This window comes from Sphingobacterium sp. UBA2610, assembly GCF_002339225.1.
Lineage (GTDB): Bacteria > Bacteroidota > Bacteroidia > Sphingobacteriales > Sphingobacteriaceae > Sphingobacterium > Sphingobacterium multivorum.
Genome location: NZ_DDKA01000001.1, coordinates 121152 through 178822, shown reverse-complemented (window position 1 = coordinate 178822; position 57671 = coordinate 121152). Strand labels below are relative to the sequence as shown.

Here is a 57671-nt window from a genome sequence, read left to right as displayed (position 1 = left end):
TAGAGTGTCCCGTCGACTGCAAGTCAAGTACTCCTCATGGGTACTTCGGCAGCTGTGTTTTTAAGGTTTACCCATAGTTAGGCGGGAAAGATGTTATTATCCGTTTTAAGCGATTTTGTAAAGATTATATGTATTTGGTTGGTTATGGATAGATATTCTCTTATATCGCATAAAAAGCTTGTTATATCGCGTGTTTGCTTGCGTTCATGAGACGGGGTGCGCAAGTGGGGCTTACGCTGGTCAATTGAACCCTGCTCAGGCGCCCATTTGTTTCGAGGCCTTTTTTGTCTGCGGTTATCATTGACATATGTCTTGTCGCACATGTTATTTTTAGCCTGCATAAATCAAGCGCGAAGATACAACGATATTTACCTGTTTGACTTTTGTGTAAACCGGGGCTGTATGGTTCTTCACATTGTGGCTGTACTTGAGTAAGAAAAAGGTGTGGATAAAATTTTATCCACACCTTTTTTTATTTAAAATAGCCCGTTAATGGTGTTATTTAATGTTATTTTTTTTGTTTATATAAATTACATAATTTATTGTTAATTAGAGTTTAGAATGCTATTATTTTTAATAGTATGATTCTTCCAGTAAAAATACGAAAAGATGGTGTTGTAGTCAGAGAATAATCCTCATTTTTTAAATTTAACCCAAAGGAAAGCTATGCAAAGAGGGCAATTATTGCCCAGTGATCGGTTAAATAGATGCCTGATTGCTGCGCTCAATAGGACTGTTTAATTAGGAAATGAGCATTATTTACAACAGGTTATATCGAGGCGGTCGAGCCTCTGCCAGATCTGTTTTCCTATAAGCGTAGTTTCACCCTAAAAGGTCGAATTTAGGGCGATTTTAGGTCTTCTGTGGAAACGAATGTTAAGATGTCTAAAATTCTTTTTTTACATTTTTATTTTTTTTTATAAACCTATCTTTCAGGTGTTTATTGTGTGTTATATGGATTTAATATTTATATATTGAAAAATGGAATTTATGCGCACTTCTTTACTTTTTGTAAAGGGGCACAGCTGGAAAATAGCAGGAAGAAGCGGAAGATTTGGCCTATTAATCTGAGGAATTTGTCCTGGTTTTATCGGGTTCGATATGGCTTTTCGTTAATAGGATTTTTCCCTTGATAAGATCATCATTGAATTGGCCGACTGTTGTTTTTTGAAGCATTTCTGAAAGGTTATTGCGTATGCTTTTGAACTCATGATGCAAGGGACAGGGATATTGTTCGGAGCAGAATTCAAGCCCCATGCCGCAGCCGACAAATAGACTTTCACCGTCGATTGCTTTAACGACCTCGGATAGTGGTGTGGACATATCTCCGCTGTCGAGGTAAAACCCCCCGCCAGGTCCCTTCATGGATCGAATGATACCTGCTCGGCTTAGATTCTGTAGTATCTTGCCTAGAAAAGCCTCTGGAGAATGGATACTCTCTGCTATTTCTTTTATGCTCACGCGTTTATTTTCTTGGGAGCTTTGTGCAATAAAAAAAACTGCCCTTAGTCCATATTCACATGTTTTAGAAAAAATACCCATAATCTCTTTTTTGCTTTTTGCAAATGTACAAAATCAAAAATAGCCATCCGCAACGATTAAAAATTAGGGATGACTATTTCATGAAATAGGGCAGTGCAATTAATTTAGTTGCAAAGATGCCGGACCAAATTCTTCAAAATGAATGTTCTCAGCGTTGATGCCCTGATGGGTTAAATATTGGAAGTGCTTTTTGATAAATCCTGCAGGGCCACACAGGTAATAGTTTGCCTCCTGTGGAAGATAAGAAGCATCTATTTTAGCGAGATCAACCCAACCCTCAAGAGCGTCAGTGTCCATACCCTGCGCTTCGTCATAGAAAGAAAAGCTAGTCATGTTTTGATGTTGGCTCTCCAATGTTTTTACTCTTTCTTTAAACGCATGTAGATCAGGGTTGCGGCAACCATGGATCCAAGTGATCGGTTTGTCTTCTTTCTTGTCCGCTAGATGCTCTAACATGGCCATCAATGGGGTCTGACCAACGCCGCCACTGATAAATACATGTGGTTTGTCACTTTCGACCAATTGAAAGGAGCCTGTTGGTGCTGTGAGTTCCAGTTGTTTTCCAACCTCAACGTATTGATGTATATAATTACTCACCATACCCTCAGGTTTTCCTTCCGCGGCTTCTCTTTTTACCGAAATCCGGAGGTATTCGCCGTTACTCGCATCGGAAAGACTATATTGTCTGGGTTGATAAAGGTGTAATTCGGGAAGAAATACACGTACACTTACATACTGGCCTGCCTCGTGTTTTGGAAGTCTTCCTTGATCTGTTGGCTTGAGATAAATAGACTGAATCTCATCGGTCTCGGCTACCACTTTTATAATGGTGAATGGCTTCCAGCCCGTCCATCCGCCGTCGCTCTGGATCATCTGATTATACATATCCTTTTCGACTCCGACCATCAGATCTGCTAGCTGAAAATAGGCAACTTCCCAGGCTTCAATCAGTTCTTCTGTGGCAGCAGCCCCCAATACTTCCTGAATGGACGCCAATAAATGCTTCCCAACAATCTGATAATGCTCCGGACGAATATTGAGGCTACTGTGTTTTTGTCCGATATGTTTCACTGCCGAAAGAAGGACTGCTGGATTCTCAATATGCTCCGCATAGGCTAATACTGCTGTAGCCAAAGCCGTTTGTTGTCGCGCATTTTGTTGGTTTCCCATATTGAAGACATGTTTAAGCTCCGGATTGTGGTCAAACATACGTTTATAAAAATAACTGGTCAGCGCTACACCATGTTCGTTTAAAACCGGTACAGTACCTTTGATTAACTCTTTTTGTGCTTCAGTAATCATAATAAAATATTTAAATACCTTTTTATCTTTTATTTGATCAGAATAAAAAATGAAAAAATCCACTCGCTGCGAGGAATCTTATAACCTTGATAGGGTTCATTTGCAAATGACTATCGTTTACAAAAATAGAGAATTATAATAAAAGACAAAAATATCTTTTATTATTTTTTACTGCTTGTACGGACAATCATCCGGTCGATTTTAACGGCAGTCTTGTTCACAGTGGACTACTCCCAGGTTTTAAGGTTTTTAGGATAAAATGTCCATTCAGGGGTTTTTATAATATCTTGGTCAATATCGTACCAAGGACTAAGCTTGCTGTTGTTCCAATTGTTTAAAATTTGTATTTCTTGGGCTGGCATGTAGCTTTGTGCGAGTAGTACAATTGTTTTTCCAGTGCTGTCCTTGGCCAGATCAACTACAATGATTGCATGGCCAATAGGAGATCCTTTTTGGATAAAAGTATCTCCAATCTTAACTTCTTGAGTCGTTTTTACACGGGGCAGCTCATCATGTAGTGAAGCCGTATTTGCATAGGCAAAAATATATTCCAAATATTTCCAATAGGTTGGGTAGGCGTAATCTCCTTTTGCGTAGTTTGTAAATGTACGGGGTTTACCGTCTGAAAGGAAGTTGAATTTGATATCCTTGTACCGCTTTTGTTGGTATAAGTAATCTGCCCTGAGTCGCATGACAGCATCCGCGCATTGGTGTAAATCGCGCTTTCCGATGTCCAGCTTTACAACACTGTTGTAGATGTTATTTCTAGGTTTAATTTTTCCATTGTAATAATGTACCTCCCTGTCGATGGGGTACAATGGAAGATTTTCAAGGAAATTTCCAAATTCTTCAGTCCGGTAGTTTGCTCTTTTAAAGCCTTCCGGCAATAAAATGCGTGATTTGACCGTCATCCCAGCGGGGTTAATAAACTGGCTTCCGTCCGTTCTCGCTAGATCCGCAGCGACCGAGTCGAGCACTTGGGCTTTTGGTGAAGCCACATTCGGTTGTCCACAGCCAATGAAAACCTGACACGAGAGGAGTGGAATGAGTACATGTATGGATCTCATATAAAATTTTCTGAACTAGTGTATTGCGTTTATCGAATATACTTAAATCTAGATATAATTCGAAACATAAATCATTTGAGAAAATTAAGAAATTTTTAAGCTACTCATCCGCTTTTTGGATCATTTTCTGATGTAGCTTAGCCGAAGTTAAAAAGAATACGATTATGTCAGGAAAACAGATTTTTCAGACGTCAAGCAAAAAGCGCTGGTACGCTTTTTCATGGATGAGCAGCGCATTGGTAATAGGTTTGATCATTGGTGTGATATGTGTGGTTTATACATTGGGAAAGATTCAGATTCCTCCTTTTCCAACAATTAATACCAACACAGCATTGACCGAAAAGTCCACCGCCAGATTAAAAAAATCCAAACAATTCAAGGAGTTTACCATTGTAAAATCCGAATTGGAGAAGATTAAACGTGACCGTGAGCTGAAGCATTTGAAACATATTGGTACCAAAGACAGGATCAATATGGGCTTTTATGTCAGTTCTTGGTCTAATGAAGTTCGTGAACAGTCTTTATCTGATTTACGCCGAAATATAGGTCATTTGGATATGGTCGCCATGGAGTCCTTTTTTACGGTACCTAATCAAGATACCGTGGTCGATAAAGCAGATACTGCTGCGCTTAAGGTGATCCATCAATATAAGCGTAAAGCAATTGCGCAGATTTCCAATTTCAGTGGTAACGATTTTGATGGGCAGACTGTAAAGGCTATTTTGCTTAATCCGGATAAACAACAACGTTTTATAGACGACATCCTTCTTAAAGTGAAGCGTAATGGTTTTGCAGGCATAAATATCGACTTTGAGAATTTACAGTTGGATGACCACCAGCCATTAAACGATTTTATGGCGCATATCTATACCGTATTTCATACGGAGGGCCTGCTTGTCACGCAAGATATCTCGCCTGAAAATGATGATTACGATCCCATTTCCTTACAAAAATATAACGATTATATTATTTTGATGGCTTATGATCAGCATTCCATTGAAAGTAATGCTGGGGCCATTTCACATCAGGCATGGGTTGAAAAGAACCTGGATGAACTTTGCAATAAGATCGATGCAGACAAAGTGATTTTGGCTTTGGCATGTTATGGATATGACTGGCCGAAAGATCGGGTGGGCAAAACGTTGACGTATGATAACGCCGTTATCTTGGCGCATAATTACAATGCTAAGATTACTTTTGATCCCCAATCTTCCAATCTCAACTTCAGCTATACAGATGGTGCGGGGATGCGCCATGATGTCTATTTCACCGATGCCGCAACTTATTTCAATCTCATCCGCAAAGCCGATGACTGGGGCCTTGCAGGCATTGCTCTTTGGCGTTTGGGAAGTGAAGACGCTCGTTTATGGTCGTTTATTTCCAGATCATTGAATCAAGAAAATTTGAAAAAAGAGCCTTTTGACTTTCGGAAAATAAGTCAGATCAATGTGGGAGGGATTCAATATATTGGCGATGGGGAAATTTTGGATTTGGTCAATAGCCCGGCTCCTGGGGAAGTTAAATTTACTTACGATCCATCGACGCTAATGATTCAGGACCAAGTGTATGTAAAAACACCGAGTAATTACGTTATTAAGCGCTTTGGAGAAAGAGACAAGACGGTGGTGCTCACATTCGATGATGGGCCTGATCCGACATATACGCCACAAGTATTGGACATCTTAAAAAAAGAACGTGTTCCGGGAGCTTTCTTTCTTGTGGGTGTGATGGCTGAGAAAAATATGGATCTGGTCCGTCGCGAATACCAGGAGGGACATGAAATCGGTAACCATACTTTTTTTCACCCCGATATGTCCACAATAGGGCCAAATCGTGTTAAGTTCGAGTTGAACGCCACCCGAAAGATCATTGAATGTATAACCGGTCATAGTACAATTCTTTTCAGAGCTCCTTTTAATGCGGATGCCGAACCACAGACGGTGGCCGAAATTCTGCCCGTGGCCCAGAGCCGTAAAGAGAACTATATCAATATTGGCGAATACATCGATCCCAACGATTGGTTACCTGGCCGTACAGCAGATGAAGTCTATAATGAAGTCATCAAACGACGCGATAACGGGAATATTATCCTATTACATGATGCTGGAGGCAATCGAGAAGCGACCATAGCCGCCTTGCCACGTATTATTCATTATTTTAAATCGCATGGATATAAATTTGCAACGATTGGTGATTTAATGGGCAAAAAACGAGATGAATTGATGCCACCTGTTGAAAATGCTTCCGATTCGGGATTTAGTGGATCTTCCAACCGCTTGTTCTTAGGAACATTGTTTTATGGTAACATCTTTTTGAATCTGGTTTTTTCCATTGCCATTGTATTGGCAATTTTTAGAACAGCAATGATTGCTTATTTGGCAATCCGGCAAAAACAAAAAAGTAAAAAAGAGCAATCTCAATTGGTTGTGGATCCTCGGGAGAAGGTAAGTGTGATCATTCCGGCCTATAATGAGGAAATAACCGTGTTGGCAACTATAAAAAGCCTGTTGAATTTGGATTACCCCAATTATGAGTTGATTTTCGTTGATGATGGATCGAAAGATAAAACTTTTGAGATGGTCAGTAAGGTGTATGGCGATCATCCTAAAGTCAGGTTATTTACAAAACCAAACGGAGGGAAAGCATCTGCGCTTAACTATGGTATCGAGCAATCCGATGCTCAGTTTGTGCTCTGTATCGATGCCGATACTCAACTGAAGACAGATGCGCTAAAGCAGTTGATGAAATATTTTAACAAATCTCAAGTCGCTGCTGTCGCAGGAAGTGTTAAAGTAGGAAATGTCCATAATATATTGACACATTGGCAATCGATCGAGTATATTACTTCACAGAATATGGATAGGAGAGCTTTCGATTTGCTCAACATGATATCGGTCGTACCAGGGGCAATTGGCGCCTTTCGTAGATCTGTTATTTTGGAAGTGGGTGGATTTACAACGGATACATTAGCGGAAGATTGTGATTTAACCATGCGTATATTAAGAGCGGGTTATACCGTGCGAAATTCATCTGAAGCAATCGCTTATACGGAAGCACCAGATACGGTAAAAATGCTCTTCAAGCAGCGTTTCCGTTGGAGCTTTGGTGTGTTGCAGAGTTTTTGGAAAAATAAACAAACCCTGTTAAATCCCAAATATGGCTATTTTGGTATGGTCGGAATGCCTAATATTCTGATTTTTCAGATTATACTTCCTTTATTTGCGCCCTTGGCCGATATTTTTATGTTATTCTCTCTGGTGAGCGGTCTTTTCTCCCTAAGCGAGGTAAATGGTATCAGCTGGACAGGAATTGCAGGATTATTTTCACTGCATAATGGTTTTGGTCAAGTGATGTTTTATTACTTCCTTTTTGTATTCGTGGATATGTTCTTTGCAGGCATTGCCTTTAAAATGGAAGGCGAGAAGCTTAGCAATTTAATTTATTTGTTTCCGCAGCGTTTTTTCTGGCGTCAACTGATGTATTTCGTTTTATTCAAGTCTGTCAGAAAAGCGATTAAAGGTGAATTAAATACTTGGGGTACCTTGAAACGGACAGGCGGGGTGAAAGAGGTAACAACAAGTGCATAGAAATTGTGACTTACACGAGTTAGGCGGTAGCATCCTTCTTGGTATCCTACTTTAGGATTGCTATCGCCTACCAAAAAGTATACAGAGATTTTTAATTGAGCTTGAGAATAGGTACTTTCAATAAAAATAGAAACGACATGAAGATACTTTCCGCTCAGCAGATAAACGGGATTGATAGTGAAACCTTAAAGGATCAGAAAATTAGTAGTCTTGACCTGATGGAACGAGCTGCAACAGTTGTTTTTGAGGAAATTAAAAAGCTTCATTCACGATTGGAGCAAAGTACCTTTTATATTTTTTGTGGTAAGGGAAACAACGGCGGCGATGGTTTGGTGCTGGCGGGTCTGTTGGATCAACAACAGGCCCAAGTCAAGGTTTATTTAGTGGATGTTAAGGATTACTCCGTAGATAATCTTACCAATCAAAAGCGTTTACCCAATCATATGATTCAAAAAATTGCAGCGGAAGACCAGATTGATATTCCTTCCGATGCAATCGTACTGGATTGCTTGTTTGGATATGGATTAAAGCGGGCACTGACAGCTGACTGGAATGGTATAATTTCCAGTATAAATGGATGTGGTGCAACAATCTATTCGATCGATATGCCTTCTGGGCTGCTGGCTGATGAAAAGACAGCTAAAGATGTTCCCATTGTAAAGGCAGATATGGTATATACCTTTCAGTTTCCAAAGATAGCCTTGCTAATACCCGAAAACCAATGGTATGTAAAAGACTTCAAGGTATTGGATATCGGTCTTAGCCAACGTGCAATTGAATTGGCAGAAACCAATCTGTTTTATGTCGACGAGTCCTTCCTTAGGTCCTTTTATCGACAACGAAGGAGATTTGATCATAAGGGAACATTTGGTCATACCCTGATTATTGGCGGAAGTAAAGGTAAAATGGGGGCTGTTCAGCTTGCGCTAAAAGCGGCTCTTCGAGCGGGTTGCGGTTTAGCCTCAGCTTATGTACCTAACTGCGGTAATACTATTTTACAGACTGCCGTGCCCGAAGCGATGGTGATGACTGATCTCCAACAAGATTTCATTAGTCAATTCCCCTTATTGACAGGTTATCAGTCAGTGGGTATCGGAATCGGGATGGGAACAGCATCCCATACAATTGATGCGTTAAAGGTATTTATAACTCAGGTTAATGATACCCCTTTGGTATTAGATGCTGATGCTTTAAATATTCTTGCCCGCGAACCAGATCTTTGGGCCTCTGTTCCAGCGCACAGTATATTAACACCCCATCCCAAAGAACTTAGCCGGATATTGGGTGCTTGGCAAGATGATTTCGAAAAGATTGAGAAAGTGAAAGCTTTTGCGCGTAAACATCAGTTGTACCTGTTAATAAAAGGGGCAAATAGTGCAATGGTTATGCCTGATGGGCTCGTTTACTTCAATAGTACAGGCAACGTGGGCATGGCAACAGGAGGCAGTGGCGATATACTGACAGGGATTATTACCTCCTTGCTTGGACAGGGCTATTCTTCTAAAGAAGCTTTAATTATGGGGGTATATATCCATGGGCGCGCGGCAGATATTGCAGTTAAGACGATTGGTGCCTATTCCTTATTACCTTCGGATACCATTAATCATCTTTCCGACGCATTTATCTCATTAGAAAAAGGATTATGATAGATTGGTACATTGAACAAGTTTTTGCCGCCCGGACCTGGAAACTTCGAAAAGAGGTTTTCGCTCTGGAAGGTAAGTTGGCCGAGGTGATGTTGGAGGGCGATTTTGAAGCGACGCATTTTGCCGCCTACGACGGAAACGAAGTAGTAGGCGTGCTGAGCCTGATTAGTTCAGGTGATACTTATACAATCCATTTCCTCGCTGTTGCTCCACATGTAAGACTGAAAGGTGTAGGCACAGCATTATTGAAACATGCGCGACTATTTATCGATACGTTCGGTGGTAAAATGCTCCAAGCCGAAGCGCCCTCTGCACAGCAGCATTTTTGGGAAAGTAATGGTTTTGTTCCTATAAAACAAAAGGAGGAGCTCATGATCACGTATTCATTACCGCCAACCAATGATCTCATGCCCGACAATGAGCCATGAGGTAGGTTATGGCTGCACACCGGTGCTGCTCCTTGTGATCCTTACGGATTTTCAGCATAGGTGATCCGATCCGCTTCGGTAATGTTACGTATAACCCGGCACGGATTACCTGCAGCTACGACGTCTGCTGGAATATCTTTTGTGACGACTGATCCAGAACCAATGACCGAATTTTTTCCGATTCGCACGCCGGGATTGACGACAACCTGTCCACCGATCCATACATTATCTTCGATTACGATAGGCAACGCAAACTCCCAACCTTGATTTCTTGCTTCAAAATGGAGGGGATGGCCGGCTGTGAAGAGGCTTACATTAGGACCAAATAATACATTATCACCTATGGTAACTGGTGCACCGTCTAATATTGTACAATTATAATTGCTGTAAAAGTTCTCACCAATAGCAATATTGTAACCATAATCGCAACGAAAAGGAGGTTCGAGAAAGAATCGAGTTCCCGTCGATTTAAAAAGTTTTTGAATAATCTGTTTTCTGAATTTCAGGTGTTTAGGCTCCGAATCGTTAAACCGTTTAAGTTCTTCTTTTGCGTATTGTCTTTCCTTAAATAATTGCCCCTCCGAATCGATATAGGGAAGGCCGGCAATCATTTTTTCCTTTGCTGATTTCATTCAATGCCCATTTTTCCGCAACAAACTTAGATAAATTGATTTTTAAATGCAATAGCAATCTACGCCTTGTGAATCTGGGTTATTGAGTTTTTTTTGCATAATCAATGGCCCTTGTTTTCAACTAAGCATAACCAATGGATACCCTGTTTCCATCAAATGGGCTGCGTTGCAGCGCCAAGTTTTGTAACAGGAGCTTATCTACACAAGGTGGTTTAGCACCTTCTTCCGATTTAATTCATTGCAGTTGTGACAAACAATTTTCCTTCGAAAAGCATTTAGATAATGGACACACGTATGCTACTGCCTTCGTCGTAGCTGTATTCAAAATTATTATTTCAATGAAGATCGCTTATATAAGTACTTACTTGCCCAAAGAATGTGGCATCGCCACTTTTACATCGGATTTGTTGCATGCTGTTGCGTTGCATAATCAGGAATTAACACAGCACGTTTTTGCTGTCGCTGACCGGGACTATGATTATCCCAGTGAAGTTGTCTTTAAAATAGACCAGTATGATCAATTGTCCTATATTGAAGCAGCCAACTATATTAATGAACATGGCTATGACTGTGTGATATTGGAGCATGAATATGGCATCTTCGGTGGTAATAGTGGAATATATATCTTATCGTTGGTTAACGCATTGCATATTCCATTGTTAGTTAATTTTCATACCATTCTTGAGAAGCCGAATGTTGATGAAAAGGCTATTCTCATTGAAATTGTAAAAAGGGCTTCGATTGTAATCGTCATGAGTAATTATGCGGTTACTTTACTCAAATCCATTTATAGGGTCAATACCACGAAAGTTAGACTGATACACCATGGTGTGCCCGAGTTTACCTTGGAACATGAGCTTGCAAAGCTTAAAAAAGGTCTTTCTGGCAAGAAAGTGTTATTGACATTTGGTTTCCTGGGACGCAACAAGGGCATCGAAATGGTGATTGAATCCTTGCCTGAAGTCGTTAAAGATGAACCAGATCTGTTGTACCTGGTCGTTGGCAAAACACACCCTAATGTGTTGGCGCATTCGGGAGAGGAGTATCGGGAGTATCTAGGCAGTCTCGTGGAAGCTTATCAGTTGCAGGAGCACGTCCAATTTGTTAATTCCTTTGTGAGCCAGGCCGATCTGGTAGAGTATCTTTGTGCCTGTGACGTTTATGTCACCCCTTATGTTAATGAGGCGCAGATTACGAGTGGAACGTTATCTTACGCCATTGGTGCCGGAGCTGCAGTGGTCTCTACGCCTTACTGGCACGCAAAGGAACTGCTGGCTGATGGAAGGGGGGTATTGGTCGAATTTAAAAATTCAGCCAAGATGGCTGAAGCGCTTAAAAACTTGTTTTCAAATTTGGATTATCGTACCACCTTGCGGGACAATGCCAGTGCATTTGGAAAGGAGCTCACCTGGAAAAATATTGGCCTCCGGTATACACGGATTTTAAATAAAATCATACCTACCTACGACGGCCTTAAAGAAAACGCAGGATTTAGTAAAGATGAGATGCCTAAATTCAGCTGGAAGCATATCGATAGGTTGACCAATCAGGTGGGTATCTTACAGCACGCAACTTATTCTTTGCCCAATTATAAAGAAGGCTACTGTCTTGACGATAATGCGAGGGCACTTTTACTTGCTTTATTAGCCCAGGATAATTTTGCTGATAAGAAGTTAGACCGCCGTATTTCCACCTACCTGAGTTATATTTATTATCATCAGCGCGAAGACGGTCTTTTTCATAATTTTATGGATTTCCAGCATAATTTCTTGGATGAAGTCGGTTCGGAGGATTCCTTTGGACGAACGATATGGGCCCTGGGGGTGCTTCTTCGTAAAACTAAATTAACCAGTTATTATCAATTGGGACACGAGTTATTTTTTAGAGCTGTGCCGAATTTCGGTCAGTTGCGCTCCAACCGGGCGATAGCGTATACTGTGCTGGGAATTGCCGAATATTTGCATCATCAATCCAATGACGAGGTCATGATAGAGCTGATGCGGACGCTTATCGGCAAACTTGTGCGGGAATACGAAGCGAGTTCAGATGAACACTGGCAATGGTTTGAATCCGTATTGGCGTATGATAATGCAATATTACCTTATGCGTTTTTGACAGCATATCCTTTTTTAAATGATGAGACAATAAAACAATTGGGGCTAACGACATTAAAGTTTCTCGAAAGCATTACGATCCAAAATGGTGCGCTTTCGTTGGTTGGAAACCAGGAATGGGCCAAGCAGGGCAAGCATGTCAGCAAGTTTGGTCAGCAGCCGCTCGATGTTACAGCCATGGTATTTATGTATCGCGAAGCTTTTCGACTGACGAATAAAAAGGTTTATTTTACCCGAATGATAGCCTCATTCCGCTGGTTCTTGGGCGAGAATGATCTTAGACTCGGACTCTACGATGAGGAAACCAAAGGTTGCTGTGATGGACTGGAGGCTTATGGCATCAATAGAAACCAAGGGGCTGAAAGCACCCTCTGTTTCTATTTGGCCTATATTGTGGTTTCTCGTGCCTTTAATGATAGCGATCAGGATTCAAGATAGCCAGCAATAAGTCTTCAAGCTTGATGGTGGCATAAGTCGACTCATAATCAGACATTGCATACGGTAAAATGAGGTGTTCATTGTGGACCAGGGCACCGCAGGAATAAATGACGTTTGGTACATAGCCTTCCCGTTCTTCATCGTTTGGGGTCATCAATGGGCTATGTAGTCGTCCAATTTCAACATGGGGGTTGTCCAGGTCCAGAAGGGAGGCCCCCAAAACATACTCGCGCATCGGGCCCACGGCATGGGTCAGGATTAGCCAGCCATATTGAGTTTCAATCGGTGAGCCACAATTGCCGATCTGGACAAATTCGTAGGGATATTCAGGTTCTTGAATGCGGATTGCCGTTTCCTGCCATATGTTGATATTGTTGGAGTAAGCAATATAATTGTTTTCACCGTCAATTCGACAGAGCATGGCGTAGCGCCCATTTATTTTTCTTGGAAATAGTGCCGCACCTTTATTGGCAATTTCACCATAGATGGGTTTCACCTTAAAATGATAAAAATCTTTTGTGGTGAGCAGTTTAGGAAGGATACTAAATCCGTCGTAGGCTGTGTAGGTAGCATAATAGATGCTCTCATTCTTCTCAGTTTTGAACTGGACAAAACGGGCGTCTTCTATCCCTCTTTTTTCTGTGTCGGCGAGCGGAAATATCACGCGTTCCGAAATGGAAGTGTCCAATGAAAAAGTCATTTCATAATGCGAGGAAGCGAGCCAGAGCGCCTGTTGTAAAAATGTCACATTTTCAAGATTTTCTTCACTCTCCCGCCGCACTTCATCGATGTACCGCTTAAGTTCCTCATACGTAAATGTCTCCGTTAGCTTTTCCTCGAGTTTGGACTTAACTTCCGTTGGTTCCGCATGTAGCTCATTCATCTTCTTTAAGAAGGACTCCTTGTGATACCGGTGGTTTTTAACTTGCATGGGTTTATCCAATAGATTACCGATATAGTCGATATGGATATTATTGTCGACATCCAAGGTGCCCGAGCGAAAAACGATCGAAGAGACATGACCTTCTCCGGTGGCCCTGAAGCTTAAAATAACCCGTTTTTCACCTTTGAATAATTCGGTCTGATCCGGATGTTCGATAATGGAGGGATTAAATAACGCTGCCGATTCAATGGAATATTCCATGGTAAAGTAAGAGCCGATCAGCAACTTGTCGATATGACTTAGCTTCTCCTTTGAAAATGGAATCTTCTCCAAAAGGTGGCTTACCCGGTCAAAATTTCGTTCAAAGATATGGGCAATGCTACGATGTCTTTTCGTATAGCTTCGTAAAACCTGTCCAAAGACTTCTTTCCGTTCCGACTCATTAAGGGATAAAATGCGCCTGATAATTTTTATTGTACGGTCATCGCCAAGGAAAAAAAAACGTGCGAGAACTCTTTTCTTATCCGGTTTAAAGTAAATATCCTTTCGTTCAACTTGTACTGGTTTATGCATAATTTTATGTTCATGTTTACACATTTATTAGAACGATCAGCGATTGTCTTTTGTTTTATTCCCCGGCAATAATCAACGGATATCTGATAAAAATCGAGTAACTTTGACCAAGGAAAAATTTAAGATATGATTGAAAATAGTTTAGAACCAAAAGCAATTTGGAAAAATTTCGTTGCATTGAATGCGGTCCCCAGAGCTTCAAAAAAAGAAGAGCGCGTGATTGCCTTTATGGTAGACTTTGGTAAATCCTTGGGTTTAGAAACAAGCGTTGATGAGATTGGTAACGTGCTCATTAAAAAATCCGCTACTCCGGGAATGGAGAATCGCAAAACGATTGTTTTGCAGTCGCATTTAGATATGGTGCACCAAAAAAATAACGATACTGTTTTTGACTTCGATAATGAAGGTATTAAGATGTACGTTGATGGCGATTGGGTAAAAGCAGAAGGTACCACTTTAGGGGCAGATAATGGTCTTGGTGTTGCGACAATCATGTCGATTCTGGAATCATCCAGTATTGTACACCCTGCTATTGAAGCTTTGTTTACCATTGATGAAGAAACAGGTATGACAGGAGCTTTAGGTTTAAAAGGCGGTGTACTTTCGGGCGAAATCTTGCTCAATTTGGATACAGAGAATGATACTGAAATTGATATTGGCTGTGCCGGCGGGATTGATGTGACGGCAACGCAGTCCTATAGCGCAGAACCTTGTCCTTTTGATACGTTATCTTTTGAAATTACCGTAAAAGGACTACATGGCGGGCACTCTGGAATGGATATTCATAAAGGTTTTGCCAATGCCAATAAGGTAATGAATCGCCTGCTCTATAGAGGCTATGAACATTTTGGATTGCGTATTGCGTCGTTATTGGGTGGAAGCCTCCGCAACGCCATCCCGAGAGAAAGCGTTGCCAAAGTGGTGGTGGTTAAGGATAAAGCAACTGACTTTGTTCAGCAGCTAACACAATTGGCTCAGGATATTAAATTGGAATATGCAACGACAGAACCAGCTATGGAAATTGTGGTGAAGCAAACTGATGCTGCTTATGCTACAGTCGTTCCCGTAAACGTGCAGGAAAACTTGATCAACAGCGTTTATGCGGCCTTAAATGGTGTATATCGTGTGAGTGCCGATTTTGAAGACTTGGTAGAAACCTCCAATAATATTGCCAAAGTAGAAGTAGGCGGGGAAAAGGTTTCCATCAAATGTCTAACCAGATCTTCTGTTGAAACTTCTAAATTTGATTTAGCCCAATCGTTACAGGCAGCATTTGAACTGGGCGGTTTTAAGGTAGATTTTTCGGGCAATTATCCCGGATGGGCTCCTAATCCGAATTCTGAAATTTTAGAAGTCCTCAAATCCATTTATACGAGACAACATGGCGAAGTTCCGGAAGTCGTGGCGTGCCATGCCGGATTGGAATGCGGTATCTTGGGGACAAACTATCCGGCAATGGATATGATTTCTTTTGGACCAACAATCTTAGGTGCACATTCGCCTGCAGAGCGTGTCTCCATTTCTTCGGTGCAGAAATTTTGGAGTTTTGTGCTTGATATTCTCAAAGAGATCCCCAAAAAATAAGTCGCAACAGCAGACGGTTGCATTATTTCTGAACGACAGGCCATGAAATCAAAGTCATCGGCGAGTAAACAAAAACGGGTATGGCTTGAGCTATACCCGTTTTTGTTTGTATCATTTTTTCATTTTTCTTGCAAAAAATGAAAAATATCCTTACTTTCAGGATGAAAAAATGATTTAATAGACCAAATTTTATACAAGCTCTCAAATTGAGGGAAAACCTAATCGTGATATGATATAATGACCATAATCCTCATTGTAATCAGCATTTGTTTGCTTATCCTTTGCATAACTTATTTTAAGATCAATGCCTTTCTCGCATTTTTGGTTGTTTCCTTGCTAAGTGGACTTTGTTTGGGAATTCCACCGGCACAGTTGGTAGGCACCGTTGAAAAAGGTGTTGCCGGCGTTATGGGGAGCCTAACGTTGATCATTGTTTTGGGCGCAATGTTGGGGAAAATTGTAGCTGAAAGTGGGGCCGCTGAGATTATTGCTGAACAAATGGTCCGCTTAATGGGAGAGCGATACCTTCAGTGGGGGCTTATGTTGACGGGTTTTATCGTTGGTATACCACTATTTTATGGAATCGGATTTGTCTTATTAGTCCCCTTGATATTTTCGATTTCCTACCGGTATAAGTTGCCGGCAGTATATATTGGATTACCGATGCTGGCAGCTTTGTCTGTGACACATGGCTTTATTCCGCCGCATCCTTCTCCCGTTGCTCTCGTTGCCCTGTTTCATGCCGATATGGGATTGACACTTATTTATGGTCTTTTGATTGCTATACCTGCTATTATTTTAGGTGGCCCTATTTTTGGAAGATGCCTGAAAAACATACGGGCGAGTCAAGAATCAATTTTTCGGGAGCAAGATCGCTCGGAATCAGCGCAGTATCTGCGCCCGACAGTTGGGGTAAGTTTGGCTGTAGCCCTGCTACCGGTATTACTCATTGTCCTATTTACACTGCTTCCTTATTGCTACCATACAAGTAATATAGCGCTGCAGCAGGGCGTGAAGTTTGTCGGCAACCCCACCGTTGTTATGGTTATCGCGCTCAGTGCAGCAACCTATTTCTTAGGATTGAAATTGGGCCGATCGATGGCCAATGTGATGACAATTTATGAGTCTGCTGTGAAAGATATTGCCATGATACTGTTGATTATTGCTGGTTCGGGAATCTTTAAACAAGTGATGGAAGACAGTGGAGTCAGTCTCCTTTTGGCCAACACCTTACAGCAGCTCTCCATTTCACCTTTACTGTTGGCCTGGTTAATTACAGCTGTTATCAGAGGTTGTGTCGGCTCGGCCACAGTCGCCGCGTTGACAGCCGCTGGCGTGCTGCTCCCTATTGTTACAGGGGGAGAAGCGGATCCCAATCTCATGGTATTGGCGATAGGGGCCGGAAGTCTGATGTTCTCCCATGTCAATGATGCCGGATTTTGGCTTTTTAAAGAATACTTTGGCCTTAGCGTAAAGGATACGTTATTTTCCTGGTCGATCATGGAGGCGATTGTTTCCATTGTTGGACTCCTTGCTGTTTTACTATTGCAATTAATTTTATATTAGCTATTATTTTAAACTTTAAAATCGTTAAAGATGTACAACGCAGACGAACAATTCGAAAAATTAGGTTTGACATTACCTCCAGCACCGGCACCAAAAGGTGTTTATAAACCATACGTCATTGATGGTAAGTACCTGTATCTTTCCGGTCATGGTCCTGTACAAGATGATGCCACATTGATTATAGGTCGAATTGGAAGTGATATCAGCCCCGAAGAAGGTAAACTTGCCGCGCGTCAGGTCGGTTTGACCATGCTGTCGACCATTAAAACCAACTTGGGTTCCTTGAACAAAATCAAACGTGTAATCAAAGTATTGGGTATGGTCAATTGTACCTCGGATTTTCTTTATCACCCCGGTGTGATTAACGGTTGTAGTGAACTATTTGCTGCAGTTTGGGGAGAAGAGAATGGTATTGGAACACGTAGCGCAGTAGGATTCGGTTCTTTGCCCGATAATATTCCAGTGGAAATCGAAGCATTATTTGAGTTATATTAAACCGAATAGTATGGAAACTTGGTGTCACATACAAAATGTCGATCAAGTCGATTCGCCGGCCTTGCTGGTCTACCCTGATCGCATTGTCAAGAACATAGACCGCGCTTTACACATTGTGCATGGGCGGGCGGACCGATTGCGGCCGCATATCAAAACGAACAAGTGTCGTGAAGTATGCCAGCTGATGATGGATAGGGGGATTACAAAGTTTAAGTGTGCAACCATTGCAGAAGCAGAACTATTGGGTGTTATCGGTGCAAAAGATGTTTTGCTGGCGTACCAGCCCGTAGGGCCAAAGATAGATCGTTTCTTGAATCTGGTGAGCGCCTTTCCCCAAACACATTTTGCCTGTCTTGTGGATCATGTCGATGCAGCAGAGGAGATTTCAGCGCGGAGTCTGTCGAAAGGTTTGCGAAGCGCTGTTTATTTGGATGTTAATATTGGAATGGGACGTACAGGGATAGCTTTAGACGGGATTGAGCGTCTCGTTATGGATATCAATCTCCTGAATGGTATTCAGTTGGTCGGTATGCATGGCTACGATGGTCATATTCATGATAAGGATTATCAGCTTCGCGAAAAACAATGCCAACAGGCATACGGTATACTTGAAACGGCCTACCTGATGGCGCAGACATCCACCTCTAAACCATTGACTAAAGTGATTGGCGGTTCACCGAGTTTCCCTTTTCATGCCGAACGCAGCGATGTAGAATGCAGCCCAGGAACCTTTGTGTTTTGGGATTTTGGCTATGCCGAAAATTATGCAGAACAAGATTTTATGCTTGCCGCGGTACTTCTAACGCGTGTCGTTTCTATTGTTGATCACAAACACCTGTGCTTGGACCTAGGGTATAAATCCGTTGCATGCGAATCGCCGCAGCCTCGCGTCAAGTTTTTCGATCCACGTATAGGTGAAATAAAAATGCAGAGTGAAGAACATCTGGTTGTTGAGGTGACAGATAGTGCGCAGTTCCACTTAGGGGATGCGCTGTATGCTGTACCACGCCATATCTGTCCTACCGTAGCCTGTTATGGCGAACTTCAAGTAGTCCATGAACGGCATGCAGATCAAACGTGGACTGTTTATGCACGAAATAAAAAGATAAATTGTTGATATGTACGAATTTGAAATGCCATTTTTGGTCGATGCACATTTGGATTTGAGTATGAATGCCATGGAATGGAATCGGGATCTTCGATTGCCAATTACGGAACTCAACCGCAGGGAAAAGGGGATGGATGACAAGCCCGATCGGGCTAAGGCAACAGTCACTTTTGACGAATTGCGTCGTGGTCATATTGGTTTGGTTGTTGCCACACAAATCGCTCGATTCGTAAAACCCGAAAGCTCTTTACCAGGCTGGTACTCCCCAGAACAGGCTTGGGCGCAGACGCAAGGGCAGCTTGCGTGGTATAAGGCAATGGAAGCCGATGGGCAAATGAAAATGATTTGTACAAAGGCTGATCTGGATCAACATATAGCACTTTGGTCGAATGGCAGCGATCATGTAGATAAGCCAATCGGATATCTGCTGAGTCTGGAAGGAGCCGATTCAATTGTGGATATCAGTTATCTTGAAACAGCTTATAATTATGGTTTGAGAGCTGTCGGACCAGCGCATTACGGACCGGGGCGATATGCCAACGGAACCGACTCATCGGGCAAGCTTAATGAACAGGGCGTCCTATTGTTGCGGGAAATGGAGCGATTGGGGATGATATTAGACGCAACACACCTCAATGATGATGCGTTTTGGGACGCTGTTGGACGTTATAACGGTGCCATTTGGGCAAGCCATAATAATTGTCGCAAGTTTGTCGACCATAATAGGCAGTTCAGTGACGAAATGATCAAGACTCTTGTTTCGAAAAAAGCAGTGATCGGTGTAGCGCTCGATGCTTGGATGATGGTACCGAATTGGGTCCGCGGTGTATCCGACCCTAAAACAAGCAATTGCTCCATGGAAATCATGGCCAACAATATTGATCATATTTGTCAATTGGCAGGAAATGTTGATCATGTTGGCGTGGGGAGCGATTTAGATGGAGCATTTGGCCGAGAGCAGTGTCCTTATGATCTGGAAACTATTGCTGATATCCAAAAAGTATTTGGTATCCTGTCAAAAAGAGGGTATGATAAGACCGATCTTGAAAAGATTGCTAGCAAGAACTGGCTTAATTTTATGCGAAATGCATTGCCCGAATCAAAACAAACACCTCCAACACAACTGAATAGATGAAACCAGTATTACGCGTGCAATTGTCCCTGATGATGTTTTTAGAGTATTTTATCAAAGGGGCCTGGTTTGTCACTTTGGGAACATACTTGATTAAATCGCTCAATGCCTCAGGAATGGAGGTAGCGAATATTTTTGCGACACAATCCCTTGGTGCTGTATTTGCTCCTTTTTTTGTGGGTTTTGTCGCCGACAGATACTTTAATGCCGAGCGGGTGCTTTCAGCTTTGCATCTCATTGGAGCTGGACTACTTTACGGGATGTCTCAAGCACCTGATGCAACACATTTTTATCCCTATGTGTTTGTTTACTTTATGGCTTACATGTCTTCGTTATCCTTGTCCAATGGAATAGCATTCCGGCATATAGAAGATGCGAAGAAGTATTTTCCGGGGATACGTGTTTGGGGAACGATCGGTTGGATCTGTTCGGGACTTGTCATCAGTTATTTGTTCCGTTGGGATGCGCCCGAATCGATACAGGCAGGTGCTCTGCACAACACCTTTATTATGGGGGCGGTCTGCTCGTTGTTACTGGCATTCTTTAGTCTAGCCCTCCCAAAAACTCCGCCGCAGGTGAAACTCAGGGATGAAAAATTTGATTTTGGCAAGGCGATCGGTTTGGATGCGCTGAAGCTTTTAAAACAGCGGAGCTTTCTGATTTTTTTTGTGACAGCAATTGTCATCTGTATACCTATTTCGTTCTATTATCAAAATGCCAATCCATTTTTTGTCAACGCCGGAATACCGAATCCCACAGCAAAAATGGCATTGGGGCAATTTTCCGAAGCCATCTGCCTGTTGTTGATTCCATTTTTCTTTAGACGCCTGGGGTATAAAAAGATGATTTTATTGGGGATTGCAGCCTGGGCACTCCGTTATTTGTTTTTTGCATACGGCGACGGACAGGAACGTTCATTCTTATTGCTACTCGGAATATTATTACATGGCATCTGCTATGATTTTATGTTTGTAGTCGGCCAGATTTATACCGATAGAATTGCCGGCGAAAAATACAAAGCTTCTGCACAGGGGCTTATTACCATTGCGATGTATGGTGTAGGGATGTTAATCGGATTTTGGGTTGCCGGTGCAGTTTCAGATTATCTAAAAACAGCTTATGCTGCTCAATTTTGGGAATATCTTTGGTTTATTCCTGCAGGTATTTCTGGTTTTTGTCTTGTGTTATTTGCCGTATTTTTTAAAGAGGAGAAAGCGCTGCCGGATGTGAAAGCTCGTTAAAGATGCCTTTGGTCAATTAAAAACAGGGATTTCAGAAAAAATTAAAACATGGAGCATCTTTGATGGGGAGGTGCTCCATGTTATTTATAGGCCTATTATATCATATTAAACCATTCCTGGTATTTTTCACCGATGAAAGGGAGTGGCTTTCGCTCTCCGGCAAATGCAGACATTAATCCCAATATAAGAGCAATGAGTAGGAGCAATCCAACAATACTAAGGGCAATTCCGCCAATACCTGGAACAAAACGTAACAGCCCCAAGGCCATTCCTGTCAAGGAGATACCTATACTTTGTCGGATATGGAACTGCGCTAAAGCAGTCTTTTCCTTGTTGTTCATAATGATGGCTGCAACAAGGCCGATGATGGTTAAGTAAGAAATAATAGCAATTGTTTTTCCGTCGTTTGACGTAGCCTTTTGAATAGGGGTTCTCTCCATGATCCTTTAATGTAAAATGTTTGACTTAAATATTTAAGACAAATTTAGGAGAGATATCCCTTGGATCCTTTAGCTGAATTCAGGGATATTTTATTTATCCTTCCACACTTTCCAGTAATTGCTTTTCATGGAGTTCAAAATATTCACCTCTTTTATCCATCAATTCAGCATGTGTACCCTGTTCTACAATTTCTCCTTGATCCATCACCAATATATGATCTGCATTCTTGATCGTCGAGATGCGATGGGCAATAAAAATACAGGTCTTGCCTTTCATGATGCGGCTTAGTGAACGGAGAATGGTTTCTTCCGTTTTTGTATCCACGGCTGAAAGACAGTCATCAAAAATCAATACTTTGGGTTCCTTAATTAAAGCGCGTGCGATGGATACCCGTTGCTTTTGCCCCCCGGAGAGGGTAATACCACGTTCTCCAACAGCGGTTTCAAATCCATCTTCAAAAGCGATAATATTGTCGTATACAGCGGCATCTTTGGCAGCCTGTTCCACTTGTTCCTGTGTAAAGTGGTCTAAACCAAAGCCTATATTATTGGCAATGGTATCCGAAAATAGGAAAACATCTTGTGGGACGAATCCGACCTGTTGGCGTAAGCTTTTGAAATCAAGGTTTTTAATTTCAAGACCATCATAATGAATACTTCCTTTGTCGATATCATACATCCGAAGTAGTAAGTTGGCCAGCGTAGATTTTCCGGATCCTGTTTTTCCGATAATAGCAAGTGTTTTGCCGATCGGGATTTGGAACGATATATTTTTTATCGCCTGAATGCCGGTTTCCGGATAAGTAAACGAGATCCCATTAACCTTGATTTCGCCCTCCAGTTCCTTGGCAGCTGTGCCGTTAACGATAGGAGATTCGGTTTGAAGGAATTCGTTAATCCGTTTTTGTGACGCGGCAGCACGTTGCACCAATGACGTGACCCAAGCCAAAGACATGGCAGGGAAAGTCAACTGGTTGACATAGATGATAAACTCGGCGATATTTCCGGCAGTCACTGTTCCTTTGGCAACTTCGATTCCACCAATATAAATGGTAATGACTGTACTGAGTCCAATAAGCAATAGAATAAGCGGGAAGAAAACAGCCTGTACTTTGACGAGATCAAGAGCCGTGTTCCGATAAATGGTACTTTCCTTCTCAAATTCCTGCATTTTATTTTGTTCTCTGGTGTAGGTTTTGATGACTCGGATGCCAGCAAAAGTCTCCTGGACAAAGGAAGAAAGTTTCGCCAGTTGTTTCTGTATTTTTAAGCTACGCTTGTTAATGATTTTATTAACAAATAAAATAATAACCGATAGGACCGGGATTGGCGCCAATGCATAAGTGGCCAATCTTCCGTTGACGCTATACATCGCATAGATGACCATGATCGATAAAACTACGGTATTGATCGCATACATGATGGCAGGTCCTAGGTAGTTACGCACCTGATTGACGTCTTCAGTCGCGCGGCTCATGAGATCTCCGGTGTTGTTTTTCCGAAAGAAACCAAAGTTTAAATCCTGGTAATGATTATAGATCTCATTTTTGAGGTCGTATTCAATATAACGCGAGGTTAAAATGATCGTCTGACGCATAAAGAATAAAAATATGCCCCGCAGCAGCGAAAGTAGGAGCACGACGAAACCAAAAAATAGGAGGCTGGTGCCAAATACCTGATAGATGAGTTCCTGTCTGTCGAAACCATCAAATAGACGGTATAGATAGATGTTTTCTTGTACCAAATCAAATGCTTCGCGAATTACCTTTGCAGGCAATACCCCAAAATAGTTGGATATGATAACGAAAATAACCCCTGGAATCAGTTTCCAGCGGTATTTATAAAAGTACTTATTTAAGTAGGCGAGATCCTTCATATTACGAATACAAAAGTAGGACTAATTCATCAAAATGCTTTACGATTTAAGCGAATTTACTGTCATTCGGAAATCAAATGTTAAGTCTTGGATAAAAAAAGTTGTTATGCACAACGAATAATTTTCCTACTTTTGCATCAAGTACCTTAAAAAATTAAAACAAATTAGAGTAGTACATTTTATGTCAACATCTCAAAATTCTATTTTTGAATTGATGAGCCAGTCTGGCCATCAAAACTTATTTTTCTGTAATGATGAATTAGTGGGCTTGAAAGCTATCGTTGCGATCCATGATACAACCTTGGGGCCTGCGATAGGAGGAGTTCGTATGTTACCATACGAAAGTACAGAAGAAGCTATTGAGGATGCTTTACGTTTATCCAAGGCCATTACGTATAAATCTGCCATCACTGGATTGAATTTAGGCGGGGGAAGTGCTGTTATTATTGGTAATAGCCGTTTGGACAAATCTGAGGTTTTATTGCGCCGTTTGGGCCAGTTTATTGAAGGATTGAATGGTAATTTCATTGCTTCACTAGACGTAGGTACGACACAACGTGATTTAGAACATATTTATACCGAGACTGACCACGTTGCTGGTCTACCAAAGGCTATTCATGGTAGCGGTGTCGGTGATCCTTCCATTTTTGCTGCACAAGGTGTTTATTTTGGTATAAAAGCCTGTTTAAAGGAATTATACGGATCGGAAAATGTTGCTGGTAAAAAAGTTATTGTACATGGAGTAGGTGGTGTTGGCGAACGTTTGATCGCGATGTTACGTGAAGAGAATGCACGTGTATATGTCAGCGATATTACGGAAGAAAAAATGCTGAAAGTGGCGGCTAAGTACAAAGCTGAGCCAATACCTTACAATGAAGTATTCGATCACGAATTTGATGTATATTCTCCTTGTGCGTTAGGTGGTACGGTAAATCCGGAATCCGCACAGAAAATGCAATGCAAAATTATTGCTGGTTCTGCCAATAATCAATTGAAAGATGAACTTGTTACAAGTTCTATTCTGCATGAAAGAGGTATATTATACGCGCCTGACTATTTGATCAACGCCGGTGCATTAATCGGCTGCTATTCAGAAATTCAAAATTACGGCGTAGATCACACTGAATTTGTGATCAAAAATATTTATAATGCGACTAGAGACGTCTTGAAAAAATCAAAAGAAGAGAATATTTCTACTTTTGAAGCGGCTAATCGCATTGCGGAGAAGCGTATCCAAGATATTAAAAAAATCAAGCGGTAGTCTTCATCCCAAAATCGTTCTTACTTATTATTTTATAAAAAAATCGTTCTTTAAATTACTATGTTAAACAGGAGACACCTGAGGGTAAAAGTAGTGCAAACGCTTTATGCGTACAGTCTTTCAGAAGATAAAGACATCAAAACATTTGAAAAAGCACTATTAAAAAATGTGGATGAAGTCTATGAGATGTATATGTGGACACTGAATCTATTAGATGAAGTATCTGATTATGTCTTAATAGATGCAGAGGGTAGAGCTAATAAGTTTTTACCAACTGAAAAAGACTTGTCTTTAACGACCAAGTTAAGTACTAACACTTTTATTGAGTCATTGAGACAAAATCCACAATATGGAGAAGGTGTCAAAAAGTATAAAATTTCTTGGAGTTTCGATCCGGAGATCGTTCGTACGGTATTTTTGCAATTAAAGGATTCCGAGGCTTATTTGGAGTACTTGCAACAAGAGGATCGTTCGATCGGTACGGAAAAGGATATCATCAAGCATATCTTTAAAAAGATCATCTTGAAATCGCCGGTTATTGAGCAGGTTTTTGAGGAGAAATTCATCAACTGGCCTGTCGATAAAGAAGTATTGCAAGCGTTGATTGCGAAGACTTTTAAGAATTTTAGTTCAGAAGATCCACGTAAAAATAAACTGGCAGAGATTACGCAAAACTGGAATGATGATAGCGACTACGTCATTGCATTGCTAGGTAAAACTATTCGCAATACAAATGAATATCAAAAGCTTATCTCGGAGAAAACGAAGAATTGGGAGTCAGACCGTATTGCGCTAATGGATACTTTATTGATGCGTATGGCCATATGTGAGTTGGTTAATTTTCCATCTATTCCTGTGAAAGTGACAATAAATGAGTATATTGAAATTTCTAAGGTATTCAGTACATTGAAAAGTAATACATTTATCAATGGTATCTTGGATAAAATATTAAACGATCTGAATCAACAAGGAAGAATCCAGAAGGCAGGTCGTGGTTTAAGAGATTAAAACCAAACGCATAAATAATTTATACGAATGAAAAACTTTGGCAAATATTCGGTTTTAGCTTTGTCGGCAGTACTTTTATTTTCTTGTGGAAATGCACAAAAAGGAAAAGATGAAGGAAGCAAGACAGCGACTGAAACAGCAGCTGCGGATAGCCTTTCTAAGGCGGCAGCACAATTAGGAAAAGTAGAATTTGAAGAGTCTGCATTTGACTTCGGTCAGGTAAAGGAAGGTGCACAGGTAAAGCATACCTTTGTGCTGAAAAATTCGGGTGATGCACCTGTTATTATCTCGAAAGTGACTGCTTCATGTGGTTGTACACAACCTGAGTTTTCGAAAAGCCCTATTTTGCCAGGTGGAAAATCTGAGATCCATGTAACTTTCAATAGTGAGGGACAAGTTGGTAAACAGCAGAAGATCATTACGATTCAATCGAATGCTTCCAATGGCTTAACAACAGTGCAGCTAAAGGGCGAAGTATTAGCAAAATAACACATTATTAAACGATATAATAGAAGATGAACACAGTATTATTACAAGCAGCGGGTGGCAACATGATGAGTTTTTTACCAATGGTTTTGATTATCGTGGTATTTTATTTCTTCATGATCAGACCGCAGATGAAGAAGCAAAAAGATCACAAGAAATATATTGAAGAACTTGGTGTAAATTCAAAGGTGGTAACTACAGCTGGTATTCACGGACGCATTGTAGAAGTATCAGACACGACTTTCTTAGTTGATGTAGGTTCAGGTGTAAAAATCCGTTTTGACAAATCAGCCATTGCTTTAGATGCTTCTAAAGCTGCTAACAACACGGAGAAGAGCGCTTCTTAAGCTTTTTTGGGAAAGAAATGAAAGCCAGTTTTCGTGGAAAACTGGCTTTTTTTATGTACCGGTCAAATCTTTATCTTACCTAAGTGCATACTGTCTGTATTACCTCCGCCATAGCTCTCTACAAAAAAGATATACACTTCATAGGTCACTTGCTTTTTATGTTTCGGTATATCAATGTTTTGTCTGCCCGTTATTAAGCTATTTTTCGCCTCATTCGTCAAAAATGGATATTCAGCCCCATTATACGTTGCATTATACAGGAATAAGAACGAATCATAAGTTCCCATGTCAAATTTCTTCTCTAGATAGGGGTCGTATTCCCAGGTAACCAGAAACACCTGGTTTTCTTGATCGAAATCCATCGTGTAGGAAGTGATGGGATTGGGACTTCCTTTGGCAATCATAAATTTTTGCCAGTCCACCACAAAACCGTTCTCTTCCTGAATAAGCGCATGGTTTAAATTATAAGACATTGCGACATCATAGGCCCGTTTCGGATAACTGTATGCCTTGTAGCCTATATTGATGATCGGGTTTAACATGCTTATATGCGACCTCATAGTTTTGAAGCGTGTTCTACTCAGCAGCTGTTCAGGTGTGGGCTCTCGTTTTTTAACGCGAGGGAGAGAGCGTACATAATTTCCTGTTTTAGTCGACACAAATACAACAGAGCCTGCTTTCCCGGAAACAGTCCCATTAACGCCATTTTTGATGATTGCCATAATGTATTGATTAGCTTATAGATAATTAAGATAAGCATTAAAAAGGAAACATGCTAATACCAGGTAATCCCTAAACACAATTTTTAGTCTATGTTTAGACAGTAATCAGTCATTGTTTATTCAGTCTGCACTGAACAATCACTGAACAATCACTGAACGATCACTGAACAATCACTGGAAAAAGGGATAAGTTGGTTACCAACTGATATTCTTTTGTTGCAGCTAAAAAATTAAATGAGACAATAGGGAAGGGACTACACTCTGTAACAAAAAAGTGTGTCGCAAGAAGTATTTATTAGACGCTCTTTTCCTGCTGACACCAAGCTGTCAATCGAGCTTCTAATTTTGTAAAAAAGAATGCTATGGAAAATCTTAAACCGTTTGACGGGCTACATTGTGAAACCACCGCAACAGGTACTTTATTGAAGCATATTGGCATTGAACTTTCTGAACCGATGCTTTTTGGATTAGGGGAGGGACTTAGTTTTATCTATTGGAAAATGAAAACCATGGACTTTCCATTTTTGGGCGGACGAATAAAAACGGATCTCCTGACGCAGCATATCTGCAAAAATCTCGGTCTCGAACTCAATGTTCATGAAACCTCTTCAAAAGTAAAAGCCTGGCAGGCTGTACGACAGCTCTTGGATGAGGGGCAACCTGTGGGATTAAAACTCGATGCCTATTACCTGGAATATTTTACTAAGCCATTTCATTTTGCGGGACATTATGTCGCTATATATGGCTATGACGATGAGCACGCCTATTTGGTGGATACGAGGCAGCAAGGCGGTAGTGTGAAGACGTCGCTTGCGAGTTTAGCTATAGCGCGGGCAGAGAAAAGGCCTATGTCGTCCAAAAATTTGTATTATACCATAGCAGGTAATATGGAGAACGTTGACCTGAAAGAAGTGCTGATTGCCGCAATGGTCAATAATGCAAAGCAATATCTTGCACCACCTATCAACAATATTTCATATAAAGGAATTTTGAAGACCAGTGAAGAAGTGTTGAATTGGTTCAAGACAAGTCAAGCTATTGAAAGCGAGTTTAAGATGGCTGCAAGTCTAATGGAAAAAGCGGGCACTGGGGGTGCTTTGTTTCGAAATCTGTATCGCGACTTTATCAAGGAAAGTTACGATCTCCTCGGAATAGAACAACTCGCGGTGGTTCATCATGAGTTTGTACAGATTGCATTATTGTGGACATCCCTGTCGGAATTGTTTAGTCAAATTGCTGAGACGGCCAGTTTCGATGCTGTCCAACAGGCATCAGCAATTTTCAAAACCCTTGCCACAAAAGAGAAAAATGCAATGGAAATATTGGCGTCTTTGTGATGAAATGCAGATAAGAACGCTAATTTTTGCGCAAATTGATTAAGTTTGTGTCATGGCGAATGCAGTTCGAATAAATAAGACCCAACGGCGTAAGATTAATGTCTTCGTGCGTTGTGTTGGAATTTCGTTGTTAGCTTGGTTATTGTTTTCGATTTCCAATCAATATACTGTGTCCGTTAAGGCAGCAATTGAATATGTCAATCTTCCCGAGAAACGCGCATTTCACCCACAGCAATCCGATACGGTAAAGGTGAAATTGGAGATGACGGGATGGCAATTCCTATTTTCCAAAGCTGCTTTGGAAACCCCAAAGGTGCAGGTTGACCTAAGCTCTTTAAAAACCAAAGATTGGATTGTTTTTTCCAATCAATTGGGCTTTATCAACCGGCAGTTTCCACATGAACAACGGGTAGTCTCGGTCAGCCCAGATACCTTGTTTTTCGATTTTTCCAAACAGACGCAGCGCAAAGTGCCCGTCAAACCTTTATCCAATATTGGCTTTAAGCGTGGGTATGGTTTTATTGCTGATACCAAGATTACCCCGGCTTATGTGACGATTACAGGGCCCTATGAGGATGTTTCGGCGATTGAGTATTGGGAGACCGATACCGTTCGCGGGAAGGAAGTGGAGACCGATGTTCGAACCGTGGCAAACCTGGCACGTAACCAAAAAGCGAATATCAATGTTTATCCGACTTCGGTCGAGGTTCTGATGCCTGTAGGGGAGTTAACCGAGAAAGTGATTGAATTACCCGTGAAGGTTGAAAATGGCCAGCGCTATAGTTCTGTTAGGCTTAATCCAAGCAAAGTGGTCGTCACCGTACTGATGTCCGTTAAGGATTATAATAACTATACATCGCGAGATTTTGAAGCTGTGGTAGATCTGGCTGACTGGGAGAAAAACGGGGTGCAATATTTGCCTGTTTTGCTGACCAAAGTACCTGACTTTTGTAAGGTAATCAGCGTTGTACCTCAAAACGTGGACTTTTTTGTACGTAAATAACACTATTTTCATGAAGATTGGAATAACAGGCGGAATTGGATCCGGTAAAACATTTATCTGTCAGCTTTTTAAAGCCATGGCTGTACCTGTTTATAATGCAGATGATGAGGCGAAGGAATTGATGAATACCGATTTACGGATCAAAGAACGCTTGATTGCGGAGTTCGGTAAAGAGACCTATAAGGATGGGAAATTAGATCGGGCTTTTTTGGCCGAACAGATATTCAGCGACAAGGCGAAGCTCGAACTTGTAAATGGCATTGTACACCCCATCGTTATCCAGGCGGCCAAAGACTGGGCCGAACAACAAAAATCCCGTTATTCACTCAAGGAGGCTGCTTTGCTTTTTGAAAGTGGCTCTTACAAGGATCTTGATTATACCATCCTGGTTACTGCGCCTTTACACATACGTGTTAAACGTGTTATGGAGCGTGATGGCATCACTGAAGAACAGGTCATGGAGCGAATAAATAAGCAACTAACTGATGAAGAAAAATTAAAACTGGCAGACTTCGTCATCATTAATGATGGAACCACTCCGCTATTGCCGCAAGTGTGGACTTTACATCAAAAATTTCTAAAATAAAACTATGTCGATCATATTAGCTGACTTCTTAGTCAGAAAACCAGAAGGTTATTATTGCCGTTATGGTGATTTTTTTATTGATGCGAGCAATCCCGTCATGCACAATGTCGTATCTCATGCCCATGGCGATCATGCCAGTTCGGGACACGATTATGTGTATACAACGCAGGCAACTTCACTGTTTATGACTTATCGCTATAAACAAAACCGCAAAGATTCATATCAGGTTAAATTGTTCAATAGTCCGTTTAAAATGGGTGCGGTCGAAATCACATTTTTACCAGCAGGTCACATATTGGGTTCGGCACAAATTCTGATGGAATACCGGGGAGTGCGCTACCTATACACGGGCGATTACAAATTGCAAGCTGATGAGACTTGCGAGCCGATCGAAGTGCGGCAAGCCGATGTCCTTATTACAGAAAGCACATTTGCAAATCCGGATATTACACACCCAGATCCTGCGGAGGAGATAAAAAAACTCGACGGACATGCCAGTAATATTTTATTAGGTACTTATGTGTTGGGCAAGGCGCAGCGGATTACTGATTTGATCAACAGATATTGTCCGGAGCGAAAAGTGCTTGTGCATAGTGGAATATTGCCCTACCATCGCCTTTACGACCAGCACGGGCTGAAGAAATTAGACTATGAGCCCTACAACAGAAAAGAAATGAAACAGGGCGAACAGAATAAAGTTTATTTGGTACCGCCGATGACTTTTAATAGTTATTTTAGGGCGACCAAAGTATTACGTGCATTTGCTTCAGGCTGGAAACGTTTACAGGCACAGAATGATATCGAATTGTATATTTCAGATCATGTGGACTGGAATGACATTCTTCACTACATTAAGATGGTAAATCCCCAGGAAGTTTGGACACTACACGGTGACGGGACCATTTTAAAAAGTTTTTTTAACGAAAAATTGATCGTGCGTGATGTGCTTTCTGCATAAGCAGGCTGTGTCGAAAAGTTTTCAATCGGGAACGTAAATTTCTATTTCATATTGACAACTTTGTCAACAATATAAACCGTGTTTCCACGCCAGGGAAGAACGCCATGATATTCTTTGTAGCGCAGATCGAAGTACTTTCCACTATTGAGCTCCAATTGACGGAATATAGAATCATCTTCAATAGAAAATTCAAATTGGTTGCTGGCGATACCACCCGTTTTGATACTTCCAAACCCCTCCTGGATGAGTTTACCTTCGTATGTCTTGAAAATATTGCCCTTTTTTACAGCATAATTAAGATAACCAGATTTTACGCCTTCACCGAATACATAGTAATACTTCCAGTAAACGTAGGATCCACCCCCCACAAGTAGAAAAAGGATCAGCAGAAGTAAGAACTTCTTAAATCCGGATTTTTTCGGTTTTTGTTCAGGCATATTTTCCATAATGTGCTATTTTTAAGTCTTTTTACTGTGGTTTATGAGACTATCAGGACTGGATGCTTTTTCGCCTAACCTATAGTTTCACCTAAAGATAAAAAATTAACGGCATAATAACGAATGGTTTAGATGTAGCCTAGAAAGTTGCCGAGCGTGATTGGAGTAAGAGACTCCCGAGCCTACCGTTTGCGGGCTTTGCTATAGTTGCTAATTCTATTAGTTATTTTTCGGTTTTCTTAGTCTGTAATGCTAATTTTTGTAAATTTGGATCATGGATCCCGAACAGGTACATCGCAAGATTATTCATTTGGATATGGATGCCTTTTATGCATCTGTAGATCAGCGTGATTTTCCCGAATATCGGGGGAAAGCGATTGCAGTAGGTGGTTCTCCGGATGGGAGAGGAGTAGTTGCGACGGCCAGTTACGAAGCACGAAAATTTGGCGTCAAATCTGCGATGAGCTCCCGAAAGGCTCTTCAGTTGTGCCCCCATATTATCTTTACCTATCCTCGTTTTGACGTGTATCGTCAGGTTTCATATCAAATCCGGGAGATCTTTCTCCGTTATACGGACTTAATTGAACCGCTTTCCCTCGATGAAGCTTTTTTGGATGTAACTGTAGACAAGCAGGGCATTGGTTCGGCTATTGATATCGCCAAAGCCATTAAAGAAGCAATCAAAGAAGAACTGAATCTGACCGTCTCGGCCGGCGTTTCCGTGAATAAATTTGTTGCAAAGATTGCTTCGGATATGGACAAACCCAACGGCTTAACATTTATAGGTCCTTCTAAAATTGTCAAGTTTATGGAGTCATTGCCCGTGGACAAGTTTTTTGGCGTAGGTAAGGTGACAGCAAAAAAAATGCATGAACTGGGACTGTTTACTGGGCTTGATTTAAAAAAACAGCGTGAAGAGGATCTCGTACGTTGGTTTGGAAAGACGGGGCATTTTTTTTACCGTATCGTACGCGGGATAGACGACCGTCCTGTTGTTCCCAATCGTAGCAGCAAATCGGTCGGGATTGAGGATACTTTTGGTGAGGATGTAGAAGTTTTTGAAGAATTAAATACCATTTTGCAACGGCTCTGCAAACAGTTGTGGACACGTATTGGGAAAAAGGAAATATCTGGGCGAACCTTAAACTTAAAAATTAAATATGCCGATTTTGTTCAGTTGACACGAAGTATCACCCTAGAAAATAGTTTTGATTCGGAAGACAAAATTTACGCCACCGCCCATAATTTGTTGAGCAAGGTTGAGCTGGTGAACAAAGTGAGGTTGTTGGGTGTTTCGATATCAAATTTTGTGGAAGAAGCTGATTTTCCAAAGGAAGGCATACAGCTTGCACTTTTCGAGCAACATCCTTAGTAAGGAATCATCTGGTTTAATCGAGCCCTTGCTAAATCATATGGTACGCGATATGTGAATTAAGCTTGTTACAGGCAAAATCGTCGTTATTTGTCACAATTCTTTATCTTAGCCAAAATAATTAATAAACATATCCAAAAATTAATGAATACGGTATCAAGAGTACTCTTAGGTGCGTCTATCGTTTTTTTTGTGCACGAGGTTGGTTTCGCACAAAAGAAATTGGATTTTGCACAGTCCTGGGGGCAAAAGTCATCGTTGACAGTTCGTACCAATCAGTATCCTGGCTGGGCAGACGGGACAGCTTATCTGGAAAATGATGTAAATGATGGTCGTTTATATCAGGTTAACATTAAGTCAGGTCACAGAAGCATTTATACAGTTCCCGCTAAAGAAGGGACGGTTGTTTATGTCGAGAACAATGATATCTTCCTGAAAGGTACCGATGGTGTAGCAAAGAGGCTGACCAACTCTCCTGATGTTGCTGAACAGAATCCAACCTTATCACCGGATGGTAAATATGTAGCCTTTACGCGTAAAAGCAATCTGTATAGCGTGGACGTGACTTCAGGAAAAGAAATGCAATGTACAAAGGATGGTACTGATGTGATCTACAATGGTTGGTCATCCTGGGTATATTACGAAGAAATTCTTGGGCGCCCAACAAAATATAAAGCTTTTTGGTGGTCTCCGGACAGCCGTAAGATCGCTTTTATGCGTTTCGATGATACCAAGGTTCCGATGTTTCCGATTTATTCGTCCAAAGGCCAGCATGGTTACCTGGAGGAGACAAGATATCCCAAAGCCGGTGACCCAAATCCGGAAGTGAAGGTAGGAATCGTTCACCTCGAAGGGGGCAACGTTACCTGGGCTGATTTCAACGAGAAAGACGATCAGTATTTTGGCCAGCCTTATTGGGCCTTTGATAGTAAAAATGTGATGGTACAGTGGATGAACAGGGATCAGAACAATTTGAAGTTTTATCAAGTGGATCCGAATTCAGGTTCGAAAAAAGAAATCTACGATGAGCGTCAGGCTTCATGGATCAATTTGGATCACGATGAGCGTATCACATATCTGGCGGACAACAAATATTATATCCTAAAATCGGATAAGACAGGCTGGGCGCATTATTACCTCTATAAATTGGATGGAACATTGGTCAATCCAATTACTTCCGGCGAATGGCAGGTAACGGAATTAAAACGGATTGATGAAAAAAATAAGGTGATCTATTTTACCGCACGTAAAGAAAACTCAGCGCGTTTTGATTTGTACCGCGTGGATTATTCAGGTAAAAACTTAAAACGTCTGACGTTCGGTGAATACTCGCACGATGTGAATGTGTCGCCTGACGGCAAGTATTTTATTACCAAATACTCCAATGTGAGTACACCCGATCGGTTCGCTTTGTTGGATAATCAAGGTAAGGTCGTACGTCAGCTAGCGGATAGTAAAGCTGCTGATTTTACCTCGTATACCTACGGTAAAACCGAATACTTACATCTTAAATCAGATGACGGACTGTTCGATCTTCCATTGACCATCACTTATCCGACAAATTTTGATAAATCAAAAGTGTACCCGGTTGTTTTCAGTATTTACGGTGGGCCTGACGCGGGAACGGTAAAAGATACCTGGAAAGGAACGGCCAATCAGTACTGGGCCAATGAAGGAATTATTCAAGTCTCTGCAGATCACCGGGCATCTGGTCATTTTGGTAAACAAGGTGTTGCTTATATGCACCGCAATCTTGGTCACTGGGAAATTATTGATTATTCGACAATTGTTAAATGGTTAAAATCGCAACCTTGGGTCGCTAAAAACAAAGTACTTATTACAGGGCATAGCTATGGTGGCTATATGACTTGTTTGGCGATGACGAAGGCGGCAGATGTATTTGATTTTGGTATTGCTGGCGCACCGGTTACCTCATGGGATCTGTATGATAGCCATTACACGGAAAGATGGATGGACACGCCTCAAGACAATCCAGACGGATATAAAGCTGGTTCTGTGTTGACCTATGCCAATAATTATAAAGGCGTGTTGCGCATTATGCATGGCGATATGGATGACAATGTTCATTTGCAGAATACAACCCAACTTGTCGATAAATTAACGGATCGAAGCGTCCCTTTTGAATTGATGATCTATCCGGGAAGCCGTCATGGATTTGACCGTTCGAAAAGTAAATATGATTTTAATGAGCGTGCGCGTTTCTACTACCAATACTTATTGGAGAAGCCGCTTCCCAAAGAATTTAAATAGGAAGAGTTAAGGTCAAAATAGAAAATCCCTTATCCATTCGGATAGGGGATTTTTATTTTTAGCCTGTTTTCATCTATCTGGGATAACAGATTTTCCATAACCGTTCTTTTTATGTTAAAAATGATAAAAAAAGTGATTTTTCTAGGTGTGTAAATTGTTGAAAATTAAAAAATATGGCATCTTTGTAGAAGTTTATTCAAAGAAAAAATGATTCAATTCCTAAAGGAAAGTACTTTTGCCGTTAACGAGGTTTTTAATAAGTCATTGGAGTTGCTGAAAAGGCATTATTTTTCAGTGGCGGGGCTTTGTTTTTTACTATTTGTAACCTCCGGACTGTCTAATTATCTCGCGACCACCATCAGTGATTTCAATGTGGTGTTGAGTGGCTTTATGGCATTTTTTTTCATGGTGATGTATTTTGGATTGAACATGACTTTGTTTAAGTATATTTTAAGTCTGATTGATGGTAACCAGGAGAAGAAACTCGTCCAATGTATCCCGAGTACGAAAGAGCTTGCATACTTTTTTGGCGCTATGTTGAGTATTATGGTGCTTTCTATAGCACTTCTGATGCTATTGGGGGCCGTCTCTTTACCATTCCTTTACCTATTTGAAAATGGTGACAATCGGATGGAGCTGATGAGCAACTTTACGATGTTTGTTGTCTTTGTTGCGGCCATATTGACGTTCATCCTGATTATTCGAGTGGCATTTTATCCGTTTTTCATTATTGATAAACACGCGGGGACATTACGGTCATTACGCTTCAGTTTTGCATTGACAAAAGGCAATGTATTCAAACTATTATTGATTTTGGCTGTATTTGCTTTTTTCCAGTTACTACAGATGTATTTTAATTATTTAGAATATTACATAATTTTTATTATTTTGAACCTCGTGAGCTCGTTTTTGGTGGTACCTCTGGCTAGTATTGTTGTTTCGGTCGCTTACCGATCCATGATGGCGGATTACCATGGGGGAGAAGACCCAAAGATTTTAAATAATATATTTTAATTAATAGCAAAGGTTTTGAGTAAAAAAGGAATTGCCATTTTAGGGGCAACGGGAAGTATAGGCACACAAGCCTTGGATGTGATAAGAGCCTTTCCTAATACATTTGAAGCAATTGTTCTGACTTGTGGCAGCAATGTCACACTGTTGATCCAACAGGCCTTGGAGTTTAAGCCCAAAGCAGTGGTGGTAACAGATTCCCTACACTATAATCAGGTACAGGATGCTTTAAAAGGATATGATATCGCTGTTCTTTTGGGTGAAGCCGGATTGGTTGAAGTGGTGCAGTTGGAAGAAGTTGATATCGTTTTGAATGCAATTGTTGGATCTGCGGGATTAAAACCTACTGTTAAAGCGATTCAATCGAAAAAAGATATTGCACTGGCCAATAAGGAGACACTTGTTGTCGCTGGTGAGCTGATAATGGCCTTAGTGAAAGAATATGGTGTACGCATGCTTCCTGTGGATTCAGAGCATTCGGCGATCTTTCAGTGTTTGACCGGTGAGGAGCATAATCCAATTGAGAAAATATATGTGACGGCCTCCGGCGGTCCTTTTCGTGGGAAAAAACGTGCCGATCTCCTACAGGTTACGAAGGCCCAAGCCTTGAAGCATCCCAATTGGTCGATGGGCGCCAAAATTACGATTGACTCGGCATCCCTGATGAATAAAGGGCTAGAAGTGATTGAAGCAAAATGGCTCTTCAATCTGTCCATAAATCAGGTGGATGTGATTGTACATCCTCAATCTATTGTACATTCGTTAGTTCAGTTTCAGGATGGTTCCATGAAGGCCCAAATGGGGATTCCTGATATGAAATTGCCGATCCAGTATGCACTGACCTATCCGGCACGTTTTGAAAACAGTTTTGAACGATTTAATTTCATGGACTATCCGACGCTCAGTTTTGAAAAAGCAGACATGGAAACTTTTCGGAATTTGGCATTGGCTTATGAAAGCCTTCGTACCGGCGGAAATAGAAGCTGTGTATTAAATGCGGCCAATGAAGTGGTTGTGGATGCCTTTCTGAAAGATCAAGTTGGTTTTTTGGAGATGAGTGATATTATTGAACAGACATTAGATAAAGTAGAATTCATTGCGACACCGACGCTGGATGATTATCTGGAGACGGATCGTGTCGCAAGGTTAATAACAAAGGAAATAATCAAAGATTAAATTTTAAAAAGCATACATGGGTGTTTTAATTATGGTCGGACAAGTGATTTTAGGCTTGTCAATTTTAATTGTTCTACATGAGTTAGGACATTTCTTAGCAGCACGTGCATTTGGTATCAAGGTGGAAAAGTTTTATCTGTTCTTTGATGCTTGGGGAGTGAAATTATTTAAATTCAATTATAAAGGATGTGAATATGGTATTGGCTGGTTGCCTTTAGGCGGTTATGTCAAGATTGCGGGTATGATCGATGAATCGATGGATACGGAGCAATTGAAGGGGGAGCCACAACCTTGGGAATTTAGATCAAAACCAGCTTGGCAACGTTTAATCGTCATGTTAGGCGGTATTATTGTCAATATTGTCGTCGGTGTTGTTGTTTTTTGGATGCTGACTTTTAAAATGGGCAATACAGACATTAAAATGGATCAGCTGGTAAACGGTATTGTACCTGGGTCCATTGGTGAATCTATTGGTTTGAAAGCTGGCGATAAAGTGATTGCAATAGACGGTCACCGTATCGAAAATTACTCGGAGCTGATCAGTTCTAAAGTATTGATGGGGGGAGTTGCACTTACAGTTGAGCGTGATGGAGCTACAGCAGAAGTCAAAGTCCCCGCTGATTTATTAAACACGCTTTCCGACAAAAAAGGAGAGAAGTTTATCGAGCCACGGGTTAAAACGACCAGTGTTGCTGAAGTAGCTCCCGGTTCGGTGGCAAGTAAAATGGGGTTTGTGAAAGGCGATAGCATTATTGCCGTAAACGAGACACAGGTTCCTTTCTTCGATCAATTTAAGGCGCAAATAAAAGCGAATAGCAATAAAACGGTTGCGATTAAAGTTTTACGCAAAGGGGCTGAAGTTTCCTTGCAAGGAATTGTTCCTGCAGATGCCATGCTGGGAATAGGGATCAATCGTGATTATTCCATCAAATCGTTTACAACGCAATATACCTTGATGGAGGCGTTTCCGATCGGTGCAAAGAAAGCGTTTACAGTGATTACCGATAACGCTAAGGGATTTGGTAAAATTTTCAAAGGCGAAGTGCGTGCTGATAAAGCATTATCGGGCCCTATTGGCATTGCAACTCTGTTTGGCACGGAAGTGGACTGGATCCGTTTTTGGTCCTTAGTAGGGATGTTGTCTATGGCATTGGCATTTATGAACCTATTGCCTATTCCAGCTTTGGATGGCGGTCACGTGTTGTTCTTGTTGGTTGAGATGATTCAAGGCAAGCCATTGAGTGAAAAATTCCTAGAAAAAGCACAAATGGTCGGTTTCTTCATTCTTTTGGCCTTGATGGTCTTTATATTTGGAAACGATATCTTTAAGTTATTTAAATAAGTCAACGGTCGCCGGTCAATGCTGACGGTGACTATTTCTAAAAAAAAGCTAAAAGCCAACGATGGTCGGAATTTCTTCCGACCATTTTTTGTGATATGACAGTGCTAGCAGGAAAAGGTCTTTACATTTGATTTGTAACATTTATGTATGCAATAGCCCTGCATTCACTTCAATACGCTTTTTCCAGCATTCAGGATGAAGGTCTTTCCAACAATAAATGATTTTTTATATTGCATTTAAAAAACTATTTATCTAAGTTTGACCATGGATGGAAGAAATAGAGCAGATGTAAAGCCAGGTATGTTGGTGAATATAATCTTAAAAAAGGACCAGCGTACGGGAAATCTAACAGAAGGCATTGTGAAGGACTTGCTAACATCGTCCTCTTATCATTCGAGGGGGATTAAAGTCAGGTTGACGGACGGCCAAATAGGAAGAGTGGCCGAAATTATTGAAGATGATTTTTAGGAGATAATCTACCGGTCTTCTTTTCTCTTTACCACATCTTTTCTAGCGTTGTTGACGCGAAGAGATTGCTACCTATGATGTTCTTATTGTATAAATCAAACTAAAAGTTTGTTGGATTGTTAATATTGGACATTTTGAAATAAAATTTGTATAATAACATAATTATTGCTAACTTTTTTCTGTATTTTTTATTTTATTACATATTTATATAATATTGTTTTTATAATTACTAAATGACAGCTTATTCAAATGGATACCAAAGATAGATGTACGATTGTCTACGCAGATGATGCGATGATTCATCATGTGTTGATGCGAGCGATGGCTCAATCACATTTATTGGATTTGGTTTATTGTGCATCCAATGGCAGGGAGTTGATCGACTACCTCCATGAAAACGAGCATGAGCTTCCTGAGATATGTATATTAGACCTGCATATGCCTGTATTAAACGGAATAGAAACGGCAAAAATTGTGAAAGAAAGATTTCCCTCGATCAGAATATTTGGGTTGACTTCGAGCAGTGATGAGAATGAGCGGATGGAATTGCGGGACGCCGGGGCAGAAGAGATTTTTTCGAAAGAACAGATGCCTTTATTAATGAAACAACTTGCGCCCAGCCTATAGAACGTATAAATAAGGAAGAAGCCTAACAGATGTTAGGCTTCTTCTTTTGCTTCTAAGGCATCCTTGAATTTCAGCAGTCTAATCCAGGATGGACATTTGCTTAAATCTTTTTTCCATAAGCTTACATGGATGAAGCTTGTGCTCAAGAAACGCTGAACGTCGAAGACCTGCATATCTTGCTGTATTTCCAGCGTTTCGGGCAAGTCTTTGGATTGAAAATAGTGTTGTAATTCTTCTGGAGTCATACCACAAAAATAAAGTTTTAAATCCTTATCTCCAACCTCCACCGAGCGCACGATACAAGTCTACAAATGCATCTAAATGCTGTTGTCGTAATTCGACGAGATCCAGGTCGCTATTAAGGGCATTACTTTGCGCGGTAATGACCTCTAGATAGGTGGCATACCCACTTTTAAAGAGTAGACCTGCGTTTTTAACTGCCAGGTGCGCGTTATCGACCCTTTCTTTAGCCAAAGCTAATTGTTCACGTTGCTTGTCGACTGTGACCACTGCATTAGAGACTTCGGCGACTGCCTCGACAACTTTTTGTTGCAGTTGGATTTCGGCTTTATCACGTTCCAATTTAGCAACCTCATACTGTGTTTTCAATGTTTTGTTTTTGAAAATAGGCGTGGTTAAATTTCCAGTTATTCCACCAAGCAATGCGCCAGGGATATTAAACCAATTTTTAGGGAGCATACTATTTACCCCTAATACGCCGCCCACGGTCAATGACGGATAACGCATAGCCTGTTGGATATTCGCATTCGCATTGGCTGCCATCAGTTGAAATTCAGATGATCGGATATCTGGTCTATTGCGGACAATCTCGATTGGGGACCCCAGGGAGATGTCTTTGCTCTCCGCGAAGAGATGCTCGTAAGAAGTTCCTCTTTTGATGCTGTCGGGTAATTTTCCGGTAAGTGTCTGCAGCGCATTTTCCTGGATGGCAATTTCCTTTTCGATTTCGGGAACGAGGGAGGCTGCCAATAGGCGTTGTGATTGTGTTTGTTGGATCGCCAAGGCGGTGATTTCACCAGCTTCATATTGGAGCTTGATCATGCGGAGAGTGCTGTCATTTAATTGGACGTTCCGTTTGGCAACTTCAATTTTGGCATCTAGCATCAAGAGATTGAAGTAACCTTTTGCCACAGCTGTTATGATCGAGGTCTGTATCGCATTTTTTGCCTCCTGTGTATCCAAATACTCGGCTAAGAGTTGTTCTTGTTTGCTTCCTATTTTCTTCCAGATATCGACTTCCCAGCTAAAATTAATATCAGAGCCAAACATGGATTGATAGACGAACATATTTTGCGGCGCTTTTTCATCCTTATGATCGTAGTATTTAGTCAGAGGACCACTGCCAAAGTCCTTTGATCGCCAGGTACGGTTTCCATTGGCAATTGTTGCATTTACACTCGGCAGGTAGTTGGCTTTATTCTGCGCTAAGACTCGCGTTGAAATCTGCAGGTTGAGCAGTGCAGTTTTCATTTCAAAGTTATTGGCTAAGGCAGAATCAATCAATAGCTTCAATGTGGGATCATGAAAGAAGGATTTCCAATGGATCAGGCCCATACTGGAGGTATCTCCGAAGTAATCCAGCGTATCGCCACGAAAGTTTTCCGGAAGTTTGAGTTTGGGCTGCACATAATCTTTGCCGATCTTACAGGCATTCATCAGGCCTAAGAGGCCAATGATGATCGATATTCCCGAAAGGTATTTTTGTATGTTTTTCATTATTCTTCCTCTTCTTTAGCTAGTTTATCATGTAGTTTTTCATCCAGACTTTTGAATACAACAAAGAGTACGGGGATGATAAAGATGCCGAATGCTACACCAAAGAGCATGCCGCCGGCGGCGCTGAAGCTGATCGAATGGTTACCGATTGCCGAGGGGCCAACCGTCCACATCAAGGGTACCAGCCCTGCAACAAAAGCCAGGCTGGTCATCAAGATTGGCCTTAACCTAAGTTTTGAACCGCTAATGGCTGCTTCGACAATGCTTTTGCCATTTTTTCGCTCCTGGACAGCGAACTCCACGATCAGAATCGCATTTTTGGCCAAGAGGCCAATGAGCATAATGAGTCCGACTTGCACATAAATATTGTTTTGAAGTCCCACCAGGTTGATCACGGTAAAAACGCCGATCAGGCCGACTGGTATGGACAATAGTACTGCCCAAGGAAGGATATAGCTTTCGTATTGAGCCGAAAGCAGGAAGTAGACGAATAGGATACTAAGCGCAAAAATCAAGATCGTCTGCGAACCGGACTGACTTTCTTCATAGCTCATGCCCGTCCATTCAAAACCGTAATTACCCGGAAGTTTATTGTCGGCCAATTTTTGGATTGCCTGCATGGCATCATCAGTACTGTAGCCTTCCGCTGGCGTAATATTAACCGCTATCGCGTTGTACAGATTGTAGCGTGTAATAGTTTCCGGACCCACCGTCTTTTCTAAAGTTAATATGGTGTTAATAGGAACCATTTCGCCTTTACTATTCCGCACAAAAATAGAATTGAAGGATTCGGGATCCTTCCGGAAGTCGAAATCCGATTGAACATAAACGCGGTATTGGCGACCAAACCGGTTAAAATCACTCGCCTGTACACGTGCAAAATAAGACCGTATTGTAGACATAAGATCTTTGATTTCGACGCCCAGCGATTTTGCCTTTACGGCATCGATATTTACTTCATATTGAGGGAAGTTTGATTTAAAGCTTGTGTAGGCGCTGCGAATTTCAGGCAGCGTATTGAGCTGGTTAATAAAGGTATCTGCAATGGTGTTGAAATCCCGAATGTCACCACCCATCCGATCCTGAAGAACCATTTCAATGCCGGCAAAGTCTCCAAAACCCTGTACGGTAGGTCGGGGGAACACCGTAAACGTTGCTTCATTGATCTGGGATAGATCATGCCTAATGGTATCCATAAACGCATTAATGTTTTTGATGTGCTCGCGTTTGGCATGTGGTTTTAAGGTAATGTAACCAGCAGCAAATGCCGGGCTCGAACTTCCGTCCAGGGCATTAAAACCAGAGACTGTTGTCATGCCATTAATGTCCTGTCTTTTCTTTAAAATACTATCGGCACGATGAAGAACCTCAGTAGTCCGACTCAATGAAGCGCCGGGAGGGAGGGCAATGTTATATGTAATAAAGCCATCATCTTCGGTCGGAATAAAACTTTTGGGCGTTTTAATCATGAACACGATGCCAAGTGCTGTAATTAAAATTAAGCCTGCCCAGGCTATTTTTTTATTCTTGATCAGTATTTCTACAATAGCGACATAACGGGCCGTCACCCGATCAAAAGAAGTATTGAATGCTTTGAAGAAACGATCTTTAAATTGATTGATTTTGCTGCTTTCTTGATTGGTATGCTGTTTCGGGGCTTTCAGTAGGAGAGCACATAAGGCTGGACTTAAAGTTAAGGCATTGAGTGCTGAAATCAGAATCGCCGTTGCCAAGGTATAGGCAAATTGGCGATAGAAAATACCTGCTGGCCCTTCCATAAATCCTACAGGCAAAAATACAGCAGCCATGACCATGGTTATTGACAGGATGGCTCCCGTAATTTCGGACATCGTCGACAATGTTGCGGCTCTGGGTTTCAATCCTGTGCTGTGCATTTTTTCATGGATAGCTTCGACGACAACGATGGCGTCATCCACTACGATTCCAATAGCCAACACCAGGGCAAACATCGTGAGGACATTGAGCGAAAATCCAAAAAGCTGCAGAAAAAAGAAGGTTCCCACCAAGGAAACTGGGATTGCAATTGCCGGAATCAGGGTGGATCGAAAATCTTGCAGGAAGATAAAGACAATAATAAATACCAGGATAAACGCCTCAAAAAGGGTGTGCTCCACTTGGTTGATCGATTCGTCGATCTGATCACGTACTGAATAGGTCACCTCATAGTGTAGGCCTTTTGGAAATGTTTTTGATTGTTCTTCAAGAACCTTTCTGACAGCAATATCGATGTCATGGGCGTTGGAACCACTGGTCTGTGTTAAGTTGAGTGTAAGACCGGGATGGCCATTCACCTTGTTGTCGCTGCTTAAATTTGTAGCTCCGAATTCTACCCGGGCCACATCTTTTAAATAGAGCACTGAACCGTCGGTGTTGGTTTTGATCACAATACTCTGGAATTCCTCCGGTGTGGTGAAACGCCCCTTATGACGGATCACTGTTTCGAAAGCTTCATCCGAGGTTTCTCCAAATTTGCCTGGGGCAATCTCAAAGTTTTGATCTTTTATAGCATTCATAACATCTTGTGGAACGAGGTTATAAAGGGCTAGTTTTTCTGGGTTCAGCCAAAGGCGCATCGCATAATCCCTGGCCCCCAAACGGGAAACTTGAGCTACGCCATCGACACGCAGCAAAGGTCGCATCAGGTTAATCTGTGCATAAGCCTGGAGAAAGGTTTCATCGTAGGCGCTATCCTGGTGATCGGAGTAGAGATTGATGGTCATGATGACACCGGTTTGCCGAGGCATGACCGTGATGCCGGCTTCATTTACTTCGGCAGGAATGGAACTGATTGCTTTGGAAATCCGTGTCTGTACGTTGACCGAAGCAATATCAGGATTGGTACCTGTCTTAAAGTACACCGATACACTTCCCGATCCTGAATTGGAGGCAGACGACTTGATATAGGTCATATCCTCTACACCATTGATGGCTTCTTCGATAGGCAGCAAAACACTTTTTGCTACGGTTTCCGCATTAGCACCGGGATAACTTAGTGAAACAAGCACACTTGGTGGGGCAATTTCTGGAAAGCGCGAGACAGGCAGGAGTTTTAGGCCCACCAAGCCTAAGATAACCAGGATAATAGAAACCACCGTAGCTAATACAGGCCTATTTATAAATGTTTTTAGCATATACATAGAATTTTAAACACGCTACTTTTGGTGCACAGTATGCCTGGCACCGGGTAGTATGCAAAAATGATCGATAATTATTTCTGTAAAATCGGGGTCACTGGTGAACCGTCGGTTAATTTGTCAAATCCGCTGGTAATAACGCGATCGTTTTCCTTGAGGCCTGTATAGACGATATAATTGTTTTTACTTTTGCCCATCAGTTGGATATTTCGTTTTTGCGCCTTATTGTTTTGGTCCAGTATATAGACAAAGGTTTTATCCTGCAATTCATTGACGGCTATCTGCGGAATTTGAAGAACGTCTTTTTTTACTTCGGCAATCTTAAGGGTGCCGCTACTTCCGGATCGAAGTATGTTGTCGTGGTTTTGGAAAGTGGCGCGCAAAGAGATTGCTCCCGTAGTTCGGTTAATCTGGCCATTGACGGCGTCGACAATACCTTTTTTTGAATATTCCTCACCATCTGCGAGGACTAAAGTAACTTCTGGAAATACGAGCTTTTGATTCTGGTTGTATTTTTTCCCTTCCAAGCTATCTTTTTTTGCCTGTGCTTTGGAAAAATAAAGAAAGTCAGATTCATTCATGGAGAAATATACATACACTTCCTGGATGTCTGAAAGATAGGTAAGGGGTTCTTTATCGCCTTTTGATACCAAATTTCCAATACGCTTTGGAATGCGGCCAATGTAACCACTTACCGGAGCGGTGATCACTGTAAAATCTTTGCTGATCTGCGCTGAACGTACGGCTGCGATGGCCTGGTCCAACGTTGCCTTGGCTACTTGATAATCTGATTTTGCCGACGCCAGTCTGACATCGGAGATAACGTCGTTTTGAACCAACGGTTTCAACCGGTCGACTTCGAGCTGTGCATTTTTAAGTTTGGCTTTGGCGACTTGCTCCGTAGCAACCATGTTATTGAGATTTTCTTGGTAAGTAGAAGGGTCTACCTTGAACAGTTTCTGGCCTTTTTGAACAAATGAGCCTTCATCGATATAAATTTCCTGAAGCAGCCCTTCGACCTGTGGGCGGACCTCCACGTTAACTTTACCTTCTATGGTTCCCAAATAATCCTTGATGGTGGTGGCATCAGATTTAGTGACGGTATAGACTGGCAAGGCTACGTTTTTTTCTTTGGTTTTATTTTCTTTTGAAGAACTTGAAGAACAACTTACCTGTGTGGCTAAGGCTGAACAAATCAAAAAGGTTACGTTAAAAAAAGATAATGTTTTTTTCTTCACAATGCTTGATTAATTTTTACGATATATGTGTTGAGTAATATGAATATTACAATATAAACGACAAATCGTTTAATTATTGTGAAGATTAACATTTGTTAACACCTCAAATTTTAGTTAATAACCGTTCAATTATTAATCAAAAATAATAGTTAATAGTTTTAAGGGTTTGATAGTTATGGTTTTATGGAGAGGGATACATCATATTTTCCTAGAAAGGGAAAATATGATGTTGGTTGAAATACAGCTTAAAATTTAAGGTGCTTCACGGTCAATCCGTTATTGATAAGCTGTTTTAAAGCATCAATACCTATGCTGATATGTGCTTCTACATATTTTGCTGTAACTGTTACATCACTGACAGACGTTTTGACTCCTTCGGGTACCATTGGTTGATCCGAAACCAGCAACAGAGCACCTGTTGGAATCTTATTGGCAAATCCGACACTGAATATCGTTGCGGTTTCCATATCCACGCACATGGCACGGATTGATTTTAAATATTTTTTGAAGGCTTTATCATGTTCCCAAACTCGTCTATTGGTGGTGTATACCGTTCCTGTCCAGTAGTCACGTTGGTGATCCCGGATTGTCGTGGATATGGCCTTTTGCATGGCGAAGGCGGGTAATGAAGGTACTTCGGGTGGAAAGTAGTCATTGGAAGTTCCCTCACCGCGGATAGCGGCTATTGGAAGAATCAATTCGCCTACAGGAATTTTTTTCTTGATTCCACCGGTTTTACCCAAAAATAGCACTGCTTTTGGTGCAATTGCTGATAATAAATCCATAATGGTTGCGGCCATTGGACTTCCCATCCCGAAATTGATAATGGTGATGCCTCCGGCAGTGACGGATTGCATCGGTTTATCTTCTCCATAAATAGGCGCATTATCATGCATTTCAGAAAATAGGTGTATATATTTCGAAAAGTTCGTTAAAAGGATATATTCCCCGAACTCTTCCAAAGGTCTTCCGGTATAACGGGGAAGCCAGTTGTTCACGATTTCTTCTTTGGTTTTTAAACCTGGTGTGATCGGACTATTTACGGTATTCTTTGCACTTTTCTTTGTTGTCATAGTCATTAAATTTAATTTCTTGAATCTCTTATCTTCCTGTCAACATTCCGTTATGGCTATGTTATTATTGTAATATAAGATTTTTAATTCTTTTCCAAAAAAAAATCCCGTTCAGCGAACGGGATTTTTTTAAGCAACTTTAAGCTTTTTTAAATCAGACTTTTCGAATTTCTTCTTCGCATAGTCTAGCGTGATTTCCAATGCTTTCTGTCCCGTCTGCTCTTTCGTTGACGGAATTTCAAACATGGCATCCAGCATAATGGCTTCGCATATACTGCGTAGGCCTCTGGCTCCAAGTTTAAATTCGTCAGCTTTATCAACAATAAACGTATAAACGTCAGGATCAAATTTTAGCTCAATACCTTCGTATTCAAACAGCTTTTTATATTGTTTTACCAAAGCATTCTTTGGCTCAGTCAGAATACTCAGCAAGGTTTCCTTATCCAGCGGGTTTAAGTAAGTTAATACAGGAAGACGACCAATCAGCTCTGGAATTAATCCAAAGTTCTTTAAGTCTTGCGGTGTAATATACTTGTACAAATTGTTCAAGTCAATTTCCTCTTCGTCCTCGTTCATTTTATAACCTACTGTCTGGGTACGCAGACGGTTTGCAATTTTCTTTTGAATACCGTCGAATGCTCCACCACAGATGAATAGGATATTGCTTGTATTAACCGCGATCATTTTTTGATCAGGGTGTTTACGGCCGCCTTGCGGTGGAACGTTGACAACTGTACCTTCGAGAATCTTCAGTAGAGCTTGCTGCACACCTTCACCCGATACATCTCTCGTAATAGAAGGATTGTCGCTTTTACGTGCGATTTTATCAATCTCATCGATGTAGATGATACCACGCTCAGCAGAAGCCACATCGTAATCTGCCGCTTGCAGTAAACGCGTCAATATACTTTCTACGTCTTCCCCTACATAACCTGCTTCGGTCAATACAGTAGCATCCACAATACAGAAAGGTACATTAAGTATCTTGGCTACAGTTTTTGCCAGCAAGGTCTTACCAGTGCCTGTTTCCCCCACGATAATCAAATTGGATTTTTCGATTTCGATCTCGTCTTTATCCACTTTCTGATTTAAACGTTTATAGTGATTATAAACGGCTACTGAAATTACTTTTTTGGCATCATCCTGACCGATGACATATTGGTCCAAGTGGGTTTTAATCTCCAAAGGACGGATCAACTTTAAAGCTGTCTGTAAAGTTTTACTTTTTCGTTGTTTTAATTCTTCTGCCAAGATTTCGCCCGCCTGCTGGATACAACGGTCACAGATGTGCGCACCGTTGCCAGCAATAAGCATCTGGGCTTCATTTTTGCTTATGCCACAAAACGAACAATGAATGTCTCTATCGTTATTCTTTGCCATTGTTATTTAATAATCTCCTTCTTTGGAAGTAAAATCTCGTCAATCATACCAAATTCTTTGGCCTCATTAGCCCGCATCCAGTAATCGCGATCGGAAGATTTTTCTACCCATTCGTAAGTTTGTCCAGAATGATCTGAAATAATGGTGTATAATTCTTCTTTTAATTTCATCATCTCACGTAAGTTGATTTCCATATCGGCTGCAACTCCTTGAGCGCCACCGGAAGGTTGGTGAATCATGACGCGTGAGTGGCGTAAGGCTGCACGTTTGCCTTTTGCACCAGCAACTAAAAGAACAGCGCCCATAGATGCTGCAATACCGGTACAGATGGTTGCTACATCTGGCGTAATATATTGCATGGTGTCGTAAATTCCTAGTCCAGCGTATACGCTTCCACCTGGTGAATTGATGTAGATCTGGATATCACGTTGTGCATCGGTAGACTGTAAGAACAAGAGCTGTGCCTGAATAATATTGGCAACCTGATCGTCAATACCGCTTCCTAAAAATATGATACGGTCCATCATCAAACGTGAGAATACATCCATTTGTGCAACGTTCAGTTGACGTTCTTCAACGATGTAAGGCGTAAGGTTTGTCGGAATGCTAGTCTCTGTACGCGCAATGAAGCTATCAACATGTTGACTTCCAATACGGTGATGCTTTACTGCATATTTTCTGAATTCGTTTTTATCTATATTCATCTTTTTATTTTTTCTATTCTGTAGGACTAATATAAAACTATATTTTAAAAATCAAATAAATTGAAAAGATGTTTTACATCTACTTTACATTTTTTCGGTGCTCCCCGTTCAAGACCTAAGGGAGACTGAATCTCCGGATTAATTTTTATCTATTTCATGCATAGCTCCTTAGTCAATTTCGTTGTAGTTGGGGAGGTCTTCCAAAAATTCGTAAGACTTTTTGATAAAATCAATTTTACAATAATAATGATTCATACCGTTGCTTACTAGCAGGTATGGTATACGGTGAACTGTATTATAATTTGCAATTTGCTCAAATACTTGTTGTGTAATTTTTATATGAGGTGCCTTAAATTCGGCTAAGACCACCTTATGCCCGCTGCTGTTATAAATTAACAAATCACTTCGTTTCTGCAGGTTATTTAATTTCAAACCGCCTTCGATGTGCATCAGTGCCTTGGGATAATTTTTCATGAGCGACAAATAGTTGATCCAATGCTGCCTAACCCATTCTTCCGGTGTTAATACCAGATCCTTTTTTCTGAGCTCATCAAATATATAAATCGCATTGTTCTTTTTAGATATTTTAGCTTGATACGGCGGTAAGTTCAGTGGAGTCGGTGAAAACATACACAAATATACTAAAATTTTAGCAAAAAAAATACATTCATCAGGCATGAAATATGGTGTTTTTTGCTGACGAAGATGATTTTTTGTAAAAAACCTCAGGTCTGCTTTTGTGGCCGTATTGCTTGACCAGAATTGTGGAAGTTGTGGTGCTAAATGTTCATGGCTTTAAACCAATAGCTTAAAGTGATGGTCGTACATGAATCAATTATAAAAGCGTTAATTCGGCAAGGTTACTCGCTTAAATTGCCATTAAAATCGTAATTTTGCTTCCTATAAAATGTCCATAGTCGAACTAGATACACCATGTGAAGATGCAATAACATGGGACATTTTAGACTGTAGCAGATTGTTTGGATGCGGGAAAGTAATGGGGCAACCGATCTGCAGTGAAAAAATAAATAAATAGACCGGGTACTCCATAGCAACTTTAGACAAGTTGCCGCGTGTAAAGAGCTTAATTGGGCCCAGGGAAAATAAATACTATCGATAGTTTTAAATATGAACATCAATCCGATCTTATCCGATATTAAGAACAGGTCTTTTAAACCAGTGTATTTATTGCAAGGGGAGGAGAGTTATTTCATTGATACCATTGCTGACGCCTTGGAAGCGACGGTGTTGAACGAAGCACAAAAGGGCTTTGATCAATCGATTTTCTATGGAAAAGATATTGATATATCTACCATTGTCAATGCAGCAAAACGGTATCCCATGTTGAGCGATTATCAGGTGATTATTATTAAGGAAGCGCAGGAGCTGAAATGGAAATCGGATACGGAAGAACTGTTAACTAAATACCTGGAGCATCTTACACCGACAACCATTCTTGTGTTCTGTTTTAAACATGGGAAATTTGACAAACGCAAAAAGGTCTATAAAATCTTTGAAAAAAAGGGACTAGTTGTTGATGCGGCCAAACTATACGACGATAAGGTTGGCCCCTGGATTGGGACGTATGTGAAAGATGCGGGCTGGCGCATTCATCCGCAAGCTGCGGTGATGATTGCGGATTATCTCGGTAATGACCTGTCCAAGGTGTCCAATGAACTTGACAAACTGATGCTTAATGTTCCGAAGAGCCAAGAGATAAGCATGGAAGATGTTGAACGGAATATAGGTATTTCCAAAGATTATAATGTTTTTGAATTAAATACTGCTTTGGCTAAACGTAATGCCCTAAAAGCATATCAGATCGTCGATTATTTTGTCGCCAATCCCAAAAATAATCCACTGGTGATGGTTATTGGACAAATTGCCACCTACTTCACGAAGATTCTCAAATACCATTATCTGATAGACAAATCCGTCGCGGCAAAAGAACTTGGGGTACATCCTTTCTTTCTAAAAGAATACGAGCTTGCTGCACGGAATTACAATAGACGGAAAACTTTCGATGTGCTTAATGTGTTGAAGGAGACCGACTTGAAATCCAAAGGTGTCAATGTGCCGAGCAATTTCAATAGTGAAGAGATTTTAAAAGAAATGATCTATCGGATACTTAACTAATTCCATCCAACAGCAAAAACACCAGAAATGGTGTTTTTTTTACACAAATTTAATAATTAAACACTTGTTTAAATTAAACGTTTGTTTAACTTTGTCGCGCATTTAGCGAGAACGTCTTTTATTATCGCTATGAATATGCGATGGTATCTTTAAAAGATCGAGGTTTAAAATGGAATTTAACGAGAAACAGATTGATATTTTACTTGCAGCTGAGCGTCTTTTTGCAACAAAAGGGTTTGATGGGACTTCCGTGCGTGATATTGCCAACGAAGCGAATGTAAATGTTGCAATGATCAACTATTATTTTGGATCAAAGGACAAGTTGCTGGATACGTTTTTTGAGTGGCGTGTTCCTGATTTTATGATCAATGTGGATGAGTTGGCGCTTATTGACAATGCGCTGGACAAAATAGACGCGATGGTAGATCGATCAATTAAATCGATGAATTCGCATCGTAAGCTGTATCATATCATTACCATTGAAAGTTCACTAAAACAGCGGATGCTGATCTCTGAAGCATTCAGGAAGCTCAAATTGCATAACCTGGAGGTTATTTCTTCCGTGATCAATGAAGGTGTAGAACAGGGGGTGTTCAAAGGTGGATATGATCCAATTTTAATCCATTCGATGATGATGGGAACTTTTATGAATTTCCAAATGAATCATTGCTTTTTGCAAGATCAGTTGCATATCGATAACGATGAAGAATATGCAAATTATATAGAAACAACTTTAACAGAATTTATACAGACAACAATTAAAGCTTTATTGACATATGAAAAATAAGTTGGCCAATTTGAGTGCTTTATTGCTTTTAAGTCCCATGGGTTTGTTGGCACAGGACAACAAGCACATGACTTTGGAAGAAATAATTCACTTGGCCGCAAATCAAAGCGTGGAGGCGAAGTCTGCCGACACCAAGATATTGGGTAGGCAGCTCGAGGTGGAAACGGCCAAATCGAAACAACTTCCTGATGCAAAATTGAGTGGACAATACATGGCTATGACCACACCAAATGTGAATTTAAAGTTGGCTTTAGGTGAGGGGGGATCTGCTCCAGATATCGCTGCAAACCAATTGTGGTTAGGACAGGCTTCGGTGAGTATGCCAATCTATACCGGTGGCAGAATTAAGGGCGGCATTGATATTGCAAAGGATGTATTGAAAGCCGAGGAATACAATGCTGTAGCGAGCAAAGAACAATTGGCTATACGTGCAGTAAATCTTTATTTGAGTCTTTATAAGGCTCAGCAAACCAATTTGCTGATTGCTGAAAATATCAAGCAGTCGGAGCAACGTGTTTCGGATTTTAAAGCGATGTTGGATAATGGTTTGATCGCACGTAATGACTTATTAAAAGCAGAACTGCAGCTTTCAAACTATCAGGTTTCGCTTCAGGAAGCACAGAAAAATATCAAGGTGCTGAATTATCAATTGGCTAATTTCTTGAAAATTGATGAAGATACCCAACTGGATCAGATCAATTTGGGCGAAGTCACAGGTGTGGATTTGGGCTTAAAAGCATCATATGATGCAGCAAAAACCTCGCGCTCAGATCTAAAATCGATGGAATCGCAACGTTTGGTTGCTGAAGATCAGTTGAAAGTAACAAAAGCGGCTGCCATGCCAACTGTTGCTGCAACAGCTGGATACAATGCTTTTGGTCTTCAAAAGGTGGTTACCGTGACGAATGCTGCCATGGTTGGCATCGGCGTTTCTTACGATATCGGTTCGCTTTACAAAAATAAAAGAGAAGTGAATGTGGCAAAAAACCGTATCAAGGAAATTGATGAGCATATTGAATTATTAAATGACAAGGTAAAAGTGCAGGTTCAACAGGCCAATGAAAACTATATGCTGGCACAAAAGCAGGATGTGGTCTATCATCAGGCGGTGGATCAGGCTGTTGAAAATTATCGGATCACCAAAGATAAGTACGATAATGGTATCGCAGATACCGACGACTTGTTGACCGCAGACGTACAGCAGCTGCAAAGCAAGATCAATCTGGCAATCAGCAAAGCAAACACCATTGAAAAATATTACGACCTGCTGTTAGCAAATGGGTCTTTAAACATTAAATAGCAATTAATCTAGACATGGAAAATACAGTAGAAAACGCACCTGAAAAAAAAGGTACAAATAAAAAATTTACAATTGTTTTGGCTGCATTGGTCATCTTCGGAGGGGCTTATGGGGCGTATAAATATATGCATGGCCAGGCGCATGAGACTACAGACGATGCACAGGTGGAGAAAAACATGAGCCCGATCATTCCACGGGTGGGTGGTTTTATCGCTAAAGTCTATGTAAAGGACAATGATTTGGTTAAAAAAGGGGATACGTTATTTACCATTGAGAGTCAAGACTATCAGGTTCGTGTGGACGAGGCATTAGCAGCCTTGGCAGCAGCTCAAAGTAGCTTTGATGTTTCAAAGGCAGATGTATCTGCGTCTTCGGCTAATGTGGCGATCTCAGATGCAACGATCCAATCTAATTTAGGCAGCATCGATGCGGCACGTATTCGTGCTAAGCAAGCGAACAATGATTATATCCGCTACCAAAACTTATACAATAACCAGTCCATTACGAAACAGCAGTACGAGCAGGCATTGACTGCGAAATTGGAAGCCGACAAGCAGGTTGAAATTTTGCAACAGCAACGCAATGCCAGTGCGTCGCAACGTAATGCAATCGTCAGTAAGACTACAGTTGCTTCAAAACAAACTTCTGTTGCTGAGGCGAATATAAAAAGAGCGAATGCACAGCTTGAGGCGGCTAAATTGAACCTTTCTTATACCGCGGTACTGGCTTCTGTGGATGGTCAGGTATCCAACATTAAGGTTCAGCCTGGACAAATGGTCAATCCAGGTCAATCTTTATTCTACATTGTCGATAATATTGAAACTTGGGTAGTAGCCAACTTTAAAGAGACGCAATTGGAAAAAATGAAGCCTGGTCAAAAGGTGGGGATCAAAGTGGATGCTTATCCTAATATCGAATTTGAAGGTGAAGTAAATTCTTTCTCACCGGCGACAGGATCGCGTTTTTCTTTATTGCCGCCAGATAATGCGACTGGTAACTTTGTGAAGACTGTTCAGCGTTTACCTGTAAAAATCAAATTGACAAAAGACAATAAAGCAGAAAATGTGGCTTTGCTCAGACCGGGCATGAATGCTGACGTAGATGTGCATGTTCAATAACTATGGAAAATTTAAATCAACAAGATAGTCTGGTTGAATATGGTTTTCGACGTGTTGTAATCACGATTACAGCGGTGCTTTGTGCGCTGTTGGAAATCGTGGATACAACCATCGTCAACGTGGCTCTGAACGACATGAAAGGTTCGTTGGGGGCGACTTTGACAGATGTGGCATGGGTTATCACGGCTTACGCAATCGCCAACGTAATTGTGATTCCGATGACCAGCTGGTTGTCCCAACAATTTGGACGGAGAAATTACTTTGCTGCGTCTATTATCATATTCACAGTATCTTCATTTTTATGTGGTAACGCGACCAATATTTGGGAGCTTGTTGCATTTCGTTTTATACAAGGGATGGGCGGGGGAGCGTTGTTGGTAACAGCGCAGACCATTATTACAGAGAGTTATCCGAAAGAAAAACGTAGTATGGCTCAGGCTATCTATGGTATGGGGGTAATTATTGGTCCAACGCTAGGCCCACCGTTAGGTGGATATATTATCGATAATTTCTCCTGGCCATATATATTCTATATCAATGTGCCGTTAGGGATTATTGCGACCTTGTTGACCTTATCTTTTGTGCGCAGTCCTAAATATAGCCAAAAGCAATCTGCAAAGGAAGTGGATTGGTTTGGTATGATCTTTTTGATCATGTTTATTGGTTCCCTTCAGTTTGTATTGGAACATGGACAACAGGATGATTGGTTTGACGATCCCTTGATTTTAGGCTTATCAATCTTGTCTGTTTTCGGACTATTATTCTTTATATGGCGGGAATTGGTCTATGATAAACCCATTGTTAACTTGCGGGTATTGAAGGACAAGAATTTGCAGGTTGGTGTAGTGATGAGTTTTATTCTTGGTTTCGGCTTGTTTGGATCGACTTTTATTATTCCAATCTATACACAGTCGATATTGGGATGGACGGCCACAGACGCAGGTTTGTTATTGTTGCCAAGTTCAATCATGACCGGTATCATGATGCCTTTTATTGGGAAGATGATCCAAAATGGTGTTCCCCAAAAATATATGGTTGCCGTAGGACTAAGTATCTTTTTTGGCTTCTGTTTTTGGATGTACAGTCTCATGACCAATGATACGGGAGCAGAGCACATGTTTTGGCCCCTAATTCTCCGTGGAGTTGGCTTAGGATTGTTGTTCGTACCTGTCATGACACTCTCCCTATCGACATTACATGGTAAGTCAATCGGTGAAGGAGCTGCCTTTACAGGGATGATGCGCCAGCTGGGTGGTTCGTTTGGTATAGCCTTAATTACGACATTTATTGCCCGTGATAGCCAAAAACATCGCGTCGATCTGGTGGCTAATTTAGATCCAAGCAAGTTTGATGTGCAACAACGGGTGCAGCAATTGCAAATGAGCTTTCAGGCGAAAGGTTTTTCGCCCAATGAAGCTTTGGCCAAAGCACACCAGATACTCGATATGAGCGTGATGAAACAGGCTACTGTATTATCCTACATGGATGTGTTTTTATATCTGGGTGTGGTATTTTTGCTGTGTGTCCCCTTTGTTTTGATGATCAAACAAGGAAAGACGCAGATCGATATGTCCAGTGTGCATTAGCATTTAAATAGTCAGGTAAGCTGGTATCACGGTGACTTGTCAGTAAAGTACTGGTTTCGTTCAGTCAGAAGTCCTCAAAAAGTGTTTAGCTTTTTGAGGATTTTTTTGTGCATTTTCTTTTGCGATAGAAAAGTCCTTAAGGTTGGCGTTTGGTCTTGTCTAAACAGGAGCAAGCATACCTTTGATCAATTGAAAAACCATAAATTGAAAAACCTGATTTAAAATTGATTGTTTAATAATAAAGAGTTTGAAAGAATTTATCTTTTGGCATCAGAAAAGACGAATCTTATCAAATAGCGATTCAGGTAGATTGTTTGTCTTTAAAATAGCAAATGGATGTATACGGAAAAACTTAATTTTTTGGCATTTATCATTCCCTTATTTTTAATTCTGATGGTGTTGGAATATGGGTATAGCCTCAAAAAACAGAAACGTTTTTATTCTTTTGATGAATCGATCTCAAATCTTAATGTTGGTATCGTTGAGCGTATGTGTGATATGTTTTCCGTTAGTTTATTTTACTTTTTTTTCGTTTGGGTGTATCAAAATTTTGCGATATTTCACATTGAAGCTAATGTTTGGACCTGGGTTGTACTTTTCCTATTTACAGATTTTCTCTGGTATTGGTATCATCGCTATAGCCATGAAATAAACCTATTGTGGGCTGCGCACGTTGTACATCACCAAAGTGAAGATTATAACTTTACGGTGGCGGCCCGGATCACCATATTTCAAGCCGTTTTCCGTTCGCTATTTTGGGCTTTTATCCCCCTTTTGGGTTTCCCGCCCTTTATGATGACCGCTATTCTGTTGATTCATGGCGTATATCCATTTTTCTCCCATACGCAGACTGTTGGAAATTTGGGTATTTTGGAGCGGCTATTTGTAACGCCTTCCCATCATCGGGTGCATCATAGCAGCAACGAAATCTATCTGGATAAGAATTATGGGGATATCCTGATTATTTGGGATAAGCTGTTTGGAACATTTATATCGGAACAAAAGGAGGAGCCTTGTGTCTATGGGCTCACAAAGCCCATTCACCGCTATACTTTTCTATGGCAGCATTTTCATTATTTATTTGAAATTGGTTTGTCATTTAAGCGAGCGAAAGGATTTAGGAACAAAATGCGGACTATATTCGGTAAGCCTGACGATATACAGCCTGAAATTCGCGAAGAACTGGAAGAGCGCATATTTGCCGGAGCTAAGCCGCAAGTTCATGCGCAGGCGTTAAGCCGCTATATCTTTTTTCAGTCCATGTTGACGATGACACTTCTTTTTTTCTTTCTGCTTTATGGTAATTATCAGCAACTGATACAACTCGTTATTGGCGGGGGGTTTTTTTTTTTTTGTGTTTTTTTTTTTTGGGGGGTTTTTTTTTTTTTTTT

General features: G+C 41.0%; 48 protein-coding genes. 31 read left to right on the top strand and 17 right to left on the bottom strand.

Annotated features, from left to right (window positions below; genetic code table 11):
• Positions 1-1062: 1062 nt before the first annotated feature.
• The 3 genes from B4Z47_RS00750 to B4Z47_RS00740 form a co-directional block, all read right to left on the bottom strand.
• Positions 1063-1542 (bottom strand): RrF2 family transcriptional regulator, encoded by a 480-nt coding sequence (locus B4Z47_RS00750; protein WP_070565571.1) that lies wholly within the window; start codon positions 1540-1542, stop codon positions 1063-1065.
• A gap of 99 nt (positions 1543-1641) precedes the next feature.
• Entirely contained in the window at positions 1642-2844 is a 1203-nt protein-coding gene (gene hmpA, locus B4Z47_RS00745; protein ID WP_236560227.1) for an NO-inducible flavohemoprotein, read from the bottom strand.
• A 227-nt stretch (positions 2845-3071) separates the two neighbouring features.
• Positions 3072-3911 carry a DUF4846 domain-containing protein gene (locus tag B4Z47_RS00740; protein WP_070565569.1) on the bottom strand — a complete coding sequence of 280 codons (840 nt, stop codon included), beginning with the start codon at positions 3909-3911 and terminating at the stop codon, positions 3072-3074.
• A gap of 164 nt (positions 3912-4075) precedes the next feature.
• Here B4Z47_RS00740 and B4Z47_RS00735 point away from each other — a divergent pair, with 164 nt between their 5' ends.
• The 3 genes from B4Z47_RS00735 to B4Z47_RS00725 all read left to right on the top strand — a co-directional run bounded on the left by B4Z47_RS00735 (position 4076) and on the right by B4Z47_RS00725 (position 9572).
• The gene (locus B4Z47_RS00735) at positions 4076-7498 is read left to right on the top strand and encodes a glycosyltransferase (RefSeq protein WP_115050736.1); all 3423 of its coding nucleotides are present in this window, start codon (positions 4076-4078) and stop codon (positions 7496-7498) included.
• 137 nt (positions 7499-7635) lie between these two features.
• Positions 7636-9144 (top strand): bifunctional ADP-dependent NAD(P)H-hydrate dehydratase/NAD(P)H-hydrate epimerase, encoded by a 1509-nt coding sequence (locus tag B4Z47_RS00730; protein ID WP_070565566.1) that lies wholly within the window; start codon positions 7636-7638, stop codon positions 9142-9144.
• Positions 9141-9572: a GNAT family N-acetyltransferase gene (locus tag B4Z47_RS00725; RefSeq protein ID WP_070565564.1), complete on the top strand. Its 432-nt coding sequence runs from the start codon at positions 9141-9143 to the stop codon at positions 9570-9572. Before B4Z47_RS00730 ends, B4Z47_RS00725 begins: the two co-directional genes overlap by 4 nt.
• A gap of 41 nt (positions 9573-9613) precedes the next feature.
• Here the strand turns inward: B4Z47_RS00725 and B4Z47_RS00720 are convergent, their stop codons facing one another.
• Complete coding sequence (locus B4Z47_RS00720; protein WP_070565562.1) at positions 9614-10204, bottom strand: sugar O-acetyltransferase; 591 nt, start codon at positions 10202-10204, stop codon at positions 9614-9616.
• 338 nt (positions 10205-10542) lie between these two features.
• Here B4Z47_RS00720 and B4Z47_RS00715 point away from each other — a divergent pair, with 338 nt between their 5' ends.
• Positions 10543-12756 (top strand): glycosyltransferase family 4 protein, encoded by a 2214-nt coding sequence (locus B4Z47_RS00715; RefSeq protein WP_112376574.1) that lies wholly within the window; start codon positions 10543-10545, stop codon positions 12754-12756.
• On the opposite strand, the gene B4Z47_RS00710 is transcribed toward B4Z47_RS00715, so the two are convergent.
• Positions 12728-14212, bottom strand: a complete 1485-nt coding sequence (locus B4Z47_RS00710; RefSeq protein WP_070565560.1) for a glycoside hydrolase family 130 protein — start codon at positions 14210-14212, stop codon at positions 12728-12730. The two genes, B4Z47_RS00715 and B4Z47_RS00710, sit on opposite strands and share 29 nt — an antisense overlap.
• 126 nt (positions 14213-14338) lie before the next feature.
• Here B4Z47_RS00710 and B4Z47_RS00705 point away from each other — a divergent pair, with 126 nt between their 5' ends.
• The 6 genes from B4Z47_RS00705 (at position 14339) to B4Z47_RS00680 (ending at position 21338) form a co-directional block, all read left to right on the top strand.
• The gene (locus B4Z47_RS00705; RefSeq protein WP_112376156.1) at positions 14339-15796 is read left to right on the top strand and encodes an aminoacyl-histidine dipeptidase; all 1458 of its coding nucleotides are present in this window, start codon (positions 14339-14341) and stop codon (positions 15794-15796) included.
• Positions 15797-16033: 237 nt separating this feature from the next.
• Positions 16034-17362, top strand: coding sequence for a gluconate:H+ symporter (locus B4Z47_RS00700; protein WP_070565556.1), 1329 nt, complete (start codon positions 16034-16036; stop codon positions 17360-17362).
• Between the two features lie 30 nt (positions 17363-17392).
• Positions 17393-17857, top strand: coding sequence for a RidA family protein (locus tag B4Z47_RS00695; RefSeq protein ID WP_046674510.1), 465 nt, complete (start codon positions 17393-17395; stop codon positions 17855-17857).
• Positions 17858-17867: 10 nt separating this feature from the next.
• Complete coding sequence (locus B4Z47_RS00690; RefSeq protein ID WP_070565555.1) at positions 17868-18974, top strand: D-TA family PLP-dependent enzyme; 1107 nt, start codon at positions 17868-17870, stop codon at positions 18972-18974.
• Position 18975: 1 nt separating this feature from the next.
• The gene (locus B4Z47_RS00685) at positions 18976-20100 is read left to right on the top strand and encodes a dipeptidase (protein WP_236560226.1); all 1125 of its coding nucleotides are present in this window, start codon (positions 18976-18978) and stop codon (positions 20098-20100) included.
• The gene (locus B4Z47_RS00680) at positions 20097-21338 is read left to right on the top strand and encodes an MFS transporter (protein ID WP_112376158.1); all 1242 of its coding nucleotides are present in this window, start codon (positions 20097-20099) and stop codon (positions 21336-21338) included. Before B4Z47_RS00685 ends, B4Z47_RS00680 begins: the two co-directional genes overlap by 4 nt.
• Before the next feature lie 95 nt (positions 21339-21433).
• Here B4Z47_RS00680 and B4Z47_RS00675 read toward each other — a convergent pair whose 3' ends face one another.
• Together B4Z47_RS00675 and B4Z47_RS00670 are read right to left on the bottom strand one after the other, a co-directional pair.
• Complete coding sequence (locus B4Z47_RS00675; RefSeq protein ID WP_070565551.1) at positions 21434-21778, bottom strand: hypothetical protein; 345 nt, start codon at positions 21776-21778, stop codon at positions 21434-21436.
• Positions 21779-21872: 94 nt separating this feature from the next.
• Positions 21873-23654, bottom strand: coding sequence for an ABC transporter ATP-binding protein (locus B4Z47_RS00670; RefSeq protein ID WP_112376159.1), 1782 nt, complete (start codon positions 23652-23654; stop codon positions 21873-21875).
• 181 nt (positions 23655-23835) lie between these two features.
• Here B4Z47_RS00670 and B4Z47_RS00665 point away from each other — a divergent pair, with 181 nt between their 5' ends.
• Genes B4Z47_RS00665 through yajC form a run of 4 tightly spaced genes read left to right on the top strand, consistent with a single transcriptional unit; the run spans position 23836 to position 26756 of the window.
• Positions 23836-24915, top strand: coding sequence for a Glu/Leu/Phe/Val family dehydrogenase (locus B4Z47_RS00665; protein ID WP_046674513.1), 1080 nt, complete (start codon positions 23836-23838; stop codon positions 24913-24915).
• A 60-nt stretch (positions 24916-24975) separates the two neighbouring features.
• Positions 24976-25923 carry a transcription antitermination factor NusB gene (gene nusB, locus B4Z47_RS00660; protein ID WP_070565546.1) on the top strand — a complete coding sequence of 316 codons (948 nt, stop codon included), beginning with the start codon at positions 24976-24978 and terminating at the stop codon, positions 25921-25923.
• A 27-nt stretch (positions 25924-25950) separates the two neighbouring features.
• The gene (locus B4Z47_RS00655; protein WP_070565544.1) at positions 25951-26412 is read left to right on the top strand and encodes a DUF1573 domain-containing protein; all 462 of its coding nucleotides are present in this window, start codon (positions 25951-25953) and stop codon (positions 26410-26412) included.
• Positions 26413-26438: 26 nt separating this feature from the next.
• The gene (yajC, locus tag B4Z47_RS00650; protein WP_070565542.1) at positions 26439-26756 is read left to right on the top strand and encodes a preprotein translocase subunit YajC; all 318 of its coding nucleotides are present in this window, start codon (positions 26439-26441) and stop codon (positions 26754-26756) included.
• Between the two features lie 62 nt (positions 26757-26818).
• Here the strand turns inward: yajC and B4Z47_RS00645 are convergent, their stop codons facing one another.
• Positions 26819-27478, bottom strand: coding sequence for a DUF6266 family protein (locus B4Z47_RS00645; protein WP_070565540.1), 660 nt, complete (start codon positions 27476-27478; stop codon positions 26819-26821).
• 362 nt (positions 27479-27840) lie between these two features.
• Here B4Z47_RS00645 and B4Z47_RS00640 point away from each other — a divergent pair, with 362 nt between their 5' ends.
• From B4Z47_RS00640 to B4Z47_RS00625, 4 genes are read left to right on the top strand one after another with little or no spacing between them, the layout of a single operon-like run.
• Entirely contained in the window at positions 27841-28815 is a 975-nt protein-coding gene (locus tag B4Z47_RS00640; RefSeq protein WP_070565538.1) for a BtrH N-terminal domain-containing protein, read from the top strand.
• 52 nt (positions 28816-28867) lie between these two features.
• Positions 28868-29818, top strand: a complete 951-nt coding sequence (locus tag B4Z47_RS00635) for a hypothetical protein (RefSeq protein WP_046674519.1) — start codon at positions 28868-28870, stop codon at positions 29816-29818.
• Between the two features lie 10 nt (positions 29819-29828).
• A complete protein-coding gene (gene coaE / locus B4Z47_RS00630; RefSeq protein ID WP_172462500.1) occupies positions 29829-30404 on the top strand; it encodes a dephospho-CoA kinase in 576 nt (191 codons plus the stop codon).
• A 4-nt stretch (positions 30405-30408) separates the two neighbouring features.
• On the top strand, positions 30409-31362 hold the full coding sequence (locus B4Z47_RS00625) for an MBL fold metallo-hydrolase (RefSeq protein ID WP_112376161.1): 954 nt from the start codon (positions 30409-30411) through the stop codon (positions 31360-31362).
• Positions 31363-31403: 41 nt separating this feature from the next.
• Here the strand turns inward: B4Z47_RS00625 and B4Z47_RS00620 are convergent, their stop codons facing one another.
• On the bottom strand, positions 31404-31808 hold the full coding sequence (locus B4Z47_RS00620) for a hypothetical protein (RefSeq protein WP_197084053.1): 405 nt from the start codon (positions 31806-31808) through the stop codon (positions 31404-31406).
• 265 nt (positions 31809-32073) lie between these two features.
• On the opposite strand from B4Z47_RS00620, the gene dinB reads away from it, so the two are divergent.
• The 7 genes from dinB (at position 32074) to B4Z47_RS00585 (ending at position 40066) form a co-directional block, all read left to right on the top strand.
• Positions 32074-33171: a DNA polymerase IV gene (gene dinB, locus B4Z47_RS00615; RefSeq protein WP_115045726.1), complete on the top strand. Its 1098-nt coding sequence runs from the start codon at positions 32074-32076 to the stop codon at positions 33169-33171.
• Positions 33172-33315: 144 nt separating this feature from the next.
• Positions 33316-35442, top strand: a complete 2127-nt coding sequence (locus B4Z47_RS00610; protein ID WP_070565534.1) for a S9 family peptidase — start codon at positions 33316-33318, stop codon at positions 35440-35442.
• A gap of 207 nt (positions 35443-35649) precedes the next feature.
• Positions 35650-36456 carry a beta-carotene 15,15'-monooxygenase gene (locus B4Z47_RS00605; RefSeq protein ID WP_070565532.1) on the top strand — a complete coding sequence of 269 codons (807 nt, stop codon included), beginning with the start codon at positions 35650-35652 and terminating at the stop codon, positions 36454-36456.
• A 15-nt stretch (positions 36457-36471) separates the two neighbouring features.
• Complete coding sequence (locus B4Z47_RS00600; protein WP_112376162.1) at positions 36472-37629, top strand: 1-deoxy-D-xylulose-5-phosphate reductoisomerase; 1158 nt, start codon at positions 36472-36474, stop codon at positions 37627-37629.
• 16 nt (positions 37630-37645) lie between these two features.
• Positions 37646-38971, top strand: a complete 1326-nt coding sequence (gene rseP, locus B4Z47_RS00595) for an RIP metalloprotease RseP (protein WP_070565528.1) — start codon at positions 37646-37648, stop codon at positions 38969-38971.
• Between the two features lie 264 nt (positions 38972-39235).
• Positions 39236-39439 carry a YwbE family protein gene (locus tag B4Z47_RS00590; protein ID WP_070565526.1) on the top strand — a complete coding sequence of 68 codons (204 nt, stop codon included), beginning with the start codon at positions 39236-39238 and terminating at the stop codon, positions 39437-39439.
• Between the two features lie 249 nt (positions 39440-39688).
• Complete coding sequence (locus B4Z47_RS00585) at positions 39689-40066, top strand: response regulator (protein ID WP_070565524.1); 378 nt, start codon at positions 39689-39691, stop codon at positions 40064-40066.
• Positions 40067-40098: 32 nt separating this feature from the next.
• Here the strand turns inward: B4Z47_RS00585 and B4Z47_RS00580 are convergent, their stop codons facing one another.
• The 8 genes from B4Z47_RS00580 to B4Z47_RS00545 all read right to left on the bottom strand — a co-directional run bounded on the left by B4Z47_RS00580 (position 40099) and on the right by B4Z47_RS00545 (position 49983).
• Positions 40099-40311: a DUF6965 family protein gene (locus B4Z47_RS00580; protein ID WP_070565692.1), complete on the bottom strand. Its 213-nt coding sequence runs from the start codon at positions 40309-40311 to the stop codon at positions 40099-40101.
• 25 nt (positions 40312-40336) lie between these two features.
• On the bottom strand, positions 40337-41803 hold the full coding sequence (locus B4Z47_RS00575) for an efflux transporter outer membrane subunit (protein WP_115045728.1): 1467 nt from the start codon (positions 41801-41803) through the stop codon (positions 40337-40339).
• Positions 41803-44955: an efflux RND transporter permease subunit gene (locus B4Z47_RS00570; RefSeq protein ID WP_112376576.1), complete on the bottom strand. Its 3153-nt coding sequence runs from the start codon at positions 44953-44955 to the stop codon at positions 41803-41805. The genes B4Z47_RS00575 and B4Z47_RS00570 overlap by 1 nt, the downstream gene beginning before the upstream one ends.
• Positions 44956-45032: 77 nt before the next feature.
• A complete protein-coding gene (locus B4Z47_RS00565) occupies positions 45033-46196 on the bottom strand; it encodes an efflux RND transporter periplasmic adaptor subunit (protein WP_112376164.1) in 1164 nt (387 codons plus the stop codon).
• A 245-nt stretch (positions 46197-46441) separates the two neighbouring features.
• The gene (locus B4Z47_RS00560) at positions 46442-47275 is read right to left on the bottom strand and encodes an AMP nucleosidase (protein ID WP_070565520.1); all 834 of its coding nucleotides are present in this window, start codon (positions 47273-47275) and stop codon (positions 46442-46444) included.
• 123 nt (positions 47276-47398) lie between these two features.
• Positions 47399-48649 (bottom strand): ATP-dependent Clp protease ATP-binding subunit ClpX, encoded by a 1251-nt coding sequence (clpX, locus tag B4Z47_RS00555; RefSeq protein WP_070565518.1) that lies wholly within the window; start codon positions 48647-48649, stop codon positions 47399-47401.
• 2 nt (positions 48650-48651) lie between these two features.
• Positions 48652-49353: an ATP-dependent Clp endopeptidase proteolytic subunit ClpP gene (gene clpP, locus B4Z47_RS00550; RefSeq protein ID WP_046674530.1), complete on the bottom strand. Its 702-nt coding sequence runs from the start codon at positions 49351-49353 to the stop codon at positions 48652-48654.
• Positions 49354-49521: 168 nt separating this feature from the next.
• On the bottom strand, positions 49522-49983 hold the full coding sequence (locus tag B4Z47_RS00545) for a type I restriction enzyme HsdR N-terminal domain-containing protein (RefSeq protein WP_070565516.1): 462 nt from the start codon (positions 49981-49983) through the stop codon (positions 49522-49524).
• A gap of 498 nt (positions 49984-50481) precedes the next feature.
• Between B4Z47_RS00545 and holA the strand changes: the two genes are divergently transcribed.
• The 6 genes from holA to B4Z47_RS00515 form a co-directional block, all read left to right on the top strand.
• Positions 50482-51489, top strand: coding sequence for a DNA polymerase III subunit delta (gene holA / locus B4Z47_RS00540; protein WP_115045729.1), 1008 nt, complete (start codon positions 50482-50484; stop codon positions 51487-51489).
• Between the two features lie 169 nt (positions 51490-51658).
• The gene (locus tag B4Z47_RS00535; RefSeq protein ID WP_070565512.1) at positions 51659-52276 is read left to right on the top strand and encodes a TetR/AcrR family transcriptional regulator; all 618 of its coding nucleotides are present in this window, start codon (positions 51659-51661) and stop codon (positions 52274-52276) included.
• The gene (locus B4Z47_RS00530; RefSeq protein ID WP_112376165.1) at positions 52266-53576 is read left to right on the top strand and encodes a TolC family protein; all 1311 of its coding nucleotides are present in this window, start codon (positions 52266-52268) and stop codon (positions 53574-53576) included. The genes B4Z47_RS00535 and B4Z47_RS00530 overlap by 11 nt, the downstream gene beginning before the upstream one ends.
• A 14-nt stretch (positions 53577-53590) precedes the next feature.
• Positions 53591-54694: an HlyD family secretion protein gene (locus tag B4Z47_RS00525; RefSeq protein WP_070565508.1), complete on the top strand. Its 1104-nt coding sequence runs from the start codon at positions 53591-53593 to the stop codon at positions 54692-54694.
• 2 nt (positions 54695-54696) lie between these two features.
• Positions 54697-56280 carry an MDR family MFS transporter gene (locus B4Z47_RS00520; protein WP_070565506.1) on the top strand — a complete coding sequence of 528 codons (1584 nt, stop codon included), beginning with the start codon at positions 54697-54699 and terminating at the stop codon, positions 56278-56280.
• A 336-nt stretch (positions 56281-56616) separates the two neighbouring features.
• On the top strand, positions 56617-57671 hold a 1055-nt coding region (locus tag B4Z47_RS00515), incomplete at its 3' end, for a sterol desaturase family protein (protein WP_286726548.1).

Excerpts from the sequence above, each read along its gene's own strand:
- B4Z47_RS00535 (WP_070565512.1), top strand. The coding sequence starts at position 51,659 with ATGGAATTTAACGAGAAACAGATTGATATTTTACTTGCAGCTGAGCGT.
- holA (WP_115045729.1), top strand. The coding sequence starts at position 50,482 with ATGAACATCAATCCGATCTTATCCGATATTAAGAACAGGTCTTTTAAA.
- B4Z47_RS00625 (WP_112376161.1), top strand. The coding sequence starts at position 30,409 with ATGTCGATCATATTAGCTGACTTCTTAGTCAGAAAACCAGAAGGTTAT.
- B4Z47_RS00690 (WP_070565555.1), top strand. The coding sequence starts at position 17,868 with ATGGAAACTTGGTGTCACATACAAAATGTCGATCAAGTCGATTCGCCG.
- B4Z47_RS00575 (WP_115045728.1), bottom strand. The coding sequence starts at position 41,803 with ATGAAAAACATACAAAAATACCTTTCGGGAATATCGATCATCATTGGC.
- yajC (WP_070565542.1), top strand. The coding sequence starts at position 26,439 with ATGAACACAGTATTATTACAAGCAGCGGGTGGCAACATGATGAGTTTT.
- B4Z47_RS00735 (WP_115050736.1), top strand. The coding sequence starts at position 4,076 with ATGTCAGGAAAACAGATTTTTCAGACGTCAAGCAAAAAGCGCTGGTAC.
- B4Z47_RS00670 (WP_112376159.1), bottom strand. The coding sequence starts at position 23,654 with ATGAAGGATCTCGCCTACTTAAATAAGTACTTTTATAAATACCGCTGG.
- B4Z47_RS00640 (WP_070565538.1), top strand. The coding sequence starts at position 27,841 with ATGGAAAATCTTAAACCGTTTGACGGGCTACATTGTGAAACCACCGCA.
- B4Z47_RS00700 (WP_070565556.1), top strand. The coding sequence starts at position 16,034 with ATGACCATAATCCTCATTGTAATCAGCATTTGTTTGCTTATCCTTTGC.
- B4Z47_RS00665 (WP_046674513.1), top strand. The coding sequence starts at position 23,836 with ATGTCAACATCTCAAAATTCTATTTTTGAATTGATGAGCCAGTCTGGC.
- B4Z47_RS00545 (WP_070565516.1), bottom strand. The coding sequence starts at position 49,983 with ATGTTTTCACCGACTCCACTGAACTTACCGCCGTATCAAGCTAAAATA.
- B4Z47_RS00715 (WP_112376574.1), top strand. The coding sequence starts at position 10,543 with ATGAAGATCGCTTATATAAGTACTTACTTGCCCAAAGAATGTGGCATC.
- B4Z47_RS00590 (WP_070565526.1), top strand. The coding sequence starts at position 39,236 with ATGGATGGAAGAAATAGAGCAGATGTAAAGCCAGGTATGTTGGTGAAT.
- B4Z47_RS00750 (WP_070565571.1), bottom strand. The coding sequence starts at position 1,542 with ATGGGTATTTTTTCTAAAACATGTGAATATGGACTAAGGGCAGTTTTT.
- B4Z47_RS00530 (WP_112376165.1), top strand. The coding sequence starts at position 52,266 with ATGAAAAATAAGTTGGCCAATTTGAGTGCTTTATTGCTTTTAAGTCCC.
- B4Z47_RS00655 (WP_070565544.1), top strand. The coding sequence starts at position 25,951 with ATGAAAAACTTTGGCAAATATTCGGTTTTAGCTTTGTCGGCAGTACTT.
- clpX (WP_070565518.1), bottom strand. The coding sequence starts at position 48,649 with ATGGCAAAGAATAACGATAGAGACATTCATTGTTCGTTTTGTGGCATA.
- B4Z47_RS00695 (WP_046674510.1), top strand. The coding sequence starts at position 17,393 with ATGTACAACGCAGACGAACAATTCGAAAAATTAGGTTTGACATTACCT.
- B4Z47_RS00635 (WP_046674519.1), top strand. The coding sequence starts at position 28,868 with ATGGCGAATGCAGTTCGAATAAATAAGACCCAACGGCGTAAGATTAAT.
- B4Z47_RS00645 (WP_070565540.1), bottom strand. The coding sequence starts at position 27,478 with ATGGCAATCATCAAAAATGGCGTTAATGGGACTGTTTCCGGGAAAGCA.
- B4Z47_RS00730 (WP_070565566.1), top strand. The coding sequence starts at position 7,636 with ATGAAGATACTTTCCGCTCAGCAGATAAACGGGATTGATAGTGAAACC.
- coaE (WP_172462500.1), top strand. The coding sequence starts at position 29,829 with ATGAAGATTGGAATAACAGGCGGAATTGGATCCGGTAAAACATTTATC.
- B4Z47_RS00620 (WP_197084053.1), bottom strand. The coding sequence starts at position 31,808 with ATGGAAAATATGCCTGAACAAAAACCGAAAAAATCCGGATTTAAGAAG.
- dinB (WP_115045726.1), top strand. The coding sequence starts at position 32,074 with ATGGATCCCGAACAGGTACATCGCAAGATTATTCATTTGGATATGGAT.
- B4Z47_RS00605 (WP_070565532.1), top strand. The coding sequence starts at position 35,650 with ATGATTCAATTCCTAAAGGAAAGTACTTTTGCCGTTAACGAGGTTTTT.
- B4Z47_RS00525 (WP_070565508.1), top strand. The coding sequence starts at position 53,591 with ATGGAAAATACAGTAGAAAACGCACCTGAAAAAAAAGGTACAAATAAA.
- B4Z47_RS00685 (WP_236560226.1), top strand. The coding sequence starts at position 18,976 with ATGTACGAATTTGAAATGCCATTTTTGGTCGATGCACATTTGGATTTG.
- B4Z47_RS00740 (WP_070565569.1), bottom strand. The coding sequence starts at position 3,911 with ATGAGATCCATACATGTACTCATTCCACTCCTCTCGTGTCAGGTTTTC.
- B4Z47_RS00560 (WP_070565520.1), bottom strand. The coding sequence starts at position 47,275 with ATGACTATGACAACAAAGAAAAGTGCAAAGAATACCGTAAATAGTCCG.
- B4Z47_RS00710 (WP_070565560.1), bottom strand. The coding sequence starts at position 14,212 with ATGCATAAACCAGTACAAGTTGAACGAAAGGATATTTACTTTAAACCG.
- B4Z47_RS00520 (WP_070565506.1), top strand. The coding sequence starts at position 54,697 with ATGGAAAATTTAAATCAACAAGATAGTCTGGTTGAATATGGTTTTCGA.
- nusB (WP_070565546.1), top strand. The coding sequence starts at position 24,976 with ATGTTAAACAGGAGACACCTGAGGGTAAAAGTAGTGCAAACGCTTTAT.
- B4Z47_RS00610 (WP_070565534.1), top strand. The coding sequence starts at position 33,316 with ATGAATACGGTATCAAGAGTACTCTTAGGTGCGTCTATCGTTTTTTTT.
- B4Z47_RS00705 (WP_112376156.1), top strand. The coding sequence starts at position 14,339 with ATGATTGAAAATAGTTTAGAACCAAAAGCAATTTGGAAAAATTTCGTT.
- B4Z47_RS00720 (WP_070565562.1), bottom strand. The coding sequence starts at position 10,204 with ATGAAATCAGCAAAGGAAAAAATGATTGCCGGCCTTCCCTATATCGAT.
- B4Z47_RS00585 (WP_070565524.1), top strand. The coding sequence starts at position 39,689 with ATGGATACCAAAGATAGATGTACGATTGTCTACGCAGATGATGCGATG.
- clpP (WP_046674530.1), bottom strand. The coding sequence starts at position 49,353 with ATGAATATAGATAAAAACGAATTCAGAAAATATGCAGTAAAGCATCAC.
- B4Z47_RS00725 (WP_070565564.1), top strand. The coding sequence starts at position 9,141 with ATGATAGATTGGTACATTGAACAAGTTTTTGCCGCCCGGACCTGGAAA.
- rseP (WP_070565528.1), top strand. The coding sequence starts at position 37,646 with ATGGGTGTTTTAATTATGGTCGGACAAGTGATTTTAGGCTTGTCAATT.
- B4Z47_RS00680 (WP_112376158.1), top strand. The coding sequence starts at position 20,097 with ATGAAACCAGTATTACGCGTGCAATTGTCCCTGATGATGTTTTTAGAG.
- B4Z47_RS00675 (WP_070565551.1), bottom strand. The coding sequence starts at position 21,778 with ATGGAGAGAACCCCTATTCAAAAGGCTACGTCAAACGACGGAAAAACA.
- B4Z47_RS00580 (WP_070565692.1), bottom strand. The coding sequence starts at position 40,311 with ATGACTCCAGAAGAATTACAACACTATTTTCAATCCAAAGACTTGCCC.
- B4Z47_RS00570 (WP_112376576.1), bottom strand. The coding sequence starts at position 44,955 with ATGCTAAAAACATTTATAAATAGGCCTGTATTAGCTACGGTGGTTTCT.
- hmpA (WP_236560227.1), bottom strand. The coding sequence starts at position 2,844 with ATGATTACTGAAGCACAAAAAGAGTTAATCAAAGGTACTGTACCGGTT.